Origin of the sequence: Streptomyces sp. NPDC058674 (genome assembly GCF_042716505.1) — a bacterium.
In the GTDB taxonomy this organism is placed as follows: domain Bacteria; phylum Actinomycetota; class Actinomycetes; order Streptomycetales; family Streptomycetaceae; genus Streptomyces.
On the sequence record NZ_JBHXSC010000017.1, the window covers coordinates 1 to 56193 of the forward strand.

Genomic DNA, 56193 nt, shown 5'->3' on the forward strand with positions numbered 1-56193 from the left:
CGCTGTTGAGTTCTCAAGGAACGGACGCTTCCTTCGTACTCACCCTCTCGGGCTTTCCTCCGGGCTTTCGTTCTGTTCTTGCGTTTCCGACTCTACCAGACTCTTTCGTGTCCGATTCCCGGTCGAAGCGGGCTTCGCTTTCCAGGTATTCGCTTTCGCGCTTCCCTTTTCGGCGATACCGACTCTATCAGATCCTTTCGGGCCTGACTCCCAGTCAGCGGGCTTTGCCGTGGAGGCTGTTGGGCCCTTCCGGCGAGTGAGACAGTAGCGGATTCCCTGCCCCCGAACCTAATCGGCGGCTGCGTCCTCGGACGCGGATTCCTCACTCGCAAATACGCATGAAAACGGGACGAGAAAGTGAGTCGCTCGTTCGAATGTGTAGTGCGGGATGGCTGTCCGGGGACCGACCGGGGTCGGCGCTCACTTCGGACAACTCGAAGAACCCTACGGATCCGGCACAGGTGTGTCAACCCCCGTCGGCCGGCCACGCGGAGTGCGCGAATCTCACCCCGTCCTCGCCCCCCGCGGTCTACGGTGGAGCCATGACTACGCACGTGCTTCCGCTCAGCCTTCGCTGGTGGGCCGCCTGACGGCGGCCGGACCCCCACGCGAGCACGCACGCGCTCACGGCCGCCGCTCCGGCGGCCGTTTTTCGTTTCTCCCCTCCCCGGGAGTGGAACGGTCGCCCGGCGCGGCGGCCCCGTACACACCACTCACAAGGGAGAACACGACATGACGAGGATCTTCAGCGGGGTCAAGCCGACCGGGCATCTGACGCTGGGGAACTACGTGGGCGCCGTGCGGCAGTGGGTCGCCGCGGACCAGGAGCCGGACGAGGCGCTGTTCTGCGTCGTCGACCTGCACGCACTGACCGTCGAGCACGAGCCGGCGCGGGTGCGCCGGCTCAGTCGGCAGGCGGCGACGCTGCTGCTCGCCGCCGGGCTGGACCCGCGGCGGTGCACGCTCTTCGTGCAGAGCCACGTAGACGAACACACCCGGCTCGCGTACCTGCTGGAGTGCACCGCCACCGACGGAGAGCTGCGGCGGATGATCCAGTACAAGGAGAAGGCGGCGACGGCGCAGGCCGCCGGGCACGGCGTGCGGCTCTCGCTCCTCACCTATCCCGTGCTCATGGCCGCCGACATCCTGGCGTACGGAACCCAGGAGGTTCCGGTGGGTGAGGACCAGCGGCAGCACGTCGAGCTGACCCGGGACCTGGCCGTGCGGTTCAACCAGCGGTACGGGCACACCTTCACCGTCCCCAGGGCGACGCATCCGGCGGTGGCCGCGCGGGTCATGGACCTCCAGGAGCCGACGTCGAAGATGGGGAAGTCCCATGCGAGCGGGGCGGGCATCGTCTACCTGCTCGACGAGCCGGAGGTGGTCCGGAAGAAGGTGATGCGGGCCGTCACCGACAGCGGGGACGGCGGTGTCGTCTACGACCGGGAGGAGCGGCCCGGGGTCGCGAACCTGCTGGACGTCCTCGCAGCCTGCACGGGCGGCGATCCGGCGGCGCTGGCCGACGGGTATCAGGGGTACGGGGCGCTGAAGCGGGACGTCGCCGACGCGGTGGTCGAGCTGCTGCGGCCGGTACGGGAACGGCACGCGGAGCTGGCCGCGGGTCCGGCGGAGGTCGAGAAGGTGCTGCGCGCCGGGGCCGGGCGGGCCCGCGAGCTGGCCCGCCCGGTGGTGGACCGGGCGTACCGGGCGATCGGGTTGCTGGAGCCGTGACGGGTGTGGGGGCCCGCGTGTCCCGGGGCCCCCACTCGTCCCGGGTGTCTCAGCTGTTGCCGGAGGCCAGCTCGCGGCTGCGGTCGCGGGCCGCTTCGAGGGCGGCGATCAGGGCGGCGCGTACGCCGTGCTTCTCCAGCTCCACAATGGCGTTGATGGTGGTGCCGGCCGGGGAGGTGACGGCCTCGCGGAGCTTGACCGGGTGCTCTCCGCTGTCGCGGAGCATCACGGCGGCGCCTACGGCGGCCTGCACGATGAGGTCGTGCGCCTGGGCGCGGGGCAGCCCGAGGAGGATGCCGGCGTCCGTCATGGCCTCGACGAGGAAGTAGAAGTAGGCGGGGCCCGAGCCGGAGAGGGCGGTGGCCGCGTCCTGCTGGGATTCCGGAACGCGCAGGGTCTTGCCGACGCCGCCGAAGATCTGCTCGGTGTGGAGGAGGTGTGCGGCGGTGGCGTGGCTGCCGGCCGAGATGACGGACATCGCCTCGTCCACGAGGGCGGGGGTGTTCGTCATGACGCGGACGACGGGGGTGCCGGGGCTGAGCCGCTCCTCGAAGAAGGAGGTCGGGATGCCGGCGGCGCCGCTGATGACGAGCCGGTCGGCGGGCAGGTGCGGGGCGAGCTCGGCGAGGAGCGCGCCCATGTCCTGGGGCTTGACGGTGAGGATGAGGGTGTCGGCACGCTTGGCGGCCTCGGCGTTGGAGACGGACTCCACTCCGTAGCGGGTGCGCAGCTCCTCGGCCCGTTCGGGGCGGCGGGCCGTGACCAGGATCTTCGAGGCCGGTCGGCCGCCGCGGATCATCCCGCTGAGCAGGGCCTCGCCGATCTTGCCGGTACCGAGGACTGCGACTGTCTGGGTCATGCCCGATTCACCTCGCCTGGGGGGCCCTCCCCGGGGTGGCCGCGGGAGGTTCTTGCACGTGCGCTAGGGGATACGCCGTCATCCTCGCACCCGCGGGCGGGGCGGCGGGCGGGTGTCCGGTCCGTGGGCGCGGGGATTCGGGGGCGCGTAACTCAGGGTGCGGGGACTCAGGGGGTGCGGCGGCGGAGGGTGGCCGCGCCGAGGACGAGGACGAGGAGGGCGCAGGCGGCGACGACGACGGCGTCGCGGACGAAGTCGGCCGTCATGTCGCTGTGGGTGAGGACCTGGGTCATGCCGTCGACGGCGTAGGACATGGGCATGACGTCGGAGACGGCTTCGAGGACGGGGTGCATGGTGTCGCGGGCCGCGAAGAGGCCGCAGAGGAGCAGCTGGGGGAAGATCACCGCCGGCATGAACTGGACGGCCTGGAACTCGGAGGCCGCGAAGGCGGAGACGAAGAGGCCGAGCGCGGTGCCGAGAAGGGCGTCGAGCAGGGCCACCAGCAGGAGCAGCCAGGGGGAGCCGACGACGTCGAGGCCGAGGAGCCAGACGGCGAGGCCGGTGGCGAGGAGGGACTGGACGACGGCCACGGCGCCGAAGGCGAGGGCGTAGCCGGCGATGAGGTCGCCCTTGCCGAGGGGCATGGCGAGGAGGCGCTCCAGGGTGCCGGAAGTGCGCTCGCGCAGGGTCGAGATGGACGTCACCAGGAACATGGTGATGAGGGGGAAGATCCCCAGGAGGGACGCGCCGATGCCGTCGAAGGTGCGGGTGTCGCCGTCGAAGACGAAGCGGAGCAGGGTCAGCATCAGCACCGGGACCAGCAGCATCAGGGCGATGGAGCGCGGGTCGTGGCGCAGCTGGCGCAGCACGCGGGCGGCGGTGGCGGCGGTGCGGGACGCGCTGATGGCGCGCGTGCGGTACCGGGAGGCGGTGGGCGCGGCGGGCGTGGTGGGCGTGGCGGGGGCGGTGGGTGTGGTGTTCATCGGATCTGCTCCCGGGCGGTGGCGGCGTTCGCGTCGGCTGCGTCGACGAGGCGGAGGAAGCCCTCTTCGACGGTGGTGGAGCGGGTGCGGGTGCGCAGGGCGTCGGGAGTGCCGTGGGCGAGGACCCGGCCCTCGCGCATGAGGAGCAGGTCGTGGCAGCGCTCGGCCTCGTCCATGACGTGGGAGGAGACGAGGATCGTGGCGCCGCGGGTGGCGGCGAGGTCGTGGAAGAGGTTCCACAGGTCTCGGCGCAGTACGGGGTCGAGGCCGACGGTGGGTTCGTCGAGGACCAGCAGTTCGGGGGTGCCGAGAAGGGCGACGGCGAGGGAGACGCGGCTGCGCTGTCCGCCGGAGAGGTTGCCGGCGAGGGCGCCGGCGCGGGTGGTGAGGTCGACGTCGGCGATGGCGCGGGCGACGGCCGCCGCCCGGCGGTCGGCGGCGGCGCGGCCGGGGTCGAGGACGGCGGCGAAGTAGTCGAGGTTCTGCCGGACGGTGAGGTCGTCGTAGACGGAGGGGGCCTGGGTGACGTAGCCGATGCGGGAGCGGAGGTCGGGGCTGCCGGCGGGGCGGCCGAGGACGTCGAGGGTGCCGGTGACGTGGGCCTGAGTGCCGACGACGGCGCGCAGGAGGGTGGACTTCCCGCAGCCGGAGGGGCCGAGGAGGCCGGTGATGCGGCCGCGGGGGACGTCGAAGTCGATGCCGTCGAGCACGGTGCGGGCGGTGCGGCCGGTGCCGCGGCGGACGGTGAGCGCGCGGGCGTGGACCGCGCCAGGTACGGGGTCGGGGTCGGGGTCGCGGTCGGGGTCGGGCGAGTTATTCATCATGTGATGAATAATGCTCCCGGCGATGCCGGGGCGTCAATCGGCCGGGGGGTGTGAGGGCGGGCGGGGCCCGGTTACTTCTTGCGCTTGGGGCGCCGGGCGGCCGGGTTGCCCGTACGGGCTTCACGGCGGCGGGCGAATTCGACCTTGGCGCGCTCGTACTCGGCGCGGCGCAGCTTCTCGCCCGGGGCCTCCACGAAGCAGCGGAGGAAGTACGCGATGAGGGACCCGATGAAACCGATGGCCTTGAGGCCCTTGAGGGCGGACTCGTCGGAGGAGGGGGCCGGGCGGCGGCTGAAGGACTCCCAGGTCTTGGCGAAGGCGATGGAGCTGGCGATAGCGAAGAGGACGACGACGGAGATGCTGAGGAAGGGGCCGACGTTGCCGAGCTCCAGGCCCTCGTAGGCGAAGCGGAGCAGGTAGGCGGAGGCGACCCCACCGGCGAGCGAGCCGACGGCGGCGGCGGCCCGGCGGACGGCGTAGCCGCCGTCGTGCTCGACCCAGGCGGTGCCGAAGAACCGGATCGGCTCGGGCTCGGGGCCGGCGGGCACCGTCGGGGCCGGGGCGGGCCCGGCGTGCTTCCGGTCGCGGCTCTCGTCGCGGTTCTCGTCGCGGTCCTGGTCTCGCTGCTCGTCGCTCACACCGGCGATTATCCCCCGCCGGGCGGATCGGGACGGGTGTGTCTCACGTGGCAGACGGGGCCCTGGCGGCGCGCGACCGGCGCCCCGCCGGGCGGGCGGGCCCGGCGGGGCGGCAGCGGTCGGCGGCGGCCGCGGTCAGCCGCAGCGGTTCGCCACGTAGCCGTCCACGCCCGTCCTGACGTACGCGTCGGAGACGAACAGGCCGTTCCCGATGCAGTCCCAGATGGCGGAGGTGCCGTACGGTCCCGAGACGTTCGTCCCCGGGCACTGGCAGCGGATCGTCACGACGGCGTCGTAGGGCAGCACCTTCATGATCGCGTACTGGGTGCCGGGACCGCTGCGGACGTTGACCCGGTATCCCGGGGCGACCGGGAAGGACTGGAAGCCCGAGTCCCCCGCGAGCGTTTCGACCTGGCTCGGGCTGTTCTCAACCGACATGCTCATACCCCCCGTTGAGCTCCACTCATCGCAACTCGCGCAGGGTAGCAGGACCTTACCGATCCATATGGGCCATCGACTAGGCTCCGGCGGGGGTGGTCGGCAGTGCATCCACTGCGCGCGGAACGGGCCGGATTTCCGGAGTACGCCGGGCAGTACCGGCTGGAGTCCGTGCTGGGTTCCGGTGGCATGGGAGTGGTGCATCTGGCCACCTCGGGGTCCGGGCTGCGGCTCGCGGTCAAGGTCGTACACGCGCAGCACGCGGTGGACCCGGAGTTCCGGGCCCGGTTCCGGCAGGAGGTCGCGGCCGCCCGGCGGGTGAGCGGGGCGTTCACCGCGCCCGTCGTGGACGCCGACCCCGATGCCGAACGGCCCTGGATGGCCACCCTGTTCATCGACGCCCCGACACTGGCCGAGCGGGTACGGGAGCGGCTGCTCGACGAGGCCGAGGCCACCCGGCTCGGAGCCGGGCTGGCGGAGGCGCTGCGGGACATCCACCGGGCCGGGGTGGTGCACCGGGACCTCAAGCCGAGCAACGTCCTGATGGCGCCGGACGGGGTGCGGGTCATCGACTTCGGGATCTCGCGGCCGCTCGACAGCGACCTGCGGACCGAGACCGGCAAGCTGATCGGGACGCCGCCGTTCATGGCGCCCGAGCAGTTCCAGCGGCCCAGGGAGGTCGGGCCGGCCGCGGACGTCTTCGCGATGGGCGCCGTACTCGCCCACGCGGCGACCGGCCGGGGGCCCTTCGACTCCGACAGCCACTACCTCGTCGCCTACCAGGTGGTGCACAGCGAGCCGGACCTGACCGGGGTCCCGGCCGCGCTGGTGCCCGTCATCGCGCGCTGCCTCGCCAAGGACCCCGCGGAGCGGCCCACCCCCGACGCCCTGCTCGGGGAGTTGCGCGCCGCGGCGTACCCGACCGGCGAGGAGACCCGCGTCTTCATCCCGCAGCCGCGCCGCCCGACCGCGTCCGCGTCCGCGTCCGTACGGTCCGACGAGGCGACCCACCGGCGGGTACGGATCGACGCCCGCCCGGTGGCGCGCCGCAGGCGCCCGCCGGCGACGCTCGCTGCGGCGCTGCTGCTGGCCGGCGCAGCGGTCGGCGGGTACCTGGCGTACGACCGGGCCGCCGGCCCGGGCGCGGGTCCGGCCGGCCCGGCGGGCAGCGCGGGGGCCGCGGCGCAGGCCGGACCGCTCCGGCCGTGGTCCGCCTCCCTGGCGGCGCCGGGCCGGACGTCCCCCGCCCCGGCGTGCTCGTGGGCGGCGGACGCGCTCTTCTGCTCGGCGCCCGGACGGGCGGCGGCCCGGATCGATCCGGCGGACGGCTCCGTGAGGTGGTCGGCGGCCGCGCCGGCCCCCGCGCAGGGCGTGACGAACACCGCGGCCCCGCTGTACGCGGACGGGCTCGTCGTCGCCGTGGCCCCGGACAGCCGCTCGGTGCGCGCACTCGACCCGGGGACGGGAGCACAGCGCTGGGAGCACCCGCTGCCCGAGGGGGCCCGGGTGGTCGCCGCCGGGAAGGTGCTGCTGCTGGTCACCGGCGGCGGGCGGGTGACCGCGCTCGACGCGGCGACCGGAGCCGCCCGCTGGACCCGGCAGATCGGCGGGACCGGGTCCATGTGGCGGGCCGGGCCGGGGACGGCCGCCGACGCCGCGGCGTACGTGGCCACGCCCGCCGCGGACGGCGGCGCCACCCAGGTGTCCGCTGTCGACCCGGCCACCGGCGCGACCGTCTGGCAGGTGCGCACGGGCGGGACGGCCGAGCCCGTGGGGGTCGCCTCGGGCGCCCTGCACCTGTTGGAGAGCGATACCCACGGCCGGGTGCGGCACGTGGTGCGCGTCGACCTGCGGACCCGCGCGGTCCGGCAGGTGCCGCTGTCGGCGTCGCTCGCGCAGGCCGAGGCCTCCGTCGGGGACGACGGCGTGGTGTACGTCTTCGGGGTCTCCGGCTCCCTGGCCGCCGTCGGGCGGGACGGGGAGTCGTGGCGCGTGGAGACGGGAGCCGTCGTGGCCTCGCGGCCCGTGCCCGCCGACGGCCGGGTGTACCTGAGCGTCCTGGACGGGAGGCTGCTCGCGGTGGACGCCGCCGACGGGCGGCCGGTCGGTCAGACGAAGGCCCGGATGGGGCCCGGGCAGTCCTTCACCCCGGTGCTCCCCGCTCCGCTCACCGGCGGCGGGCGGGTCTACGCGAGCGCGCCCGACGGGACCGTGTTCGCGGTGGACGCGCGGAACCCGGGGTCCTGGTGACGGGAGCGGCCCCGCCCGAACGGATCGGGCGGGGCCGGCGCGCCGGGAAAGGCCCGGGCCTGGGCCCTGTTGTCAGAATCCCGCCCGGCCCGCGGCGCTACTTCGACGACAGGACCTAGCCGAGCAGGGAGACGTCGCGGACCGCGCCCTTGTCGGCGCTGGTGGCCATCGCGGCGTAGGCGCGCAGGGCCGCGGAGACCTTGCGCTCGCGGTTCTTCGGGGCGTACACGCCGCCGAGGGCCTCGTGGCGGGCCGCGAGGGTGGCCTCGTCGACGAGGAGCTCGATGGAGCGGTTCGGGATGTCGATCCGGATGCGGTCGCCGTCCTCGACCACCGCGATGGTGCCGCCCGAGGCCGCCTCCGGGGAGGCGTGGCCGATCGACAGGCCCGAAGTGCCGCCGGAGAAGCGGCCGTCCGTCACCAGCGCGCAGACCTTGCCGAGGCCGCGGCCCTTGAGGAAGGACGTCGGGTAGAGCATCTCCTGCATGCCGGGACCGCCGCGCGGGCCCTCGTAGCGGATCACGACGACGTCGCCCGCCTTGATCTCCTTGCGGAGGATCTTGTCCACGGCCTCGTCCTGCGACTCGCAGACGACGGCGGGGCCCTCGAAGGTCCAGATCGACTCGTCGACGCCGGCCGTCTTCACGACGCAGCCGTCGACGGCGATGTTGCCGCGCAGGACGGCGAGGCCGCCGTCCTTGGAGTAGGCGTGCTGCACGGAGCGGATGCAGCCGCCCTCGGCGTCGAGGTCGAGGGTGTCCCAGCGCTCGGACTGGGAGAAGGCGGTGGCGGAGCGCTTGCAGCCGGGGGCCGCGTGCCACAGCTCCATCGCCGTGTCCGTGGCGGTGCCCGAGCGGGCGTCCCAGGCGGCGAGCCAGTCCTCCAGGCCCTTGGAGTGGACGCTGGTGACGTTCTTGTTCAGGAGCCCGCCGCGGTGCAGCTCGCCGAGGATGGCGGGGATGCCGCCGGCGCGGTGGATGTCCTCCATGTAGTACGTGCCGCCGGGGGCCACGTTCGGCGCGACCTTGGACAGGCACGGGACGCGGCGCGAGACCTCGTCGATGTCGGTGAGGTCGTACTCCAGGCCCGCCTCCTGCGCCGCGGCCAGCAGGTGCAGGATCGTGTTGGTGGAGCCGCCCATGGCGATGTCGAGGGCCATGGCGTTCTCGAAGGCCTCGCGGGTGGCGATGTTGCGCGGCAGGACGGAGTGGTCGTCCTCCTCGTAGTACCGCTTGGTGATCTCCACGACCGTGCGGCCGGCGTCCTCGTACAGGGCGCGGCGGGCGGTGTGCGTGGCGAGGACCGAGCCGTTGCCGGGGAGGGCGAGGCCGATGGCCTCGGCGAGGCAGTTCATCGAGTTGGCGGTGAACATGCCGGAACACGAGCCGCACGTGGGGCAGGCGTTCTCCTCGATCCGCAGCACGTCCTCGTCCGAGACGTTCTCGTTGGAGGCCTCGACCATGGCGTCGATCAGGTCGAGCTTGCGGACGCTGCCGTCGACGAGGACGGCCTGCCCGGCCTCCATCGGACCGCCGGACACGAAGACGACCGGGATGTTGAGGCGCATGGCGGCCATCAGCATGCCGGGGGTGATCTTGTCGCAGTTGGAGATGCAGATCAGGGCGTCGGCGCAGTGCGCCTCGACCATGTACTCCACGCTGTCCGCGATCAGGTCGCGCGAGGGCAGCGAGTAGAGCATCCCGCCGTGGCCCATGGCGATGCCGTCGTCGACCGCGATGGTGTTGAACTCGCGGGGGATCGCGCCGGCCTCGCGGATGGCGTCGGAGACGATCCGGCCGACCGGCGCCAGGTGGGTGTGGCCGGGGACGAACTCGGTGAAGGAGTTGGCGACCGCGATGATCGGCTTCCCGATGTCCGCACTCGCTACGCCCGACGCACGCATAAGGGCGCGTGCGCCCGCCATGTTGCGGCCGTGGGTGACGGTTCGGGACCTCAGCTCGGGCATCGGGTTCACTCCCCATGGGGTGCGGCCGGCCGTACGGACTCGGCCGCGACTGTAGATATGAAGCAGTTACGAGGCTACGCCCCCCGCCCGCGATACGGACAGGGCGTCCGCATGTCGGGACGGACGGCTCATTCTTCGGTCAGGTACCGCTGGAGCGTCGGCGCCACCAGCCTGATGATGTCCTCGGGGTCCGCCGAGGCCAGGGGCTCGACCTGGACCACGTAGCGCAGGATCGCGATGCCCACCATGTGGGAGGCGGCGAGCTCGGCGCGGAAGGTCGGGTCGGGGACCTCCAGGTCGGCCGCGACCCGCTCCAGGATCTGGCGCAGCACGAGCCGGCGCAGCACCGCGGCCGCCGCCTCGTGGGTGAGGGCCGAGCGGATGACCGCGAGGAGCGGGGTGCGGGTGGCCGGATTCTCCCAGACCCCGAGGAAGAAGCGGGCCAGCCGCTCCCCGATCCCGTCGGGCCCCTCGCCGAGGACCGCCGGGACCACCAGCGCCGGCTCCATGCTGACCTCGATCGCCGCGGCGAAGAGGTCGTCCTTGCTGCCGAAGTAGTGGTGGATCAGAGCCGGGTCCACTCCGGCGGCCTTGGCGATGCCGCGTACGGACGTCTTGTCGTAGCCGCGCGCCGCGAACTCGGAGCGGGCGGCGAGGCGGATGCGCTCCTGGGTGCCGGGGCCCTCCTCGGCCTCGTCCTGGCGGGGCCGGCCGGGACCGCGGCGGCGCGGGGGCCGGAGCGGCTCCGTCACCGGCGCCGGCTCCGGGAGCGGGGCGCGACGGCGGGGGCGCCGTGGGCCCCGGGGGCGGCCGGGGCGGTGGGGGCGGCCGGGGCGGCCGCGAGGTGCAGCCGGGTGAAGGCCAGCGCCTCGGCGAGATCAGCCTCGCGCTCGGCGGAGGACATGGCGCGCCGGGTGTTGACCTCGATGACGACGTGGCCGTCGAAGGACGTGCGGGCGAGCCGTTCCAGCAGCTCGGCGCAGGGCTGCGTACCGCGCCCGGGGACGAGGTGCTCGTCCTTGGCGGATCCGTTGCCGTCGGCGAGGTGGACGTGCGCGAGCCGGTCGCCCATCCGGTCGATCATCGCGGTGGCGTCCGTGCGGGCGGTCGCGGTGTGCGAGAGGTCGACGGTGAAGTGCCGGTAGTCGTCCTTGGTGACGTCCCACTCGGGTGCGTACGCGAGCATCTCGCGGTCGCGGTAGCGCCAGGGGTACATGTTCTCGACGGCGAAGCGGACGTCGGTCTCGTCGGCCATCCGCCACATCCCGGAGACGAAGTCGCGGGAGTACTGGCGCTGCCAGCGGAACGGCGGGTGGACGACGACGGTGGACGCACCGAGCCGCTCGGCCGCCGCCCGGGCCCGCTGGAGCTTGGTCCAGGGGTCGGTGGACCACACCCGCTGGGTGATGAGGAGGCAGGGGGCGTGGACCGCCAGGATCGGGACCCCGTGGTGGTCGGAGAGGCGGCGCAGGGCGTCGACGTCCTGGCTGACCGGGTCCGTCCAGACCATGACCTCGACGCCGTCGTAGCCGAGGCGCGCGGCGATCTCGAAGGCGGTCGCCGTGGACTCCGGATAGACGGAGGCGGTGGAGAGGGCGACTTTCGCGGTCGGGATCCGGACTGGTTCTGCCACGGGGACAGGGTACGGGGCCACCGCGCTCCCGGACGGCCCGGGTCGCCCCGGGGCGGAGCCGGGCCCGGGCGGGCGGCCGGGCCGGGACCGCCCAGCCGGGGCGGTCGGGCCGCCACCGGGCTGGCCGGGCCGGGGACGGGCGAAGTCGTGATCGCTGCCGCGCCGACCCGGGCGGGCCGGGACGAGCCCGGACGGCCCCGGGTCGCCCCGGAGCTCTGCCCGGGCCGAGCCCAACCCGCCGGACGGGGCGGCAAGGAACCGAGCCGGGCGGGGCGGTCCGGAACCGGGCCCGGGCGGGACGCCCCCGGGTCGCCCCGGAGCTCTGCCCGGGCCGAGCCGAACCCGCCGGGCGGGGCGGGGCGGGCGGCCGGGCCGGGGCCCGGCGGGGCGGGTGGGCTAGCGCGCCGACGCCGGGCCCATGTGGTCCAGCCTGCGCAGGATGACCCCCTCGCGCAGGGCCCACGGGCAGATCTCCAGCTCGTCCACGCCCAGGAGGTCCATCGCACCCTCCGCGACGAGCGCGCCCGCCAGTATCTGGTTCGCCCGGCCGTCCGAGACCCCCGGGAGGGCGGCCCGCTGGGCCGTGGTCATCGCGGCCAGCCGCGGGACCCACTCCTCCAGGGACTTGCGGGTCAGGTCCCGCTGCACGTACAGGCCGTCCGCCGAGCGGGCCGCACCCGCGATCCGGGCCAGCTGCTTGAAGGTCTTCGACGTCGCCACCACGTGGTCCGGGACCCCGAAGCGGCTGAACACGCCCGCCGACCGCGCGATCCGGGCGCGCACGTGGCGCCGCAGCGCCCGGACGTCGGCCGGGTCCACCGGGTCACCCGGCAGCCAGCCCGCCGTGAGGCGGCCCGCGCCCAGCGGGAGGGAGACGGCCGCGTCCGGCTCCTCGTCGATGCCGTACGCGATCTCCAGCGAGCCCCCGCCGATGTCGAGGAGCAGGAGCTTGCCGGCCGACCAGCCGAACCAGCGGCGCGCGGCCAGGAACGTCAGCCGGGCCTCGTCGTCGCCGCTGAGGATCGGCAGGTCGACGCCCGTCTCCCGCTTCACCCGCGCCAGGACCTCGTCCGCGTTGGTGGCCTCGCGCACGGCGCTGGTGGCGAAGGGGAGCACGTCCTCGCACCCCTTGTCCTCGGCGGCGTGCACCGCCTCGGCGATGACCGCGACGAGCCGCTCGACGCCTTCGGGGGTGACGGCGCCGTGCTCGTCGAGCAGCTCCGCCAGCTTCATCTCCGTCTTGTGCGAGTGCGCGGGCAGGGGACGCGCACCGGGGTGCGCGTCCACCACCAGCAGATGGACCGTGTTCGAACCCACGTCTAGGACACCGAGTCTCATGCGGGCAAACGCTACTGCGACGAAGGCGGACCGGTTGCGGAAGGGGCGCTTAGGCTTGGGTTTGTGCCACATACGAAGAAGGCCAACAAGACCCGGTCGAAGAAGGACGCGCCCAAGGGCAAGGGCACGTCCGCGGTTCCCGACGAGAAGGGGCTCGACTTCCCCCGGGCCTGGGTGGAGTTCCCCGACCCCGCCGACGACGAACAGGTTTTCCGCTGTGACCTGACCTGGCTGACCTCCCGCTGGACCTGCATCTTCGGCAGCGGCTGCCAGGGCATCCAGGCCGGCCGCGCGGACGACGGCTGCTGCACCCTCGGCGCACACTTCTCCGACGAGGACGACGAGAAGCGCGTGGCCGGGCACGTGGCCCGGCTGACGCCGGAGCTGTGGCAGTTCCACGACGTCGGCAGCGAGACCGGCTGGACCCAGCTCGACGACGACGGGGAGAAGCAGACCCGCCGCTGGGAGGGCTCGTGCATCTTCCAGAACCGGCCCGGCTTCGCGGCCGGGGCCGGGTGCGCGCTGCACATCCTGGCGCTGCGCGAGGGACGCGAGCCGCTGGAGACGAAGCCCGACGTCTGCTGGCAGCTGCCGGTCCGCCGGACGTACGAGTGGATCGACCGTCCCGACGACACCCGGGTCCTCCAGGTGTCGATCGGGGAGTACGACCGCCGCGGCTGGGGTCCGGGCGGCCACGAACTGCACTGGTGGTGCACGTCGGCGACGTCCGCGCACGGAGCCGGCGACCCGGTGTACGTCACGTACCGGCCCGAGCTCACCGAGCTGATGGGCAAGGAGGGCTACGAGGCCCTCGTACGCCTCTGTGAGGCACGGCTCGCGTCGCTGCTGCCGATGGCCCCGCATCCGGCGGATCCCGCCACGCCCTGAGGGGCGCTCTCAGGACCCGGTCGGCGCCGTGGTGTCGGCCGGGGACGGGGCAGCCGTCCCTCCCGGCCCCTGCGTCGGCTCCGGCTCCGGGGTGGGAGTGGGTGACGGCGGCGGGATCGTCGGTTCCGTCGGCGCGGGCGTCGGCGTCGGGGTGGCCGGCGGCGGCGTCGGATCGGCGGACGGGGGCGGCGGGCTCGCGGGCGCCGTCGGATCGGGATCGGCCGGTACCGGGCGGCCGCGGCCCCGGATGGAGACCACGGCGCCGCCCGGGTCCACGCCGACCCGGGCCGTCCAGGCACCGAAGGGCTGCGCGGAGGAGTCCACGGTGATCCGCAGGGTGACCGATTCTCCTGGGGCCAGCGTGCCCGCGGTCCGGCTCGCGCGCAGCCAGGGGGCATCGGACCAGAGCTGCCAGTCCACCGGCCCGCCGCCGGACGCGGTGAGGGTGAGCAAGGTGGTGGAGCCGCGGGAGTACGCGTCCACGGCGAGCCGGCCGGGAGCGCCGGGGCGGTCCGCGCCGGGGGCGGCCGGGGGCCCCGTGCTGATCACCTCGACGAGGACGTCCGGGTCGGCGCTGCCCGCGGCGAAACCGGGGCCGCCGCTGGTGGTGGCGGCGTTGCCGGCGTTCTCGTAGGCGGTGAGCGGGATGCCCTCGGGGCCCAGTGGCGGCAGCTCGGACCCGCTCGCGGAGATGCGGGTGGAATCGCCGCCGGCCGGTTCCCCGGTGCTGGGCGCGCCGCGGTACGCCGCCCACAGGGCCAGCACCGGCGCCGCCACGACGGTGGCGACCACGGTGGTGGTCACCGCGCGGGTGCGCATCCGCTCGCGCCGGGCGGCGCGGTCCTTGGGGTCCATCGGGAAGCCCGTGCGGTCGAAGCGCGGGCCGGGGCCGCCGCCCCGGCGGCGGCGGCCGGAGCGGAGCATCGCGGCGTGGACGGCGGTGCGCGGGGCGGGGACGAGCGGGAGCGCGGCGGTGGCGATGCCGCCGGAGCCGGGCCAGGGGTCGCCCGCGCCGACGCGTTCGGCGACCCGGCGGCAGCGCGGGCAGTCGTCGACGTGGCGGACGAGCTCGGCGCGCAGGGTGGTGGACAGCAGGACCTGGCCGTCCCCGGTGAGCCGGGAGACGCCGGGGCAGCCGGCGCTCTCCACGACGGCGAGGGCGGTCCGGGTGCGTTCGACCTCACAGGCGGCCCCGGACAGCAGCTCCCGGGCGGCGGCGGGGGGCGTGCCGAGGACGGCGGCGAGTTCGGGGACGCCCAGGCGGTGACGGACCGCGAGTTCGAGGGCCTCGCGCTGCTCGGGCGTGGTCCCGGCGGCCTCGGGCCAGGCGAGCCGGGCCAGTTCGGTGCGGCGGTACGCGCTCACGTCGAGGACGCGCCGGCCGTCCGGGAGCCGCTCCCCGTCCGCGAGTCGCTCCCCGTCCGGGAGTCGCTCCCCGTCCGGGACGGGGCGTCCGTCACCCGGCGCGTGGCCGCCACCGCGGTGCTCCGGCGCGCGCCGGGCGCAGTGCGCTCCCTGGCGGATGCGCCGCTGCTCGCCGAGACGGCGCAGGCAGCCCCAGCGGGCGAGGGCGTACAGCCAGGCCCGCCGGTCGCCCTCGTCCGGGCAGCGGCCCGGGTGCCGCTCGGCGACCGCGAGGACGTCGCCCAGCACGTCGGTGGCGGTGTCGTGGTCGCACAGCACCGACAGGCAGTACGTGAACAGGCCGTCGAGGTAGGGCTCGTGCCGGAAGGGGGGCGGCTGCGGCGGCTGCTCCGCGGCGGAGCCGGCAGTGCGGTCGTCGGAGTCCGTGGCACCGCCCGGGCTCCCGGACGCCCCGGCGGTGCCGAGGTCCCCGGCTCCCTCTGGAGGCGTGCGCCCGTGCGCCCGGTGTGCGCCGGTGCGCGGTGAGGGGTGTGCCTGGTTGCTGCTGTTCACGTCGCGACCGTAGGCGGCGCACGGCCGGTGCCCCGGAAGCCTTCACCGGTTTTAGCCCTTACGGGTGAACAGATCGGCGGTGCGCTGACGGAGGTCCTGACGCCTGCGCCGCGGGGTCCGGCGGGCGGGCGGTGGCGGGGGCGCCGGCCGGCCGCCGCCGAAGGGGGAGGCCGCTGCCGCGGGGGCCCCCGGGCGCGGGCGGGCGGGACCGCGGCCCGGGGCTGTCGGTGGCGGCGGCTACGGTGGGGCGCATGGCTGCCCGCACCGCTCGTTCATCCGCCAAGGACCGGCCGTCCTACCGCTGTACCGAGTGCGGCTGGACCACCGCGAAGTGGCTCGGACGGTGTCCCGAGTGCCAGGCGTGGGGCACCGTCGAGGAGATGGGCGCGCCCGCCGTACGGACCACCGCCGCCGGCCGGGTCTCCACGGCCGCGGTGCCGATCGCGCAGGTCGACGGCCGGACGGCCGCCGCGCGGAGCACCGGCGTGGACGAGCTGGACCGCGTCCTCGGCGGCGGGCTCGTGCCCGGCGCCGTGGTGCTGCTCGCCGGCGAGCCCGGCGTAGGGAAGTCGACGCTGCTGCTGGACGTGGCGGCGAAGGCCGCCAGCGGCGACCACCGCACCCTGTACGTCACCGGTGAGGAGAGCGCGAGCCAGGTGCGGCTGCGGGCCGACCGGATCCACGCGCTCAGCGACCACCTCTACCTGGCCGCCGAGACGGACCTGTCGGCGGTGCTCGGCCACCTCGACGCCGTGAAGCCCTCCCTCCTCGTCCTGGACTCCGTGCAGACCGTCGCCTCCCCCGAGATCGACGGGGCGCCCGGCGGCATGGCCCAGGTGCGCGAGGTGGCCGGAGCGCTGATCCGGGCCTCCAAGGAGCGGGGCATGTCCACCCTCCTCGTCGGCCACGTGACCAAGGACGGGGCCATCGCCGGCCCCCGCCTGCTCGAACACCTCGTGGACGTGGTGCTGAGCTTCGAGGGCGACCGGCACGCCCGGCTGCGGCTCGTGCGCGGCATCAAGAACCGGTACGGGGCCACCGACGAGGTGGGCTGCTTCGAGCTGCACGACGAGGGGATCACCGGGCTCGCCGACCCGAGCGGGCTGTTCCTGACCCGCCGCGCCGAGGCCGTGCCGGGCACCTGTCTGACCGTGACCCTGGAGGGCAAGCGCCCGCTGGTCGCCGAGGTGCAGGCGCTGACCGTCGACTCGCAGATCCCCTCCCCGCGGCGCACCACCTCGGGCCTGGAGACCTCGCGGGTGTCGATGATGCTGGCGGTGCTGGAGCAGCGCGGCCGGATCACCGCGCTCGGCAAGCGCGACATCTACTCCGCCACCGTGGGCGGGGTGAAACTGACCGAGCCCGCGGCCGACCTGGCGATCGCGCTGGCCCTCGCCTCGGCCGCCAGCGACGTGCCGCTCCCGAAGAACCTCGTCGCCATCGGGGAGGTCGGCCTGGCCGGCGAGGTGCGGCGGGTGACGGGCGTGCAGCGCCGGCTCGCCGAGGCCCACCGGCTCGGCTTCACGCACGCCCTGGTGCCGGCCGATCCGGGGAAGGTCCCGGCCGGCATGAAGGTCATCGAGGTGGCCGACATGGGGGACGCGCTGCGGGTGCTGCCGCGCGGGCGGTCCCGTACGCCGGCCAAGGAGCGGGCCGCCGAGTAGCGGCGGGGCCGCGCGTGGCGGAGGGAGCCGCCGAGCACCGGCCGTCCCCCCGGACACCGGCCGTCCCCCCAGCACCGGCCGGGCCCCGCCGCGGGTCCCCGCGCGCCGCCGAGCGGTAGCGCGCAGTCCGCTTCGGCGGGGCGGTTGCCCTGGTCAGAGGACGTGCCGGAGGGTCCGCGCAGACCTCCCGAAGGGCGTACCTGACCAAGCCACGGCGGGGCCGCAGCGCGCGCCGGTAGACTTTGTGCTGGTCCGCCCGGCTGTACGCAGGCGGCGCAACCCGCGACCGGAGGAGTGCAGTGGCAGCCAAGGACGGGGCAGCAGCATCCGGGAAGTCGGTCGCGAGCTCCAAGGCGGAGGCCATGATGCGTGCCTCGCTGAGCGCGGTCGCACCTGGTCAGCCCCTGCGTGACGGGCTGGAACGGATCGTCCGCGGCAACACCGGCGGGCTCATCGTCCTCGGCATGGACAAGAGCGTCGAGGCGATGTGCACCGGCGGCTTCGTGCTGGACGTGGAGTTCACCGCCACCCGGCTGCGCGAGCTGTGCAAGCTCGACGGCGCCCTCATCCTCGACAAGGACATCACCAAGATCCTGCGGGCCGGCGTGCAGCTGGTCCCGGACGCGTCGATCCACACGGAGGAGACGGGCACCCGCCACCGCACGGCCGACCGGGTCTCGAAGCAGTGCGGGTTCCCCGTCGTGTCGGTGTCCCAGTCGATGCGGCTGATCGCGCTGTATGTGGACGGGGAGCGGCGGGTCCTGGAGGAGTCCGGCGCGATCCTGTCGCGGGCGAACCAGGCGCTGGCCACGCTGGAGCGGTACAAGCTGCGCCTCGACGAGGTCGCCGGGACGCTGTCGGCCCTGGAGATCGAGGACCTGGTCACGGTCCGTGACGTGACGGCGGTCGCCCAGCGGCTCGAAATGGTGCGGCGGATCGCGACGGAGATCGCCGAGTACGTGGTCGAACTGGGCACGGACGGGCGGCTGCTCTCCCTCCAGCTGGACGAGCTGACGGTCGGGATCGAGCAGGAGCGGGAGCTGGTCATCCGGGACTACGTGCCGGAGCCGACGGCGAAGCGTTCCCGCACGGTGGACGAGGCGCTGCCTGCGCTGGACGCGCTGACCCACCCGGAGCTGCTGGAACTGGCGATCGTGGCGAAGGCCTTGGGGTACACCGGGTCACCGGAGACGCTGGACTCGGCGGTGTCCCCGCGCGGCTACCGGCTGCTGGCGAAGGTGCCGAGGCTGCCGGGGGCCATCATCGAGCGGCTGGTGGAGCACTTCGGCGGGCTGCAGAAGCTGCTCGCCGCCAGCGTGGACGACCTCCAGACGGTGGACGGGGTGGGCGAGGCGCGGGCGCGCAGCGTCCGCGAGGGCCTGTCCCGTCTTGCCGAATCGTCCATCCTGGAACGCTACGTCTAGGTCGCCCGGACCGCCGCCGCGCACGCCCGGCCCCCTGCCGCGCCGGCCCGGACCGCGCCCGGACCGGCGGGGCCGGGCCGGTCAGTCCTGCTTCAGGACGAACGAGGTGTTGGCCACCGGCATCCCGGGTGCCTTGAGCTCCACCACGTAGGTGTCCGCGGCGGCGCTGCCCGCCGGGGGCGTCTGGCACTGGTTCGGGGCGCTGAACCTGCGGTCCCATTCCAGGGATTGCTTCGTCTCGCCCTGCGCGGGGATGCGGAAGAAGACGTTGCCGGCGCCCGGCGGGCAGTCCGCCGAGGACCAGACCGCCTTGCTGTCGCGCCCCTGAAGGATGGTCAGGACCGCCTGCCTGGGGCCGAGATCGACCTTGCAGGTGGTTCCGGAGACGTTGCGGGCGATCAGTTCGAGACGCGGCTTCTCGTTCGCCTCGTACTCGTTCTTCACGCTCTTCACCTCCCACTGGAGCGCCCCGGCCGCGCAGGTGGGCAGCGCGGAGTCCGCCGGGACCTGCGCCGGACCGCCGCCGCTGCCGCCGCTGCCGCCGCTGCCGCCTGCTCCCGCGGCGCCCGCGCCGGAGCTGCCCGCGGCGCCGGCCGTCCCGCCCGGTTCGCCGTTCTTGCCGGTGCCGGAGGAACCGCCGCCGTCGGACCCGGTCGTGCCGCCGCCGCCCGACTCCGCCCGGCCGCCCGGGGCCTGACTGATCGCCGGCCCGGTGCCCGAGGGGCCCGGGGTGATCGTGATCGTGCCGGGGCGGCCCTGGCCCTTTCCGTTCGTACTCGACCGTTCCCCGCCGGAGCTGACGGCCCATACGGCGAGAATCGCGAGGAGCGCGGCAACGGACGCCAGCACGGCCCTCCGTCGCCAGTAGATGGAGGAGGGGAGCGGCCCGACCGGATTGCGCAGAGATCCCACGGACGGAACTTTACGAGAGTCCGCGCTCCGATCAGCGCCCCCCATGCCGTGTGACGGGCTTGTTTTGCCGATGATCAGCCTGCGGGACCCCTCGGGAGCGCCGAGAATCGGCCAAGGGTGTGACATGGAGGGCCATTTCCGTTCAGTACTGTCGGTGACCATGGACAGCTCCGGCCTCTACCGCGACATCACCGACTTCGCCCACTCCACGCCCCCGTGGGTCCAGTCGTCCTTCGAGGTCTGGACGGAGTACGGACTCCTCTTCTTCGGCCTGCTCTTCACGGCCGTCTGGTGGCGCTCGCGCGGCCGCCGCAGCCCGCGCGCAGTAGCCCTCGCCGTCCTCGCGCCGCCGGCCACCGCCGTCGCGTACGTCGTCTCCGAGTCCCTGAAGTCCGTCGTGGACGAGGAGCGGCCGTGCCGCGCCGTCGTGGGGGCCGCGCCCTCCCTCCTCCCGTGCCCGCCCGTCGGGGACTGGTCCTTCCCCAGCAACCACGCGGCGATAGCCGGCGGCGCCGCCGTCGCGCTCGCCCTGGCCGTGCGGGGGCTCGCGCTGCTGGCGGTGCCGCTCGCGCTGCTGATGGCCTTCTCCCGCGTCTACGTCGGCGTGCACTACCCGCACGACGTGGCCGTCGGCCTGCTGCTGGGCGGCGCGGTGGCCGCGCTCGTCGTCCTCGCCCTGACCGGTCCGATCAGTAGGATCACGGCGGCCATGCGGGCGAGCGGCGTCCGCGCCGCTGTCTGGTTCACCGGTCCGGGCCCGGCACGGTAGCGGGGAAACGTGTCAGGATGCCGTCTGCCATGACTGCATCCCCCCCTTCCCTCCCCGAGTCCCCCGCCGTCTCCCACGCGCTGCACGAACCCGTGATCGCGTGGTTCGACGAGCACGCCCGCGACCTGCCCTGGCGCCGCCCCGAGGCCGGCCCCTGGGGGGTCATGGTCAGCGAGTTCATGCTCCAGCAGACCCCCGTCAGCCGGGTCCTGCCGGTCTACGAGCAGTGGCTCGCCCGCTGGCCCCGGCCCGCCGACCTGGCCGCCGACGCCCCCGGAGAGGCCGTACGGGCCTGGGGGCGGCTCGGCTACCCCCGCCGCGCCCTGCGGCTGCACGGCGCGGCCCTGGCGATAACGGAACGCCACGGCGGCGACGTACCGCGGGACCACGCCCAGCTCCTCGCGCTGCCCGGGATCGGGGAGTACACGGCGGCGGCCGTCGCCTCCTTCGCGTACGGGCAGCGGCACGCCGTACTGGACACCAACGTCCGGCGGGTCTTCGCGCGCACCGCCACCGGAGTCGAGTACCCGCCGAACGCCACCACCGCGGCCGAACGTCGCCTGGCCCGGGCCCTGCTGCCGCAGGACGAGGAGACCGCGGCCCGCTGGGCTGCCGCCTCGATGGAGCTCGGCGCGCTGGTGTGCACCGCAAAGAGCCCGGAGTGCGGGCGCTGCCCGGTGGCCGGGCTGTGCGCGTGGCGGCTGGCCGGCAAGCCCGCGCACGACGGGCCGCCGCGGCGCGGGCAGACGTACGCGGGGACGGACCGGCAGGTCCGGGGCAGGCTCCTCGCGGTGCTCCGGGAGGCGGTGGGGGCCGTTCCGCAGGCGGTGCTCGACACCGTCTGGGACGAGCCGGTGCAGCGCGCCCGCGCCCTGGACGGCCTGGTCTCCGACGGCCTCGTGGAACCGCTCGCGGGTGGCTTCTACCGGCTCCCGCTCACCTGACCGGCACCGGCCCGGAGCTGACTCTCAGATTCCGCTTCGGGCCGGGAAACCCCAGCTCACGCGGGCTGTTACACAACCTATGGGTGTCCGTGCGCCCACCGAAGGCTGGCCCGCACAGCCCCGTGACAACCCCTCCGTACCTTCGAGTCCGTAAGCCGGTGTTGAGCGGTGGGACGGAACGGAGGCGGTCTGAGATGGCGCACGGCGAGGTACTCGAATTCGAAGAGTACGTACGCACCCGGCAGGACGCCCTGCTGCGCAGTGCCCGGCGCCTGGTCCCGGACCCCACGGACGCCCAGGACCTCCTCCAGACGGCCCTCGTCCGCACCTACGGCCGCTGGGACGGCATCGCCGACAAGTCCCTGGCCGACGCCTACCTCCGCCGCGTCATGATCAACACCCGTACCGAGTGGTGGCGCGCCCGCAAGCTCGAAGAGGTCCCCACCGAGCAGCTCCCCGACGCCTCGGTCGAGGACGGCTCCGACCAGCGCGCCGACCGCGCCCTGCTGATGGACATCCTCACGGTGCTCGCGCCCAAGCAGCGCAGCGTGGTCGTGCTGCGACACTGGGAGCAGATGAGCACCGAGGAGACGGCCGCGGCGCTCGGAATGTCGGCGGGAACCGTGAAGAGCACCCTGCACCGCGCACTGGCCCGCCTCCGGCAGGAGTTGGAGAGCCGGGACCTGGACATGCGCGCACTGGAACGCGGCGACCACACCATCCGGTACGAGGGGCGTGAGCGGTGCGCGGCCTGAACGGCCAAGGTCTGAGCAGTGGGAGTTCGCTGGTGCTGATGTCGGCGGGGATGGTCGTCCTCGTCGGCACCGCCGTGTTCGCGGTCGGCTGCGCCACCGGCGGAACCGGGCTGCGCGACGGCGGTCCCGCCCGGACCGACACCGCGGCCAAGACCGCCCCGGCCGCGCCCACGGCCGCCCCCTCGGCCTCCACGGCCGTCTCCGGCAGCCCGGCCGTGAAGGTGGACCCGGTGGCGCTGCTGATGGCCGACCCGAAGGTCGGCCGGGAGACCAAGCGCGACCTGAAGCCCTGCACGGGCAAGGAGTACCCCGTCGACGTGAGCTACGGGCGGGTGACCGGGAGTCCCGCCGTGGACATCGTCGTCAATGTGCTGTCCTGTGCGGACGCCCTGGGCCGCGGCTCCTTCGTGTACCGCGCGGACGGCGGGAAGTACGAGAATGTGTTCTCGGACGAGCAGCCGCCCGTCTACGCGGTGATCGACCGGGGCGACCTGGTGGTCACGAAGCAGGTCTACGAGAAGAGCGACGCGCTCGCCTACCCGTCGGGCGAGGACGTGATCACGTACCGCTGGGACGGGGAGAAGTTCGTGGAGCACGACCGGGTCCACTCGGAGTACAGCAACGTGGACGACGGGGGCCAGCCCGCTCCGGTGTCCACTCCGAGGAACTGACGCGCCGGACCCCCGGCCCGCCCCCGGCCAACCGACCACCCGACCACCGCAGAACGCGTACAGAGAAGAACCGAGGCGAGGCTCCCGCATGGCCGAGACCCATGTCCTGTTCGTCGAGGACGACGACGTGATCCGTGAGGCCACGACCCTGGCGCTGGAACGCGACGGGTTCGTGGTCACCGCCATGCCCGACGGCCTCTCCGGCCTGGAGTCCTTCCGGGCCGACCGCCCCGACATCGCCCTGCTCGACGTGATGGTCCCCGGCATGGACGGCGTGAGCCTGTGCCGCCGCATCCGCGACGAGTCCACCGTCCCCGTGATCATGCTGTCGGCGCGCGCCGACTCCATCGACGTGGTGCTGGGCCTGGAGGCGGGCGCCGACGACTACGTCACCAAGCCCTTCGACGGCTCCGTGCTGGTCGCCCGGATCCGCGCCGTGCTGCGCCGCTTCGGCCACGCCGGCGGTCCGCAGAACGGCGGGGCGGGACAGTCCGGCGAGGACCCGGCCGGGGAGCGCGGGGTGCTCTCCTTCGGAGACCTGGAGGTGGACACCGAGGGCATGGAGGTCCGCAGGGCAGGAGCCGCGGTGGCGCTGACGCCGACCGAGATGCGGCTGCTGCTGGAGTTCTCCTCCGCACCCGGCACGGTGCTGTCGCGCGACCGCCTGCTGGAGCGGGTCTGGGACTACGACTGGGGCGGCGACACCCGCGTGGTCGACGTCCACGTACAGCGGCTGCGGACCAAGATCGGCCAGGACCGGATCGAAACGGTCCGGGGCTTCGGATACAAGCTGAAGGCCTGAGGCGCCCGGGGCATGAGGCGCTTCACCCTCCGCACGGGAATCCGCTGGAAGATCACCCTCGCCATCGCCGCCGTCGGCGCCCTCACCGTGCTCGCGCTGAGCCTGGTGGTGCACAGTGCTGCCCGGGTGTCGATGCTGGAGAGCGCCCGCGAGACGCAGCTGGACCGGGTGCAGTTCATGGCCCGCGTCGCCGAGGCCGGGCGCAAGCCGCCGATGGGCGCCAAGCTCAACGACCCGGAGCTGCCCGCCGAGCTGCGCGAGAAGGCGCGCTCCGGGCGGCGCGGCACGTACGTCCAGGAGACGCACAAGGGCGCCCCCGAGGTGTGGGCGGCGGTGCCGCTGGGGAACGGGCAGGTGCTGTCGCTGCACACCCAGTTCCGGGAGAGCGCCAACATGGTGCGGGATCTGGACCGCGCCCTGGTCGTCGGCTCGCTCGGCGTCGTGAGCGCCGGGGCCGCCCTCGGCGTGCTCATCGGCGGTCAGATCTCCCGCCGGCTGCGCAAGGCCGCGGCCGCCGCGCAGCGGGTGGCGCACGGGGACCCGGGGGTGCGGGTGCGCGACGCGGTCGGGGGCGTCGTGCGCGACGAGACGGACGACCTCGCGCGGGCCGTGGACGCCATGGCGGACGCCCTCCAGCAGCGGCTGGAGGCCGAACGGCGGGTGACGGCGGACATCGCGCACGAGCTGCGGACCCCGGTGACGGGCCTGCTGACGGCGGCGGAGCTACTGCCCCCGGGACGGCCGACCGAGCTGGTGCGCGACCGGGCGCAGGCGATGCGGGCGCTGGTGGAGGACGTGCTGGAGGTGGCCCGGCTGGACAGCGCGTCCGAGCGGGCCGAGCTCCAGGACGTGGCGCTGGGCGAGTTCGTGAGCCGGCGGGTGCGGGCGCTGATGCCGGAGGCGACGGTACGGGTCGTGGCGGACGAGGTCGTCAGCACCGACCCGCGGCGGCTGGAGCGAATCCTGGGGAACCTGCTGGCCAACGCGGCCCGCTACGGCCGCCCGCCGGTCCAGGTGGACGTCGAGGGGCGGGTCGTCCGGGTCCGCGACCACGGGCCCGGCTTCCCCGAGGCGCTGCTGCGCGAGGGGCCGAGCCGCTTCCGGACCGGGTCCACGGACCGTGCGGGCGTGGGGCACGGGCTGGGGCTGACGATCGCGGAGGGGCAGGCGCGGGTGCTGGGCGCCCGGCTGACCTTCCGCAACGTGGCCGCTCCGGGAGGCTCCGACCGCGAGGGGGCGGCGGCGGGCGCGGTGGCGGTGCTCTGGCTGCCGGAGCACGCGCCGACGGCGACGGGCAGCTTCCCCGTGGTCCGGCTCCCCTGAGGGTTGTCCTGGTGGGTCGGCGCACGGCGTCGGATGCGGTGCATCGCGAGGCGCAGGGATGCCCCCGTACTGGGCGCATCCGGGCGTTCCGACAACGCCGCGGGGTGCCGTAGCCGGCGTCGTGGGCCCGACGGGAATGACGGGACGGCCCGTGGGAATGCGGCCGGGAGGGTCCGGCGACCCGACGGGCCTGCCAGGTCACCGCTCCGGAGGCGCCGGATCGGCACCGGATCGGCACCGGGCCGCACGTCCGGCGGGGGCGTGACCTAGCATCCGTGGCATGACCGACGGTACGAATCCCCCGAGCAACCCGCAGCCCGAGCAGCCCGCCCCGGGGAGCGGCGGCTACGGGTTCCCGCCGGGACCGCCCGCGGCGGGCGGCGGCTACGGCTATCCGCCCGGCCGGCCCGTGCGGCCCGAGCCCGAGGGGTTCGGCCCCCCGGCCGGAGCGCCGCCGGCCCCCGGCGGGGGCTACGGCTACCCGGCGGGGCAGGGGGAGCCGAACCCGTACCAGCAGGACCCGGGTCAGGCCCCGGTCCTGCCGAATCCGTACCAGCCGGACCCGGGCGGGGCGCCGGTCCAGCCGAACCCCTACCAGCAGGGCGGCTACCAGCAGTTCCCGGGCGGGACCCCGGGCGGCCCGGGCGAGCCGTGGCCGCCGGCCGGGGCGGCGCAGCCGGCGCCGTTCGTGCCCCGGCAGTCGGGACAGCCGGACTGGGAGGCGCTGGCCGACCGCTCGGCGGCGGAGCGGCGCAGGAAGCGGATCTGGGCGGTGGGCGGCGCGGTGACCGCGCTGCTGCTGCTCGCCGGCGGCGGAACGTTTCTGCTGCTCGGTGGCGACGACGGGGGCGAGGAGGTCGCGCAGGAGGGCCCGGTGGTGACCGCGTCCGTCTCCCCCGAGCCGAGCGGCTCCAAGAGCAAGGCCCCGGTCGACAAGTCCCCGACGGTGGCCAGCGACCCGTCCCTGATCCGGGACCACGGCGGCAAGGCGCACCTGAAGATGAGCGCCGAAGCCGGCGTCTTCGCGATCGACAAGCACTACGAGCTGCGGACCAAGGGCAACGAGAAGTCGTACGCCGAGTCCGAGAAGCGCATCGTGGACACGTCCAAGAGCTTCACCGTCTCGGCCCGCATCTGGAACCGCTCCCCGAAGGGCCGCCAGATAGCCGTCAGCCAGGGCAACGACAGGACCTTCGCCTTCGAGCTGGGCTCGGACGAGGTCAACGGGAAGCCCGCCTGGATCTTCCGGGTGCAGACGGGCGAGCAGGGCGCGGACTCCACCGCCCAGACCGTCGTCGCCGAGGGTCTCAAGATGGAGAAGACCATGACGACGCTGACGGGGACCTACGACGACGCCAAGAAGACGATCACCCTGTACGTGAACGGCAAGAAGAGGTCCGAGGCGCAGGTCACGGGCGTCTTCAGCGCCCCGGGCCCGCTCCAGCTGGGCCGGTCCCGCCACGAGGGCAACTGGACCGGCGCCTGGAACGGCGCCATGGACAGCCTGCGCACCTTCGGAGCGGAGCTGTCGCCGACCCAGGTCGACGCCGTCCGTCAGAACAAGCTGTCCTCGGTCAAGCCGACCGGCTCCTGGCTGCTGTTCTGATCCCCGCGGCCGGGGCCGCGGGTGGGACCCCGGACGGGACCCCGGACGCGCACGTCCGTCAGAGGCTGACGCCGGCCTTGCGCAGGAAGGCGATCGGGTTGACGGCCGAGCCGTAGTTCGGGGTGGTGCGGATCTCGAAGTGCAGGTGCGGGCCGCTGGAGTTCCCGGTGTTGCCGGACAGGGCGATCTGCTTGTCCTTGGAGACCTTCTGGCCGATCTTGACCTGGATGCGCGAGAGGTGCGCGTACTGGGAGTACGTGTTGTTCGCGTGCCTGATCACGATGGCGTTGCCGTAGGCCGGGCCGTCGCCGCCGCCGTTGGGGCCGGCCTTCACGACGGTGCCGGCGCCGACCGACTGGACCGGGGTGCCGACGGGGACGGCGAAGTCCTGGCCGGAGTGCTTGTGGGACCACATGCTGCCGCCCCGGCCGAAGGTGGCGGACAGCGTGTACTTCTCGACCGGCTTGTCCCACACGCCCTTCTTCGCAGCGGAGACGGCCTTGGCCTGGGCGGCAGCCTGCTGGGAGACCAGCTCGGCGGTACCGGCGAGGGCCGTCTGCGTGGTGTCGGCGAACGCGGCGGTCGTACCGGCCCCGAGGGCCAGCACCGCACCGAGGGTGGTTACGCCGACGGCAATACGGGTATGACGGGTAAAGACGCGCTTCGCGGACATGAAGAAGACCTCCGGGGCCGGGAACAGGACGGGTCACGCCCTCTTCGGGCATGAGATGACCCGGCACGATCAAGCACGTGCCGGGCTCGCTCCACCTTGGTAACCCGAGCCCCCGGAGTTCCCCAAACACCCCCGTTACTACCGGGGGTCGTAGCCGCGCCCGGGCAGTCCGGCCTGTTGACCGCCCCCATCCTGGGGGTTTTGTCGGCTTCGAGGGTCCATTTGATCTACGAATGTGCCTAGTACGTCCGATTTGTTCTGTGCGGCTTGTCACCGGCCCGGTGCCGTCGCCGGACCGCTCCGGGACCCTCGCCGTGCCACCTCGCGCCGTGCCGGACGCGGCGCTCCGGACAACCCCCGTGACACCCCCGGGGCGCTCCGCCGCCCTCCCCTGTCCTCCCGGCGCCCTCCCGGCGCCCTCCCGGCATTCGAGCGGAGACGGAAAAGGGGCGGCCCCGGGACTCTGGAGAGTCCCGGGGCCGCCCCTTCTGTACGGCTGCCGCTACGCGGCGGCGGTCACGCGCCCTTCGACAGGTCCGGGCCGGAGCCCGTGGCCTCGATCGGGGGGAGGTCCGGCAGAGCTGTCTTCTCCTCGCCGCGGAAGGTGAACTTGGCGTCCTCGCCCTCACCCTCCTTGCCGACGACCACGATCTGACCGGGGCGCAGCTCGCCGAAGAGGATCTTCTCCGAGAGCAGGTCCTCGATCTCGCGCTGGATGGTCCGGCGCAGCGGGCGGGCGCCCATGATCGGGTCGTAGCCGCGCTTGGCGAGCAGGAGCTTCGCGTCGCCGCTCAGCTCGATGCCCATGTCGCGGTCCTTGAGGCGCTCGTCGACCTTGGCGATCATGAGGTCGACGATCTGGATGATGTCTTCCTCGGTGAGCTGGTGGAAGACGACCGTGTCGTCGACACGGTTGAGGAACTCGGGCCGGAAGTGCTGCTTGAGCTCTTCGTTGACCTTCGCCTTCATCCGGTCGTAGCCGGTCTTCGTGTCGCCCTGGGCCGCGAAGCCCAGGTTGAAGCCCTTCGAGATGTCCCGCGTACCCAGGTTGGTCGTCATGATGATGACCGTGTTCTTGAAGTCCACGACCCGGCCCTGGGAGTCGGTCAGACGACCGTCCTCCAGGATCTGGAGAAGGGAATTGAAGATATCCGGGTGGGCCTTCTCGACCTCGTCGAAGAGGACGACGGAGAACGGCTTGCGGCGCACCTTCTCGGTGAGCTGGCCGCCCTCTTCGTACCCCACGTAGCCGGGGGGCGAACCGAAGAGGCGGGAAACCGTGTGCTTCTCGCTGAACTCCGACATGTCGAGGGAGATCAGCGCGTCCTCGTCGCCGAAGAGGAATTCGGCGAGCGTCTTGGAGAGCTCGGTCTTACCGACACCGGACGGGCCGGCGAAGATGAAGGAGCCACCCGGGCGCTTCGGGTCCTTCAGACCCGCACGGGTACGCCGGATCGCCTGGGAGAGCGCCTTGATGGCGTCCTTCTGGCCGATGACCCGACGGTGCAGCTCGTCCTCCATGCGGAGCAGTCGCGAGGACTCCTCCTCGGTGAGCTTGAAGACGGGAATGCCGGTCGCGGTCGCGAGGACTTCGGCGATGAGCTCGCCGTCGACCTCGGCGACGACGTCCATGTCGCCGGCCTTCCATTCCTTCTCGCGCTTGGTCTTCGCCGCCAGCAGCTGCTTCTCCTTGTCGCGGAGGGACGCTGCCTTCTCGAAGTCCTGGGAGTCGATGGCCGACTCCTTGTCGCGGCGCACGCCCGCGATCTTCTCGTCGAACTCGCGGAGGTCCGGCGGCGCGGTCATCCGGCGGATGCGCATCCGGGAGCCGGCCTCGTCGATCAGGTCGATCGCCTTGTCCGGGAGGAAGCGGTCCGAGATGTACCGGTCCGCCAGCGTCGCCGCCTGGACGAGGGCCTCGTCCGTGATGGAGACGCGGTGGTGGGCCTCGTAGCGGTCCCGCAGGCCCTTGAGGATCTCGATCGTGTGGGGGAGGGAAGGCTCCGCCACCTGGATCGGCTGGAAGCGGCGCTCGAGGGCCGCGTCCTTCTCGAGGTGCTTGCGGTACTCGTCGAGAGTCGTGGCACCGATGGTCTGGAGCTCACCACGGGCCAGCATGGGCTTGAGAATGCTCGCGGCGTCGATCGCGCCCTCGGCGGCGCCCGCACCCACGAGGGTGTGGAGCTCGTCGATGAACAGGATGATGTCGCCGCGGGTGCGGATCTCCTTGAGCACCTTCTTCAGGCGCTCCTCGAAGTCACCGCGGTAGCGGGAACCGGCGACCAGGGCTCCGAGGTCAAGCGTGTAGAGGTGCTTGTCCTTGAGGGTCTCGGGGACCTCGCCCTTGACGATCGCCTGTGCCAGGCCCTCGACGACGGCGGTCTTGCCGACGCCGGGCTCGCCGATGAGGACCGGGTTGTTCTTGGTCCGGCGGGACAGCACCTGCATGACCCGCTCGATCTCCTTCTCGCGCCCGATGACCGGGTCGAGCTTGGATTCGCGAGCGGCCTGCGTGAGGTTGCGGCCGAACTGGTCCAGGACGAGCGAGGTCGAGGGCGTGCCCTCGGCCGGGCCGCCGGCCGTGGCCGACTCCTTGCCGCCCCCGGTGTAGCCGGAGAGCAGCTGGATGACCTGCTGCCTGACTCGGTTGAGATCGGCGCCCAGCTTCACGAGGACCTGGGCGGCGACGCCCTCGCCCTCGCGGATCAGGCCGAGCAGGATGTGCTCGGTGCCGATGTAGTTGTGGCCGAGCTGGAGGGCCTCTCGGAGCGAAAGCTCCAGGACCTTCTTCGCCCGCGGGGTGAAGGGGATGTGGCCGGAAGGGGCCTGCTGCCCCTGTCCGATGATCTCCTCAACCTGCTGGCGAACAGCCTCGAGCGAAATCCCGAGGCTCTCCAGGGCCTTAGCGGCGACACCCTCACCCTCGTGGATCAAGCCCAGGAGGATGTGCTCGGTGCCGATGTAGTTGTGGTTGAGCATCCGGGCTTCTTCCTGAGCCAGGACGACAACCCGCCGCGCGCGGTCGGTGAACCTCTCGAACATCGTTTATCGCTCCTCAGAGCGGTCGGGCAGTTCGGGGTCGGTCCCCGCCCTGTCCTTCCGCATGCTAGTCCCGCAGGGCGGGACAGCTCATTCCAACTGCCGACATCCGTCCGCGGCTCACCCCCACGTCGGTGAGGAAAACCGGCTTGAACAGCCGACAACTGCTCCAACCCGATAGTGGGAGACGATGTTCCCGCAGGCCAGACAGATACCCGTCACGCGTGTACGCCGATGGCGAACGGGAGCCGTACAAATCAGCGTGTCGCCCCGATCCACTAGGAATGTCTTACCCGTGGGGACCGGCACTCCATGCCGGAACCACCGGCTCCCTCAGCTAAGGGCGAACAGGGTTGCGTCCCGAATGTGGGACGGCACCCCGCCGATCTCTACGTTCCGCATCGACCCGCGTGCGGTGCGTCACACCTGCCCGTAACCCCCCGGGCGGTTCCGGAGTTGCTCCCGGCATGGCCGTCAGCACCCCGAGCGTCCCCCCGCCCCGCGTCCCGCCCGAAGGGGACGCGTACGCCTCCTGGTACGAGCGGGTGCTCGGCTGGACCGTCGTCGCCGGGCCGCCCGCCCGGCTCGTCACCGGAGTCCGGTTCGACGTGCTGGAGCTGCCGACCGGTGCGGGGACGGCGCTGCTGCGCAGGCCGGTCGCGACCGGTCCGGTGGCGGTCGTGGGACGCCGGATGTGCTTCCTGGTGGCGGCGGGCAGCGCGGACGAGCTGGAGGGGCTGCTCGACTGGCTGGACTGGGGCGGGGTCGCCCTGGATCTCGCCGCCCTGGGTGCGGGTGGCGGGATCACCGCCCCGGCGCCACCGGGACTGCCCCCGGGTGAAGGCCCCCGGGAGGCCGCCGTGTGGCTGCGACCCCCCGAGAAGGGGTGTGAGGCGCTGCTGCCGTCCCTGCCCGCTCCCGGGCAGGGCGCGGGGTCCGGACCCGATCTCGTACGCCTGGTCGCGGCGGCGGCGACGGAATGCCACCGGGCGCGCCTGCGGCGTACGACTCGGTCCCGTCAGCCCTTGGCCTTCTCGTAGGCCTCGCGGATATCGGCCGGAACGCGGCCGCGGTCGTTCACGTTGAAGCCGTTCTCCTTGGCCCACGCGCGGATCTCGGCGGTGTCCGGGTTGCCGGTCGTCGCGGAAGCGCGGCCCTTGGCGCGGGCGGCGGTGGCACGGCCACCGGTGCGGCGGCCGCCCTTGGTGTACGGGTCGAGCAGACCGCGGAGCTTTTCAGCGTTGGCGGTGGTGAGGTCGATCTCGTAGGTCTTGCCATCCAGAGCGAACGTCACCGTCTCGTCCGCCTCGCCACCGTCGAGGTCGTCGACAAGAAGGACCTGAACCTTCTGTGCCACCGGGATTTCCTTTCATCGAAAAGCAGTACGCGGAAAGGAAACCGCTTTTGCCAGGAAAACACAAACCCCCGGCGAGAGGTTCGAGACCGCAACAGGGCGGGAAACGTACGCGATTCGGACATAGGCCACGGGCGCGCGGAGCTCCGGAAAAGCCGCCGTGATCGTTCAGAGGTGCAGAAGCATCCGACTGTTGCCCAAGGTGTTCGGCTTCACCCGTTCGAGACCGAGGAACTCGGCGACGCCCTCGTCATAGGAACGCAGGAGCTCGATGTACACATCGGTGTCGACGGGGGTCTCGCCGATCTCGACGAAGCCGTGCTTGGCGAAGAAGTCCACTTCGAAGGTCAGGCAGAAAACCCGGCTGACCCCGAGCGCTCGGGCGGTCTCCAACAACTGCGCCAGCACCCGATGGCCCACGCCGGAGCCCTTCAACTCGCGGTCGACGGCGAGAGTGCGCACTTCCGCGAGGTCTTCCCACATCACGTGGAGAGCGCCGCAGCCGACCACCCGGTGGTCCGAACCGCGTTCCGCGACCCAGAACTCCTGGATGTCCTCGTAAAGGACGACCGGGGCTTTGTCGAGCAGGATCCGCTGCTGCACGTACTGGTCCAGCAGGCGGCGCAGCGCGGGAACATCACCGGTGCGGGCACGGCGGATCGTGACTGTTTCTGCGGGTGCGGCGGAAAACTCTCCCATGCGACCGGACGTTATCGCCCCGGCTCCGCCGGGCGCTCGGCGGCGCCCCCTTCGCCTTCGCCCGCTTCTTCCCCGCCCGCGGCCGGCGGGACGGCCCCGGCTTCGGCCGCGTCGTCACCGGGCTGGACGATCCGCACGGCGTCCCGGAGTGCCTCGCGCTGTTCCGCCGACATCATGCCGAAGAAGGCGACGAGGGCGGCCGCGGGGTTGTCGCTCGTCGCCCAGGCTTCGTTCATCAGCGCGGCCGAGTAGGCGGGGCGGGTGGAGACCGCGGTATAGCGATAGGCGCGGCCTTCGGCTTCCCTGCGGACCCAGCCCTTCTGATGGAGATTGTCCATAACGGTCATGACCGTGGTGTACGCGATGGACCGTTCCTGCTGGAGGTCCTCCAGTACTTCCCGAACGGTGACCGGGCGGTTCCACTGCCACACCCGCGTCATGACGGCGTCTTCGAGTTCTCCCAGGGGGCGAGGCACAACAGCACGATAGTGCGGTTTGTGCGGAATTGCCCGACTATTCGCCCGGTCGCGCGCAACAAAAACGGGCGCACGGCCTCCGCGGCCGTACGCCCGTCGCGCCGCCGAACGGCCGCGGTGCTGCTCCTGGGGCTGCCCGGGGCTACTTCTGGGGCTGCCGGGCGGCCTCGGCCCGGGCGATCACGGCGTCGACCGCCGCGTCCTCCTTGGCCTTGTTGGCGCCGCCCTGGGTCTTCACGATCGTCACGACGAGAGCGATGAAGAACGCGGCCATCACGACGGGGGGCACGAGCGCGGAGACGTAGTCCATGCCCCCAGCCTAGCTACCCGGCGGCGCGTCCGGCCGCCGGGGGCGGGCCGGGCTTGCGGCGTGGCGGGAAGACCTCGCCCGGGGTCGGGACGGGCCGCTCCGGCTTCGGCTGGTCCTTGGGCTGCGGCGGCGGACCCGGCGGCCGGCCTGCCTGCCCGCCGGCCAGGGACAGCAGCCGGGTACGGGGTGCGGGAGGGGCCGACAGCCGTCGCCGTACGGAGCGCTCCGCCACCGCCTGGGCACGGTCCAGCAGCGCGGCGGCGACGGGGTGGGCGCGCAGCGCGCGCAGCGCCGCGAGGTCGTCGGGCACCGGCTCGTAACCGGCGGCCAGGGCGTCCTGGAGCAGCTCCAGGTACCCGGACAGGCTGCCGGGCAGGGCGCCCCGGTAGCGGGCGAGATCCTCCACGAGGAAGGCTCTGAGCCGGTCCGCCTCCCGGACCGCCTCGTCCACCGACCGGGCGAGGCGCAGGCAGTCCTGGACCTCCGAGGCCGGCATCGGGGCCGATGAGGACTGGAGGGCGTGGGCGAGCGAGCGCCTGAGCACGTGCAGCTCGGCAGGGCTGAACGCCATGCCGCCGCGGGATCCGTAGGGCGTGGGCATGGCCCGAAGGTACGCGCTAATCGGACAAAAACCCCTGATGAGGAGCGGGACCGGCGCGGCGGGCCTCGGGGCGGTCCGCTCAGCCGCTCTCCTTGACCGCGCGGAGGAACTCCGTCCAGGCGGCCTGGGTCGTGGCGAGCACGAGGTGGGCGGGGTCGGCGCGGTCCGCGACGCGCACGAGCGAGCCGGGGGCGGCGGCGACGTAGACGCAGGCGTCCCCCTCGTCGCAGAACGAGGACTTCTGCCACACGGGCTGAGCGGTCATGGTGTCTCCTCCGGGCACGGTGGCCGAAATTACCGTGAGGGGACGGTAGCGCCATGACGGCCGCAGACCGATGACTTCGGCGTAATTCGGTGTTTCGCACCGCCGTACGGCCCCCGGCTCCCGGGGGCCGCGGGCCCGGGGCCGGGCCGCCCCGGCGGGGGCTACAGCCGGGCCGTGAAGGCGGCCACCGCCTCCCTGACCTCCGCGTGCGTCCACGACAGACCCGGCTCCGTCACCTCCAGCTCCGTCATCGACAGGCCCGGCGGGACGTCCTCCGCCCAGCGGCGGAAGAGGACCCGGCCCGTCTCCTGCGCCGTCCGCAGCCCCGCCTCCGTCAGCCGCTCCGCCCCGTACGGCAGCCACACCTGGAACTGGTGGGTGTGCGGGACCTCCGGGTGGACGCGGAACCACGGGGTCCCGGCCTCCTCGAAGCCCTCCCGCAGGGCGCCCGCCACCATCCGCGCCTGCGCGACGTACGACGGCAGGAGCGGGAGCTCCCGGTCCAGGCCGGCCAGGGCGGACAGCGCCTGCGGGAACTGCCGGAACACCTGGCCGCCGTACCGGTGGCGCCAGACCCTCGTCTCCTCCACGAAGGAGCGCGGCCCCGCCAGGGCCGCCCCGCTGAGCCCGCCGAGCGACTTGTAGAAGGAGACGTAGACCGAGTCCGCCAGAGCCGCGACCTCCGCGAGCGGACGGCCGAAGTGCACGGTCGACTCCCACAGCCGGGCCCCGTCGAAGTGGACGACCGCCTCCCGCTCCCGGGCCGCCGCCACCAGTGCCTCCAGCTCCTCCCACGACGGCAGCAGGAATCCCGCGTCCCGCAGCGGCAGCTCCAGCATCAGCGTGCCGAAGGGCTCCGCGAGGTCCCGGACCTCCTGCGGGGTCGGTTGGCGGGACTCCGCCGTCGTGTGGACCGTGCGCAGGCCGGCGACGGCCGACAGGGCCCCGCCCTCCCAGCGCTCCGGGTGCGCCATCGGGTGCAGGGCCACCACCCGGTTGCCGGTCCGTCCCGCCCAGCAGCGCAGCGCGACCTGCTGGGCCATGGTCCCGGTCGGGAAGAAGGCCGCGTCCTCCATGCCCAGCAGCTCCGCGACCCGCCGCTCCAGCTCGCCGACCACGCCGTTGCCGTACACGTCGGCCGGCTGGTCCCGCTCGTACGGGGCGTCGGCGAGCCGGGCCAGCAGCTCCCCCGCCGTCGGCTCCAGCAGGCTCCGCGAAAGGGTCCGCTCCGCCCCCCGCCAGGCCGCGACCAGCCGCCCGCCGCGCCCGGATTCCTCGATGTGCTCGTCGCCTTCGTCGCTCATAGCCCCCGATCATCGCCGACCGGCCCGAGGGGGCAGGGGCTAGCATGGCGACGTATCGTCCGGTACCCCCCGCGGACTGGAACGGAAGGCCCTCCCCGCGTGAACCCATCACAGCAGCCGCGCCCTGCCCGGCTGGCCGTCGGCGTCGTAGGAGCCGGGCGGGTCGGCCCCGCGCTGGCCCGTGCGCTCCAGCAGGCGGGTCACCCGCCCGTCGCCGTGTCCGGTGTCTCCGACGCGTCCGTGCGCCGCGCCGCCCGCATGCTGCCCGACGTGCCGCTGGTCCCGCCCGCGCAGGTGCTGGAGCGGGCCGACCTGGTGCTCCTCACCGTCCCGGACGACGCACTGCCGTCCCTGGTCGAGGGGCTCGCCGAGACCGGTGCGGTCCGGCCCGGCCAGCTCCTGGTCCACACCTCCGGCCGGTACGGGACCGCCGTGCTCGACCCGGCGCGGCGCGCGGGCGCGCTGCCGCTGGCCCTGCACCCCGCGATGACCTTCACGGGCACCGAGGTGGACGTGCAGCGGCTGGCCGGCTGCTCCTTCGGCATCACCGCCCCGGACGAGCTGCGGCTCGCCGCCGAGGCCCTGGTCATCGAGATGGGCGGCGAGCCCGAGTGGATCGCGGAAGCGGACCGCCCGCTCTACCACGCGGCCCTCGCCCTCGGCGCGAACCACCTGGTCACCCTGGTCGCCCAGTCGATGGAACTGCTGCGCAAGGCCGGGGTCGAGCACCCCGCCCGGATGCTCGGACCGCTGCTCGGCGCGGCCCTCGACAACGCCCTGCGCTCCGGCGACGCCGCCCTGACCGGCCCGGTGGCCCGCGGTGACGCCGGTACGGTCGCCGCGCACGTCTCGGAGCTGCGCAAGCACGCGCCCGGGACGGTCGCCGGGTACCTGGCGATGGCCCGCACCACCGCGGACCGGGCCATGGCGCACGGGCTGCTGAAGCCCGAACTCGCCGAGGACCTGCTCGGCGTGCTCGCGGACGAGGACGGCGACCGGTGAGCGAGCTGCTGCTGCACACCGCCGAGGAGCTGCACGGGCTGCCGCGGACCGGCCGCCGGGCCGTGGTCATGACCATGGGCGCCCTCCACGAGGGCCACGCGACCCTCGTCCGGACGGCCCGCGAGCTGGCCGGCCCCGAGGGGCAGGTCGTCGTCACCGTCTTCGTCAACCCGCTGCAGTTCGGTGCGGGCGAGGACCTCGACCGCTACCCGCGCACCCTCGACTCCGACCTCGCCGTCGCGGGCGCGGCGGGCGCCGACGCCGTCTTCGCCCCGGCCGTCGGCGAGGTGTACCCGGGCGGTGACCCGCAGGTGCGGATCAGCGCCGGGCCCATGGGCGAGCGCCTCGAAGGGGCCACCCGCCCCGGCCACTTCGACGGGATGCTCACCGTCGTCGCGAAGCTGCTCCACCTGACCCGCCCCGACCTGGCCCTCTTCGGCCAGAAGGACGCCCAGCAGCTGGCGCTGATCCGGCGGATGGTGACCGACCTGAACTTCCCGGTCGAGGTGGTCGGCGTACCGACCGTCCGCGAGGACGACGGGCTCGCGCTGTCCTCGCGCAACCGCTACCTCTCCCCCGTCGAGCGGCGCACCGCGCTGGCCCTGTCGCGCGCCCTGTTCGCCGGGCGGGACCGGCTCGCCGCGCAGGCCGCGCTGCGGGCCCGGGCCGAGGCCGCCCCGGCCAGCGACGGGCGGGCCACCGCCCTCGCCCGGCTCGGCGAGATCCGGGCCTCCGCCGACGCGCACGCCGTCTCGGCGGCGGGTGCCGGGCTGCCGGACGCCGTACGGGCCGCCGCGCGCCACGTGCTGGAGGAGGCGGGACGCCACGATCCGCCGCTGGTGCTGGACTACCTGGCGCTGGTGGACCCGCAGGACTTCACCGAGGCGGCTCCCGGCTTCACCGGGCGGGCCGTGCTGGCCGTCGCCGCGAAGGTCGGGACGACCCGGCTGATCGACAACATCCCATTGGAGTTCGGAGCACACTCGTGAGCACCCCAGGCAGAGGCCCCGCGGACACCGGCGCCGGTACCGGCATACGCCTGCACGCCCCGGCGCCCGGCTGGTCCCTCGACGCGGACGTCGTGGTCGTCGGCTCCGGCGTCGCCGGCCTGACCGCGGCGCTGCGCTGCGCCGCCGCGGGCCGCCGTACCGTCGTGGTCACCAAGGCCCGGCTCGACGACGGCTCCACGCGCTGGGCCCAGGGCGGCATCGCCGCGGCCCTCGGCGACGGCGACACCCCCGAGCAGCACCTGGACGACACCCTGGTCGCGGGCGCGGGACTGTGCGACGAGGAGGCCGTCCGGCTCCTGGTCACCGAAGGCCCCGGCGCCGTGCGGCGGCTGATGGCCGCGGGCGCCGTCTTCGACACCTCGGCCGAGACCGGCGAGATAGAGCTGACCCGCGAGGGCGGCCACCACCGGCGGCGGATCGCGCACGCGGGCGGCGACGCCACCGGCGCCGAGATCTCCCGGGCGCTGGTCGGGGCGGTGCAGGCCGCGGGCATCGAGACGGTCGAGAACGCGCTCGTGCTGGACCTGCTGCAGGACGCGCGGGGCCGTACGGCCGGAGTGACCCTGCACGTCATGGGCGAGGGCCAGCACGACGGGGTGGGCGCCGTCCACGCGCCCGCCGTGATCCTGGCGACCGGCGGCATGGGGCAGGTCTTCTCCGCCACCACCAACCCCTCGGTGTCCACCGGCGACGGCGTGGCGCTGGCGCTGCGGGCCGGCGCCGAGGTCTCCGACCTGGAGTTCGTGCAGTTCCACCCGACGGTGCTCTTCCTCGGCCCGGACGCCGAGGGGCAGCAGCCGCTGGTGTCCGAGGCGGTCCGCGGCGAGGGCGCCCACCTCGTCGACGCGGACGGCGTGCGCTTCATGACCGGTCAGCACGAACTGGCCGAGCTGGCCCCGCGGGACATCGTCGCCAAGGGCATCATGCGCCGCATGCAGGAGCAGGGCGCGCAGCACATGTACCTGGACGCGCGGCACTTCGGCGCCGAGATGTGGGAGCACCGCTTCCCGACGATCCTCGCCGCCTGCCGCGCGCACGGCATCGACCCGGTGACGGAGCCGATCCCGGTCGCACCCGCCGCGCACTACGCCTCCGGCGGCGTCCGCACCGACCTGCACGGGCGGACCACCGTCCCCGGGCTGTACGCCTGCGGCGAGGTCGCCTGCACCGGCGTGCACGGCGCGAACCGGCTGGCCTCCAACTCCCTGCTGGAGGGCCTGGTCTTCGCCGAGCGGATCGCCGACGACATCGTCGCCGCCCCGCCGGCGGGCAGCGGCCCCGGCGTCCCCGTCCCCGCGACCGGCCCCCTGCAGCCCGCCGAGGCGCGGTACGAGGTCCAGCGGATCATGACGGACGGCGCGGGCGTGCTCCGCTCCGCCGAGTCCCTGCGGACGGCCGCCGAGGCACTCGAAGCGCTGTACGCCACCGCCCTGAACGGGCTGGAGGCGCACGGCAAGACCGCCGAGCCGGGCGTGGACACCTGGGAGGCCACGAACCTGCTGTGCGTGGCCCGCGTGCTGGTGGCCGCCGCCCTGCGCCGCGAGGAGACCCGCGGCTGCCACTGGCGCGAGGACCGTCCCGACCGCGACGACGCCGTCTGGCGCCGCCACCTCGTCGTCCGGCTGTCGGCGACCGAGCGGCGGGCGCTGGTCGTCCTGCCCACCGAATCCGCGGACTTCCCGTCCGTACGACACCCCCTCAGTACCCAGAGCCTGGAGCAGTGACCGTGAGCACCCCCGACGAACTCCCCCTGATCGACCGGAACGAAGGCGGCTGCGGCGACGACTGCGGCTGCGGCGACGGCGAGGAGAGCGGCCTCGACCCGGCGCTGGCCCAGCTGCTCGCGGACGCGGGCCTGGACCCGATCGAGGTCGAGGACATCGCGCACATGGCGCTCTCCGAGGACCTGGACGGCGGGGTGGACGTCACCACCGTGGCCACGGTGCCCGAGGAGGCCGAGGCCGTCGCCGACTTCGTCGCGCGCGAGGACGGCGTCGTGGCAGGGCTGCGCGTCGCGGAGGCCGTCTTCTCCGTGGTGTGCACGGAGGCCTTCGAGGTCGAGCGGCACGCGGAGGACGGCGACGCCGTCAAGGCCGGGCAGGTACTGCTCTCGGTCCGCGCCCGCACCCGCGACCTCCTCACGGCGGAGCGCAGCGCGCTGAACATCCTGTGCCGGCTGTCGGGCATCGCGACGGCCACCCGCAGCTGGGCCGACCTGCTGGACGGCACCGGGGCGAAGGTCCGCGACACCCGCAAGACCACCCCGGGCCTGCGGGCGCTGGAGAAGTACGCGGTCCGCTGCGGCGGCGGCGTCAACCACCGCATGTCGCTGTCGGACGCGGCGCTGGTCAAGGACAACCACGTGGTCGCGGCCGGTGGCGTCGCGCAGGCCTTCACCGCCGTCCGCGAGGCCTTCCCGGACGTCCCCATCGAGGTCGAGGTCGACAACCTGGAGCAGGTCGGCGAGGTCCTGGCGGCCGGCGCGGACCTGATTCTGCTGGACAACTTCACGGTCACGCAGACCGCCGAGGCCGTGGCCCTGGTGGCCGGCCGCGCCACGCTGGAGTCCTCCGGCCGGCTCAGCCTGGACTCGGCCCGCGACTACGCCCTGACCGGGGTGGACTACCTCGCGGTCGGCGCGCTGACCCACTCCGCCCCGATCCTGGACATCGGCCTCGATCTGCGCGAGGCGGTGTAACCCGTGCTCCTCACCATCGACGTAGGCAACACCCAGACGGTCCTGGGCCTGTTCGACGGTGACGAGATCGTCGAGCACTGGCGCATCTCGACCGACCCGCGGCGCACGGCCGACGAGATGGCCGTGCTCATGCAGGGTCTGATGGGCATGCACCCGATGCTCGGCAACGAGCTGGGCGACGGGATCCACGGCATCGCGATCTGCTCGACGGTGCCGTCGGTCCTGCACGAGCTGCGCGAGGTGACGCGCCGGTACTACGGGGACGTGCCCGCGGTGCTGGTGGAGCCCGGGATCAAGACGGGCGTGCCGATCCTCATGGACAACCCGAAGGAGGTCGGCGCGGACCGCATCATCAACGCGGTCGCGGCGGTCGAGCTCTACGGGGGCCCGGCGATCGTGGTCGACTTCGGTACGGCGACCACCTTCGACGCGGTGTCCGCGAAGGGCGAGTACGTGGGCGGCGTGATCTCGCCGGGCATCGAGATCTCGATGGAGGCGCTCGGCGTGCGCGGCGCCCAGCTGCGGAAGATCGAGCTGGCCCGCCCGCGCAACGTGATCGGCAAGTCCACGGTCGAGGCGATGCAGTCGGGCGTGGTCTACGGCTTCGCGGGCCAGGTCGACGGGGTCGTGGCGCGGATGGCCAAGGAGCTGGCGGGTCCGAACGGCGACCCGGACGACGTCCGCGTCATCGCCACCGGCGGCCTGGCCCCGATGGTGCTGGGCGAGTCCTCCGCCATCGACGACCACGAGCCCTGGCTGACCCTGATCGGCCTGCGCCTGGTGTACGAGCGCAACGCACCCAACTTCGAGTAGCCGGGCCCGGTCCGCGACGCCCCCGGTTCCGCCGCCGACGCGGCGGGCCGGGGGCGTCCGCGCGTCCGCGGGCGGCGGGGAGCCGCCGGGCCGCACCGGCCGGCCGCCGTGCCGCCCCGGTACGCGGCCGCCCCCGGGTCGGGGCGGCCCCCGGGGCGGTCAGCAGGCGCGCGGGCGGACCAGCAGCCGGTGCAGGGCCGCGCGCCAGGGGTGACGCGCCGAGCGGCCCTCCAGTACGGCCAGGACCTGCTCGTGGGACCGGACCGCGCGCACCGCGGCGAGGTCGTCCCGTCCGGGCGGCGGGGGCATCGGAGCGCCCTGCTGGGACGCCCGGTACGTGTCGATGAGGTACTGCTCGATCGCGGTCATGCGTCCAGCCTGACCCCGCCGGCGCCCTCTCGCGCGACGATTGACGCGGGGCGTCAATCGTCCCCCGCCGGTCCCGCGGCGACGCCCCCCTGCGGTCCCGCCGCGTCCGGCCGCGGCTGTCGCGGGCCCGGCCGGACGGCGGGGCCGCGGCCGGGTCGGACGGCGGGCCGGGGCCGGGTCGGACCTGGGCGGACGGCCGGTCGAGCCGGGCGGACGGCCGGTCGGGGCCGGGTCGGACGGCGGGCCGGGGCCGGGTCGGACGGCGGGGCCGCGCCCCGGACGGGCGACCGGGCGGGCGCCCGGTAGGCCGTCCGGCCCCGCACCCGGCGGCCCGCGCGGCAGGCGCACCGGCATGATGGGCCGATGAGCGTCACCATCGACATCGCCGGGCTCCCCGCCGACCGGATCACCTTCGCGCCCTCGCCGCTCGCGGAGCTCTGCATGGCCCTGCACGCGCTCTCGCAGCCCGCCCACCACCCCCGGCTGACCTCGTGGACCACGGCCACCGCCGCCGCCCTCGACCCGGGCCTCGCGGACCGGCTGCACGAGGCCGACTTCATGTGGCGCAGCTCGTTCTCCGACATCTTCATGGCCTTCGCCGGGACCCCCGGCGGCACCGGCCGGCCCGCCGCGACCCTCGCCGAGGAGCTCGACGTGCTCGACCGGATGGAGGACGAGCAGTTCGTCATGGCCGCCCTGGAGCACTGCTGGCTGTCCCTCTACAACGAGGGCGGCGGCCCCTCCCCGCTCACGGACCCGGCGGCCCGCGCCAAGGCGCTGGAGACGGCCGCCGCCCGCGGCCCCCGCCAGCTCGACTTCTCGGTCCGGCTGCTCGACGACACCGCCTCCGTACGGCGCTGGATGCGCCGGCTCCTGGAGGACTGCGACGAGGCCTTCTTCGCGGAGACCTGGAAGAGGATCGAGCCCGGGCAGAGCGCCGACTCCCGGCACAAGACCGAGGTGCTGCGCCGCAGGGGTCTGGCGGCCGCCCTCAAGGAGGTCTCGTCCGCGCTGAGCGTCGACGAGGGGCTCACCACCGTCACCGCCGACAAGATGGTCCACGGCTCGACCACCGCCACCGACCCCCGAATAGGCAGCGGCCTGGTCTTCGTGCCGACCGACTTCGGCTGGCCGCACCTGCTCGTCGTGCACGCCCCGGGCTGGCTGCCGGTGGTCCACTACCCGCTGCGCTCGCCCGGACCGGCCTCCGACCCGGGCTCGGTGGAGCTGCTCCAGCTGCGGATGGAGGCACTGGCCCACCCCCTGCGGATGCGGCTGTGCCGGAGTCTGGCCCGGGCCCCGTACACGACCGGCGAGCTGGCGGTCGTCTACGGCATCACGGCGCCGGAGGTGTCCCGGCACCTGGCGGTGCTCAAGAAGGCCGGCCTGATCCGCACGCGGCGCCAGGGGCGCTACGTCCAGCACCAGTTGGACCTGCCCGCGGTCGCCCGCATCGGCTCGGACTTCATCGAGGGGATCCTGCGCTGAGGCCGCGCCGGGAACGGCTCCGCGGAGGCGCCGGCCCGGGTCCCCGGGAGGGCCCGCAGGGGCGCCGGCATGGCCGGTTCCCTACGGCGCGGACTCACCGATATACGGAATTCATAAACCGGAATCGGCGAAAACTCTGGCCAGAGTGGCCAGTTGCTGTTTAACGTGCGTCCACCGCTCCCCCCAGGTACGCGCACCTCAACCGCTCGACCGCTCCGCCCTGCCCGTTCTGCCCGCCGTTTGTCGTGGAAGGACCTTCATGCCCTCACGCCGTATAGCCGCAGCAACCGCCGCCCTGGCGGCCGCGGCCCTCGTCTCCCCCCTGCTGCTCGCCGGGCCGGCCGGTGCGGCCGGCAGCCCGCAGAGCGACGCCGCCCGGGGCGACGCGCTCGCCAGGAAGCTGGTCAAGGAGGCGACCGGCAAGGGGGCCAACAACCACCTGAAGGTCTTCCAGTCGATCGCCGACTACAACAACGGCACCCGCGTGGCCGGCTCCAAGGGCCACCGGCAGTCGGCCCTGTACGTCGAGGCCGTGATGCGGGCGGCCGGATACCAGGTCACCAGGAACGAGTTCGACTTCGTGTACGTCGAGACGGTCGCCGAGAAGCTCACGGTGAACGGCCCGAACGGGCGCGACGTCCCGATCCACCTGATGACGTACACGGCGAGCGGCCCGGCGGACGGCGTGACGGCCCCTCTGGCGGTCGCACCGGTCGACGCGGACGGTACGAACGGCTGCGAGCCCGGCGACTTCGCCGCCGGCGCCTTCACCGGGAAGATAGCCCTGGTCAAGCGGGGCGGCTGCACCTTCGCGGTCAAGCAGGAGAACGCGGCGGCGGCCGGCGCGGTCGGCGCGGTCATCTACAACAACACCGACGGCGCCCTGAACGGCACCCTCGGCGACCCCGCGGCCGGCAAGGTCCCGACCGGCGGCGTCACCCAGGCGGAGGGCGAGCGGCTCGCCGCCGAGGCGGCGGCCGGCCCGGTCAGCCTCACCCTCGACATCCGCGAGCTGCGCGAGAACCGCACGACGTACAACGTCGTGGCGGAGACCCGCGGCGGCGACGCGGACAACACCGTCTTCCTGGGCGCGCACCTGGACTCCGTCGCGGTCGGCCCGGGCATCAACGACAACGGCTCCGGCTCGGCCGGCATCCTCCAGGTCGCACAGCGCCTCGCGAGCAGCCAGACGAAGATCAAGAACAAGGTCAAGTTCGCCTGGTGGTCGGCCGAGGAGTTCGGCCTGCTGGGCTCCGAGGCGTACGTCGCCGGGCTGACGGACGCGCAGAAGAAGCAGATCAAGCTCTACCTGAACTTCGACATGATCGGCTCGCCGAACGCCGCGTACTTCGTCTACGACGGCGACGACTCGGACGGCACCGGCGCGGGCCCCGGCCCGGCCGGCTCCGCCCAGCTGGAGAAGGGGATCACCGACTTCCTCGACTCCAAGAGCATCCCGCACGCGGGCACGGACTTCTCCGGCCGCTCGGACTACGGCCCCTTCATCGAGGTCGGCATCCCGTCCGGCGGCACGTTCACCGGCGCCGAGGGCATCAAGACGCCCGAGGAGGCCGCGAAGTTCGGCGGTCAGGCCGGTGTCGCCTACGACGTGAACTACCACGGCAAGGGTGACGACATCACCAACATCGACCAGAAGGCGCTCGACATCAACGTCGACGTCATCGCGGACGCCGTCGGGCACTACGCCCACGACCTGGCCCCGCTGTCGAAGCCGGTCGCCACGCAGCCCACGCCCGGCGGCGGCAGCGGCGGCGGCCTGCACGAGGGCCACGACGAGGCCAAGCAGTAGCCGGCAGCCCCCGGCGGTGACCTGAGGGGACCGGGAGGGGCCGCAGTCCCACGGGACCGCGGCCCCTCCCGGCGTCAGCCTCCGTCGGCGGGGGGCCACGGGCCGATGCCGACGGGCTGGACCAGCCAGCCGAAGGCCCCCAGGCCCGCGCGGGCCGTCAGCTCCGCCGCCTCGCCCGCCGAGGCCAGCGCCCGCACGTACGCCGCCGGGTCCGCGGACGCCAGCGCCAGCGGGGGCCGGGCGCCCGAGACCCCCAGCGCGGTCAGGGCCTCCCGCTGGGTCAGCAGCACCGCGCCCGGCCCCGCGCAGGCGTCCAGGGCCACGTGGGCGGTGACGTCGCAGCTGCCGTCCGGGACCGGCGGGACCTCCCGGCCCGCGCGGAAGCCCGTCAGCGTGCCGTACGGGGGCCGCGCCTCCCGCGTGTGGGCGTAGTCCACCGCCACCGCCAGGCCCCGCTCCACCCCCGCCACGGCCGCCGCCCAGGCCTCGTCCCGGGACCGGCCCACCTCCGCACGGCCGCCGCCCGGCCACCACCGCTCCAGCCAGGCCCGGTCCGCGCCGTCCAGCGGGCCGCCCGGGGACTCCGTGCCGTCCGGCGCGACCAGGACGTAGCGCCCGTCCTGCGCCACCTCCAGCGGTACGTTGTCCAGCCACTCGTTGGCGAAGAGGAGCCCCGTCGTCCGCTCGGGCGGAGCGGACGCCCAGCGAATCCGCGGATCGAGCCCCGGCGGCCGCTCCGCCCGCTCCACGGCGTACGGGCGCACCCGCGCGGCCGCCTCCGCCGGCAGCGCGGCGAGCACGCCCGACAGCAGCTCGCCCCGCCCGGCCCCCACGTCGACCAGGTCCAGCCGCCGCGGGTGCCCGAGCTCGGCGTCCACCAGGAGCAGGAGGCGCGCCACCGCGCCCGCGTACAGCCCGGAGGCGTGCACCGACGTACGGAAGTGGCCCGCGGGGCCCGGACCGCCCGGGCGGACGTAGAAGCCGCCGGGCCCGTACAGCGCGGCCTCCATCGCCGCGCGCCAACGAACCGGAACCGCGCTTCCACCCTGAGTGCTCATCACCGGAAGGCTAAGCTCACCCTCCACCTTCGGGAGTACGCCCCCCGGCGCAAGCTCGCACCTGTGGTTGACTCCAGCACCTAATTCCTTTCCCTACTCTGGGTTACGTGCAGCGCCTCTACGACTTCCTCCGCAGACACCCGACGGGCGTCGACACCTTCTGGGCCGTCGTCTTCGCCGGGTTCTCCATGCTGAACGTGGCGTCGCTGGGCACGAGCACCGCACTGCGCCTCGCGGCGATCCCGGTGGCCCTGGCCATGGCGGCCGTGGTGGCCCTGCGCCGCAAGTGGACCCAGACGATGTTCTGGGTCACCCTCGCCGCCGGCGTCTACCAGCTGGCCCTGGGCATCCCCGCGCAGTTCGCCGACTTCGCCATGCTGGTCATCCTGTTCACCGTGGCCGCCGGAGACGTCCCGCGGTGGGTCTCGCGCACCGCGCTGGGCGCGGGTCTGCTGGCCTCCCCGCTCTACTTCCTGCGCTTCGGTGTCGACAAGGGCACCAGCGACGTCGACAACGTCCTCTTCACGCTCTTCGTCATCGTCCCCTTCGCCCTCGCCTGGGTGATGGGCGACTCCCTGCGCACCCGCCGGGCCTACTACGCCCAGCTCATCGAGCGGAACCAGCGCCTGGAGAACCAGCGCGAGGCCCGGGCCAAGGTGGCCGTCGCCGCCGAGCGCGCCCGGATCGCCCGCGAGCTGCACGACGTCGTCGCGCACAACGTCTCGGTGATGGTGGTCCAGGCCGACGGCGCCGCGTACGTCATGGACGCCGCCCCCGAGCAGGCCAAGGAGGCCCTCCAGACCATCTCCGGCACCGGCCGCCAGGCCCTCGCCGAGATGCGCCGGCTGCTGGGCGTCCTGCGCACCGGGGAGCCCCAGGAGTCCGAGGACTACGTGCCGCAGCCCGACGTCGAGCAGATCGAGGTCCTCGTCGAGCAGGTTCGGACGGCGGGCCTCGCGGTGGACTTCGAGGTCGAGGGCGCCCCCCGCAAGCTGCCCAGCGGCGTCGAGCTGACGGCGTACCGGATCGTGCAGGAGGCGCTCACCAACACCCGCAAGCACGGGGGCCCGGAGGCGAAGGCCAGCGTCCGGCTGGTCTACTTCGACGACGGGCTGGGCCTGCTCATCGAGGACGACGGGCGCGGCGCGGCCCACGAGCTGTACGAGGACGGCGGCGCCGACGGCGCCGGGCACGGGCTGATCGGCATGCGCGAGCGGATCGGTATGGTCGGCGGAACCCTGGACACCGGGCCGCGGCCGGGCGGCGGCTTCCGGATCAGCGCACTGCTTCCCCTGAAGAAGAGTTGAAGAGGACGAGGTAACTGATGTCCATCCGAGTGATGCTCGTCGACGACCAGGTGCTGCTGCGCACCGGCTTCCGGATGGTGCTCGCCGCCCAGCCGGACATGGAGGTCGTCGCCGAGGCGGGCAACGGCCTGGAGGCGCTGGAGGTGCTGCGGGCCACCAAGGTGGACGTGGTGCTGATGGACGTCCGCATGCCGAAGCTGGACGGGGTCGAGGCGACGCGGCGGATCTGCGAGCCCGACGAGCACCCGAAGGTGATCATCCTGACCACCTTCGACCTGGACGAGTACGCCTTCTCGGGCCTGAAGGCGGGGGCCAGCGGCTTCATGCTGAAGGACGTCCCGCCGGGCGAGCTGCTCGGGGCGATCCGCTCGGTGCACAGCGGCGACGCGGTCGTGGCCCCGTCCACGACGCGGCGGCTGCTCGACCGGTTCGCGCCGATGCTGCCGACGACCACGCAGGAGCCGCAGCACAAGGAGGTCGAGCGGCTCACCGGGCGCGAGCGCGAGGTGATGCTGCTGGTGGCCCAGGGCCTGTCCAACGGCGAGATCGCGGCCCGGCTGGTCCTCTCGGAGGCGACCGTCAAGACGCACGTGGGCCGCATCCTGACCAAGCTCGGCCTGCGCGACCGCGTCCAGGTCGTCGTCCTCGCCTACGAGACGGGCCTGGTCCGCGCCGGCGGCAACCCGCCGTCGTAACCCGGCCGGCCCCGCCGCCCGGCCGGGCGGCCCGAGCCGGCGCCTGCCCGCCGGACCCCGCCGCCGGCCTCAGGTCATCCAGCGGTCCGGGCGGGCCGAGGCCCGGGAGGTGCGGGAGCGGGCGGCCTGCGCGTGCAGGAGCGCGGCGGCCTCGGCCGTCGCCCGCAGCCGGGCGGTGACCGTGCCGTTGGCACCGGTGTCGACGTGGACGTCGGCCAGGCCGCGGGCCCGCGTCCAGGGGCCCTGCGTGAGGCGGACGCTCTGCACCTTGGCGTGCGGAACGATCTCGGTGCGCCGGCACAGCCGGCCGTGCCGGGCGGCGAACACCCCGTCGGACACCGCCAGCGCGTAGCCCTTCCACCACACCGGGGTCACCCAGCGCGCGCCGGCCGCCGGGGAGCCGGTGAAGTCCAGGGCCGCCAGGTCCACCCCGGGCAGCACCCGGGCGATCACCCCGTACGCGGCGGCCCGCGAGGCCACCGGGACCAGGACGTCGTTCTTGGAGCCCGCCACGGCCAGCTCCACCCGTACCCAGTCCCGCCGCCGCCACAGCAGCGGCTCCACGATCCGTACGGTCTGCACCCGGCCCGGCGGAACGGTCTCGTGGGCCCGGTCCAGCAGCCCGTGGTCCAGGCGCAGCCCGTCCGGGGACTCGGCGACCGTCCAGTCGTACTCGGTGAGGAAGCGGCCGGCGGTACCCGCCCACACCGCGCCGAGCACCGGGAGCAGGGTGACGACGGCCGCCCACGGACTGGCGCTGATCCACCACATGAACACCGGCGCGACGATCCCGCCGGCCAGCGCCGCGAGCACGCTCAGGCTCAGCACCAGGGACACGGCGATGTCCCGGGGGGCCACGCGCAGCACCTCCCGCTCGGGTGCCTGGCCCAGCCGCACGGCCTCCTCCGGGGCGAAGCCCGCCGCCCGGGCGAGGAGTTCGGCGCGCAGGGCGACGGCCTCCCTCTCGCCGAGGAAGGCCAGCTCGTCCTTGTCCTCCGTGCCGATGACGTCGAGCCGCAGGGAGGCGACCCCGGTCAGCCGGGCCAGCAGCGGGCGCGTGACGTCCACCGCCTGGAGCCGGTCGAGGCGGATGTGGGCGGTGCGCCGGAAGAGCAGCCCGCTGCGGATGCGCAGCTCGGTGTCGGTGACCGAGAAGTGCGTGAACCACCAGCTCAGGAAGCCGTACACGCCGAAGAGGAGGACCAGGGCGAGCAGCGCGAGGACGCGCAGCAGGGCGGACAGGTCCGCGATCCACTCACCGGCCCGGTCGCCCTGCTGCACGACCACGCCGACGGTCGCGGCGATCGGCACCCAGGCCCGGCGCAGCGGGGTGAACGGATGCAGCCGCCGCTCGCCCGCGGCAGGCCCGGGAGGGGCCGGGGGGCCGACGCCCTCCGGCGGGCCGGAGGCCACCGGTCCGTCTCCCGCCCGATCGGACGTCACAGGCCCGCCGACCTTGCCTCGCCGAGCTCGGTGAGCCGGTCGCGCAGGCGCTCCGCCTCGGCCGGCACCAGTCCCGGGATCTTGGCGTCCGTCGCCGCGGCGGCCGTGTGCAGCTGCACGGAGGCCAGCCCGAAGCGCCGCTCCAGCGGGCCCGAGGTCACCTCGACCAGCTGCATCCGCCCGTACGGGACCGCGGTCTCCTCCCGCCAGAGCACGCCCCGGCTGATCAGCAGGTCGTCCGCGCGCTCCGCGTACCGCCAGGACCGCCAGTTCCGGCCCAGCAGCACCCAGCCCCAGACCAGCACCGCCGGCCAGACGCCGGCGGCCGCCGCCCACGCCGGGCCCACCGCCAGACCGAGGACGACCGCCGTCACCGCCGTGAGCACCGTCGTCCAGATCACCAGCAGCAACCGCCGCAGCGTGAGCAGCCCCCCGGGCAGGCCCACCCACTCGGCCCGGCCCACCCCGCCCGTCGTCCCCGTTTCCATGCGCCCACCCTAGGCGGGCGGCGTCCGGAGCGGGCCGGGCCCGCGGTGCCCCGGCCCGGTCCGCGCGCCGCCGCCGCGGCTGAGACAATGCGCGCATGACGGAGACCACGGTCGGCATCGGCGGAGCGGCGGAGAGCACCGACATGGTGCTCAACATCGGGCCCCAGCACCCTTCCACGCACGGCGTGCTGCGCCTGCGCCTCGTCCTGGACGGGGAGCGGATCGTCAGCGCCGAGCCGGTGGTCGGGTACATGCACCGGGGCGCCGAGAAGCTCTTCGAGGCCCGCGACTACCGGCAGATCGTCATGCTCGCGAACCGCCACGACTGGCTGTCCGCGTTCTCCAACGAGCTCGGTGTGGTCATGGCGGTCGAGCGGATGCTCGGCATGGAGGTCCCCGAGCGGGCCGTGTGGATGCGGACCCTGCTGGCCGAGCTGAACCGGGTGCTCAACCACCTGATGTTCCTCGGCTCGTACCCGCTCGAACTGGGCGGGATCACCCCGATCTTCCACGCGTTCCGCGAGCGCGAGGAGCTCCAGGCCGTCATGGAGGAGATCTCCGGCGGCCGCATGCACTACATGTTCAACCGGGTCGGCGGCCTCAAGGAGGACCTCCCGGCCGGCTGGCTCGGCCGGGCCCGCGCCGCGATCGCCGACGTCCGCACCCGGATGGACGTCTACGACCGGCTCGTCCGCGGCAACGAGATCTTCCGCGGCCGCACCCGCGGGGTGGGCGTGCTGTCCGCCGAGGCCGTGCACGCGTACGGGGTCTCCGGCCCCATCGCCCGCGCCTCCGGCGTCGACTTCGACCTGCGCCGCGACGAGCCGTACCTGGCCTACGGCGACCTCCAGGACGTCCTGGAGGTGGTCACCCGCACCGAGGGCGACTGCCTCGCCCGCTTCGAGGTCCTGCTGGACCAGACCCACAACGCCCTCGACCTGGCCGTCGCCTGCCTGGACCGGATGGCGGAGCTGCCGCCGGGGCCCGTCAACCAGCGCCTGCCCAAGGTGCTCAAGGCGCCCGAGGGCCACACGTACGCCTGGACGGAGAACCCGCTCGGCGTCAACGGCTACTACCTGGTCTCCAAGGGCGAGAAGACGCCGTACCGGCTGAAGCTGCGCAGCGCCTCCTTCAACAACATCCAGGCCCTCGCCGTGCTGCTGCCCGGCCAGCTCGTCGCCGACATGGTGGCGATCCTCGGCTCGCTCTTCTTCGTCGTCGGCGACATCGACAAGTAGCGCCCGCACCGATGTCGGTGCGGCAGGGCAGACTGGGGGGCATGTCCCACTCCCCTCGCCGGGCCTGCCCCGCCTGCGGCCGAGACTGCGCCGTCACCGCGGGGCGGATCGCCCGCCACGACCCTCCTGCCGGGAGGGGCCGCGGCGACCTGGTGTCCTGCCCCGGCTCCCGGGCCCGGGTGGTGCTCGGGGCCTCGGCGCCGACGCTGGACGGCTTCGTGCTGTCGGAGCACCCGGGGCAGCTGCCGCTGTTCTGATCCCGCCCCTGTGCCGACCCGGCCCCGGCCCGCCCTCAGGAGATCGCGGTGCGCAGCGAGACCACGTCGATCGGCTCGGTCTCGTCGTGGGCGGTGAGGTCGATGACCTGGCCCACCGCGCGCGTCTCGGCGGTCGCGGGCTCGACCGGGGCTCCGGCGGGGTCCTGAGCGGACTCGGCCTCGTGCACGGCCAGGGCCTCGGCGCCGACCACGTCGGCCAGGTCCTCGTTCTGGACCGCGTCGATCGCCGCGCGGGACTGCGCCGCGCTCTTGGTGCCGAAGAAGTCGAAGCCGCCCTCGACACGGGACGCCTTCCGGCGCTGGGCCGCGTACGGGGCGACGGCCGCGGCCGGCCTGCGCGCCGCGACCGCGGCGGCCGGGCGCCGGTGCCCCTCGGCGCCCTCGGGGGCGGGGGCGGCGGGCGCGGGGGCCGGCGCGGGCAGCGCCCGGGGGCCGGCCTTGCGGGCCAGGGCCCCCAGCGCAGCGTGGGCCCGGGCGTAGCCGACCGGGGTGGGCGCGCCGGCGCCGTCGCGCTCCTCGGAGACCGCGGGCAGCTCCCTGGGCGCCGCGGCCGGAGCCGCCGCCGCCTCGATGGCCAGCAGCCGGCGGCGCTCCAGGGCGCTCGCCCGCTCGGTCTCGGCGGTCGCGTACCGGCGCAGCAGCGCCGCGTGCTCGCCGCGCAGCCCCGCCAACTCCACCCGCTTGGCCCGCAGCTTGGTGTCGAGCCGGGCCCGCAGCACGCGGGCCTCTTCGAGGTCGGACTCGAGCTCGGCGATCCGCTCGTCCGTCTTCCACTCGTCCTTGACCCGCTCGCGCGCGAGCTCCGCGACCCGGCGTCCCGCCGACCGGTCCCAGGCGCGCATGACGACGGCGCCGGACACGCCGGCGGCCGCCGTGAGGGCCACGAGCAGGCGTAGCGCAAACGGTTCCGCAAGCAGCCAGGCGGCGCCCGCGCCGACGGCGCAGACGCCGGCCACGGTCGTCGGCGTGAGCAGCCGGTGCAGGGGTTCGGGATTGCGGTGGCGTCCACGGGGCATGGCCTGAAATTTACAGTGCGTTGAGGTCGCGTGGGGTACCCGCCCGGCAAACTGTTCCCGAGCGGTTACCCCACATTTCCGTACCAACCGCGTAACTGCTACTTCTTCACGAGGCCCTTGGACTCCAGGTAGGCCTTCGCCACGTCGGACGGCTTGGCGCGCTCGGCGTCCACCTTGCGGTTCAGGTCGACCAGGTCGGCCGTCGTGAGCGCCTTGGTGAGCTTGTCGAGCGCGGCGGCGACCTCCGGGGCGCCGGCGTCCTTGGCGTTGACCACCGGCAGGACGTTGTCCGCGTTCTGGAGCTTCTTGTCGTCGTCCAGCAGGACCAGGCCGTAGGTGTCCAGGGTGGCGTCCGTGGTCGTCGTCAGGACCAGCTGGTCCGCGCCGTCCTTGACCGCCTGCTTGGCCTGCGGGGTGCCGACGCCCTTCGGGTCGATCCCGGCGACCTGGATGCCGTACGTCTTCGTCAACCCGGGGGCGCAGAAGGGGCGGACGGCGCATTCGTCACCGGCCGCGATCTTCACCTTCAGGCCGGACTTCCCGAGGTCGGAGAGCGTCTTCAGGTTGTTCTTCCGGGCGAACTCCTCAGTGACGGCGAAGGCGTTCTGGTCGACCGCCCCGCCCGCCGGGAGGACCTTCAGGCCGAGCGGGCCGGCGAGCTTCTCCAGCGCCGCCACCGTCGCCGCGACGTCGCTGGAGGCGACCGGCTTCTCCTCCGCCGCCTTCGCGCCGTTGACCTTGGCGTTGAGGAACTCCGCGAGCGTGGCGGCGTACTCCGGGACGACGTCGATCTCGCCCTTCTCGAGCGACGGCTCGTACAGCTCGCGGTTGTTGACCGTCTTGACCGAGGTGCCGTAGCCGGCGTCCTTGAGGACCTGCGCGTACAGCTCGGCCAGCACGTTGGCCTCGGTGAAGCCCGCCGAGCCCACCACCAGGCTGCCCTTGCCGCCCCCGGCGGAAGAGGGGTCGGAGGCGGACGCGCCGCCGTCCTTGCTCTTCTCCAGGCTGTCGCCGCCGCACGCGGCCAGCGACACCGTCAGGGCGAGGGCGCCCAGGGACGCGCCGAGGACGCGCGTGGTCTTGCTCATGGGGGTACTCCGTTTCGAGGCGAGGGACAGGGTTCAGCGGGGGGTGGTCCGCGGCAGCAGCCGGTCGGCCGCCACCAGCGCCCCCTCCACGAGCAGGGCCAGCGCCGCCACCAGCAGGGCGCCCGCGACGACCTGCGCGGTGTCGTACGTGTTGAAGCCGGCGGTGATGATCCGGCCGAGACCGCCCTGGCCGACCATCGCCGCGATGGTCGCGGTGGCGATGACCTGCACGGCGCCGGAGCGCAGCCCGGTCATCACCAGCCCGCGCGCGAGCGGGAGTTCCACCCGCAGGAAGAGCTGGCCGCCGGACATGCCCATCCCGCGGGCGGCCTCGACGACCGAGCGGTCCACCTCGCGCACGCCGACGTACGCGTTGGTCAGCAGCGGCGGGACGGCGAAGAGCACCAGCGCGGCGATGGTGGGCAGGTACCCGGCGTTGCGCAGCGGCGAGACCATGAACAGGGCCAGCACCGCGAAGACGGGCACCGCCCGGCCGACGTTGGAGACGTTGACGGCGAGGGCTCCGCCCCTGCCGAGGTGGCCGAGGTAGAGCCCGACCGGCAGCGCCACCGCGCAGGCGATGGCGAGGGCGATCCCGCTGACGTAGACGTGCTCGGCGAGCCGGTGCCAGACGCCGCTCTCCCCCGACCAGTTGGCGCCGTCCGCCAGCCAGTCCCAGGCCCCTTCCAGTACGCCCACGGCCTCAGGCCCCCCCGGCCCGTGCTGCCGGGCGCGCGGTGGCCCGGGTCCAGGGGGTGAGCAGCCGCTCCACCCCGAGCAGCAGCAGGTCCGCCACGAGTGCGAGCAGCACGCACAGGACGGAGGCGGTGAGCACCTGCGCCTTGAAGGAGGTGTTGACGGCCGGCGCGATGAGGTTGCCCAGTCCGCCCTTGCCGACGATGGAGCCGACCGTCGTCAACGCGACCGTCGAGACCGTCGCGATCCGGACACCGGCCAGCAGGGCGGGCAGCGCCAGCGGCAGTTCGACCTGCCACAGCAGGCGGGTCGGCCCGTACCCCATGCCGCGCGCGGCCTCCCGCACCTCCGCGGGGACGGCTTCCAGGCCGGCCAGCACGTTGCGGACCAGGATCGTCAGCGAGTACAGGACCAGGCCGGTCACCACCAGTGCCGCCGAGAGCCCGAAGACGGGCAGCAGCAGGGAGAACATGGCCAGGGACGGGACCGTGTAGAGGAGGGTGGTCAGGCCGAGCACGGGCGCCGCCCAGCGGCGGCCCCGGCGGGCCAGCAGGGCGAGGGGGACGGAGACGGCGATGCCGATGACGATCGAGACGCCGGTGATCCAGATGTGTTCGAGGGTCGCGTCGGTGAGCTCCTGGGAACGCGAGGTCACGTAGTCCCAGCAGATCCAGTCGTTCGCCACCAGGCAGTTCCGCTCCGCCACGCCCCTCACCTCCCCGTTCACCGGACGCACGTCTCTTCCCACATGCACGGCCAGGAGCGACCTTAACCCCCGGCGCCCGCAATGGCCGGAATTATTCGCACGCACGCAACACTCCCCTGACAAACCCTTCGCCCATACCACCGCGGAGTTGGGGAAGGATGGGGGCGTGATCCGATTCGAGCATGTGACCAAGCGCTACCCCGACGGGACGACGGCGGTGGAGGACCTGTCCTTCGAGGTGGCGGAGGGTGAGCTGGTCACGCTCGTGGGACCGTCCGGCTGCGGCAAGACGACCACGATGAAGATGGTCAACCGGCTGATCGAGCCGACCTCCGGCCGCATCCTGCTGAACGGCGAGGACATCGCGGCCGCCGATCCGGTCGAGCTGCGCCGCCGGATCGGGTACGTCATCCAGCAGGTCGGGCTGTTTCCGCACAAGACGGTGCTGGAGAACACGGCGACCGTGCCGCAGCTGATCGGCACCCCCAAGGCCAAGGCCCGCGCGCGGGCGGCCGAGCTCCTCGAACTGGTGGGCCTGGACCCGGCCGTGTACGGGGGCCGCTACCCGGAGCAGCTGTCGGGCGGACAGCGCCAGCGCGTCGGCGTGGCCCGCGCCCTGGCGGCCGATCCGCCCGTACTGCTGATGGACGAGCCCTTCGGCGCGGTGGACCCGGTGGTGCGCGAGCGGCTGCAGAACGAGTTCCTGACGCTGCAGAAGACGGTGCGCAAGACGATCCTGCTGGTCACGCACGACCTGGAGGAGGCCATCCGGCTCGGTGACCGGATCGCCGTCTACGGCACGGGCACCATCGAGCAGTTCGCGCGCCCGGCGGCGGTGCTGGGAGCGCCGGCCACGGAGTGCGTGGCCTCCTTCGTCGGCGCCGACCGGGGCCTCAAGCGGCTGGCGGTCACCCCGGTCGAGGAGGCCGACCTGACGGCGGCGGACGGCGGGGCTCCGGCCCCGGCGGCCGCGGTCGCGCTGGGGGCGACGCTGCGCGAGGCGCTGTCGGCCCTGCTCCAGGAGGACTCGGGCCGGATCGGGGTCACCGACCCGGCCTCCGGCGCGCTGGTCGGCGTACTGACCCCGGAGGGAGTCCACCGGGCGCTGCGCCGGGCCCAGCTCCAGGACGCCTGAGCCCCGGTCCGGACACGGCGGAAGGGCCCGACCAAAGCGGTCGGGCCCTTCCGTCCGTCACGTCCGCGCCCGGCCCGGTGCCGGCTCGGCTCAGGCCTGGATGCGGCCGCTCATCCACGTCAGCATCGGCGGGATCTCGCGGCGCCAGGTGTTGAAGTTGTGGCCGCCGCTGTCGAGGATGATCGAGGAGACCCGGTCCGGGCTCTTCACCTTCTTGATGAACTTCCTTGTGTCGCCGAGGTTCGGCTCGCCCTTCTCGCTGCTGGTGACGAGGAAGGACGTACCGCTCGGCTTCTTCGCCTCGATGCTGTGCAGGACGTCCGCGCGCTTCTTCAGCCGGGCGTCGCCGTGGAAGAGGTCACCGGTCGTCGGGTCGTCCGGGGCGTCGTAGTACGCGGACAGGGCCGCCGCCGCGCCGAAGGTCTGCGGGTAGTGCGCGGCGATCTTCAGGGCGCAGTAGCCGCCCGTGGAGTTGCCGATGAAGCCCATGTTCTCGGGCTTCTTGCCGACCCGGAAGGTGTCGGTGATGGCCTGCGGGAGGTCCACGCCGAAGAAGGTCTCGGTCTGCGGCCCGTCGGGTATGTCGACGCACTCGGTGTCGCGCGGCGGCGCGACGGTCGGGCGCAGCATGACCAGGATCATCGGCTCCATCTTGCCCGCCTTGGACAGGCTGAAGGCCTTCATCGGGTAGTCGAGGCCCTTGATGAGGTTCTCGGCGGTGCCCGGGTACCCCGTCAGGACGATGGACGCCGGGAAGTTGCGGTCCTTGTGCTGCGGCTGGAAGTACTCCGGCGGGAGC

At 73.7% G+C, this 56193-nt stretch carries 54 protein-coding genes (1 of these 54 only partly in view); 25 read left to right on the forward strand and 29 right to left on the reverse strand.

The annotated features are described in order from the left end of the window. Positions 1–732: 732 nt before the first annotated feature. Entirely contained in the window at positions 733–1731 is a 999-nt protein-coding gene (gene trpS, locus ACFWU6_RS11630; protein ID WP_383980589.1) for a tryptophan--tRNA ligase, read from the forward strand. 49 nt (positions 1732–1780) lie between these two features. Here the strand turns inward: trpS and proC are convergent, their stop codons facing one another. The 5 genes from proC to ACFWU6_RS11655 all read right to left on the reverse strand — a co-directional run bounded on the left by proC (position 1781) and on the right by ACFWU6_RS11655 (position 5473). Further along, positions 1781–2590 (reverse strand): pyrroline-5-carboxylate reductase, encoded by an 810-nt coding sequence (gene proC, locus ACFWU6_RS11635; RefSeq protein ID WP_383980591.1) that lies wholly within the window; start codon positions 2588–2590, stop codon positions 1781–1783. 167 nt (positions 2591–2757) lie between these two features. After that, positions 2758–3573: an ABC transporter permease gene (locus tag ACFWU6_RS11640; RefSeq protein ID WP_383980593.1), complete on the reverse strand. Its 816-nt coding sequence runs from the start codon at positions 3571–3573 to the stop codon at positions 2758–2760. Continuing rightward, positions 3570–4397 carry an ABC transporter ATP-binding protein gene (locus ACFWU6_RS11645; protein WP_383980595.1) on the reverse strand — a complete coding sequence of 276 codons (828 nt, stop codon included), beginning with the start codon at positions 4395–4397 and terminating at the stop codon, positions 3570–3572. The genes ACFWU6_RS11640 and ACFWU6_RS11645 overlap by 4 nt, the downstream gene beginning before the upstream one ends. 71 nt (positions 4398–4468) lie before the next feature. Continuing rightward, positions 4469–5035, reverse strand: coding sequence for a hypothetical protein (locus ACFWU6_RS11650; protein WP_383980596.1), 567 nt, complete (start codon positions 5033–5035; stop codon positions 4469–4471). Positions 5036–5170: 135 nt separating this feature from the next. Then, positions 5171–5473, reverse strand: coding sequence for a peptidase (locus tag ACFWU6_RS11655; protein ID WP_383809805.1), 303 nt, complete (start codon positions 5471–5473; stop codon positions 5171–5173). Between the two features lie 105 nt (positions 5474–5578). Here ACFWU6_RS11655 and ACFWU6_RS11660 point away from each other — a divergent pair, with 105 nt between their 5' ends. Continuing rightward, the gene (locus ACFWU6_RS11660) at positions 5579–7723 is read left to right on the forward strand and encodes a serine/threonine-protein kinase (protein WP_383980598.1); all 2145 of its coding nucleotides are present in this window, start codon (positions 5579–5581) and stop codon (positions 7721–7723) included. A 115-nt stretch (positions 7724–7838) separates the two neighbouring features. Here ACFWU6_RS11660 and ilvD read toward each other — a convergent pair whose 3' ends face one another. The 4 genes from ilvD to ACFWU6_RS11680 all read right to left on the reverse strand — a co-directional run bounded on the left by ilvD (position 7839) and on the right by ACFWU6_RS11680 (position 12660). Next, positions 7839–9689, reverse strand: a complete 1851-nt coding sequence (gene ilvD, locus ACFWU6_RS11665) for a dihydroxy-acid dehydratase (protein WP_383809785.1) — start codon at positions 9687–9689, stop codon at positions 7839–7841. Positions 9690–9817: 128 nt separating this feature from the next. Further along, the gene (locus ACFWU6_RS11670; RefSeq protein WP_383980600.1) at positions 9818–10441 is read right to left on the reverse strand and encodes a TetR family transcriptional regulator; all 624 of its coding nucleotides are present in this window, start codon (positions 10439–10441) and stop codon (positions 9818–9820) included. Then, positions 10438–11322 (reverse strand): sugar phosphate isomerase/epimerase family protein, encoded by an 885-nt coding sequence (locus ACFWU6_RS11675; protein ID WP_383809779.1) that lies wholly within the window; start codon positions 11320–11322, stop codon positions 10438–10440. The genes ACFWU6_RS11670 and ACFWU6_RS11675 overlap by 4 nt, the downstream gene beginning before the upstream one ends. A gap of 396 nt (positions 11323–11718) precedes the next feature. Continuing rightward, positions 11719–12660 carry a Ppx/GppA family phosphatase gene (locus ACFWU6_RS11680; RefSeq protein WP_383809776.1) on the reverse strand — a complete coding sequence of 314 codons (942 nt, stop codon included), beginning with the start codon at positions 12658–12660 and terminating at the stop codon, positions 11719–11721. Positions 12661–12723: 63 nt separating this feature from the next. On the opposite strand from ACFWU6_RS11680, the gene ACFWU6_RS11685 reads away from it, so the two are divergent. Further along, positions 12724–13548, forward strand: a complete 825-nt coding sequence (locus ACFWU6_RS11685; protein ID WP_383980602.1) for a hypothetical protein — start codon at positions 12724–12726, stop codon at positions 13546–13548. Positions 13549–13557: 9 nt separating this feature from the next. On the opposite strand, the gene ACFWU6_RS11690 is transcribed toward ACFWU6_RS11685, so the two are convergent. After that, positions 13558–15465, reverse strand: a complete 1908-nt coding sequence (locus tag ACFWU6_RS11690; protein WP_383980603.1) for a hypothetical protein — start codon at positions 15463–15465, stop codon at positions 13558–13560. 251 nt (positions 15466–15716) lie between these two features. Here ACFWU6_RS11690 and radA point away from each other — a divergent pair, with 251 nt between their 5' ends. Together radA and disA are read left to right on the forward strand one after the other, a co-directional pair. Further along, positions 15717–17129 carry a DNA repair protein RadA gene (gene radA, locus ACFWU6_RS11695; protein ID WP_383980605.1) on the forward strand — a complete coding sequence of 471 codons (1413 nt, stop codon included), beginning with the start codon at positions 15717–15719 and terminating at the stop codon, positions 17127–17129. A gap of 299 nt (positions 17130–17428) precedes the next feature. Continuing rightward, positions 17429–18553, forward strand: a complete 1125-nt coding sequence (gene disA, locus ACFWU6_RS11700; RefSeq protein WP_383809764.1) for a DNA integrity scanning diadenylate cyclase DisA — start codon at positions 17429–17431, stop codon at positions 18551–18553. Positions 18554–18634: 81 nt separating this feature from the next. Here the strand turns inward: disA and ACFWU6_RS11705 are convergent, their stop codons facing one another. Continuing rightward, positions 18635–19465 (reverse strand): hypothetical protein, encoded by an 831-nt coding sequence (locus ACFWU6_RS11705; protein ID WP_383980607.1) that lies wholly within the window; start codon positions 19463–19465, stop codon positions 18635–18637. 160 nt (positions 19466–19625) lie between these two features. Between ACFWU6_RS11705 and ACFWU6_RS11710 the strand changes: the two genes are divergently transcribed. The 7 genes from ACFWU6_RS11710 to ACFWU6_RS11740 all read left to right on the forward strand — a co-directional run bounded on the left by ACFWU6_RS11710 (position 19626) and on the right by ACFWU6_RS11740 (position 26335). Further along, positions 19626–20234: a phosphatase PAP2 family protein gene (locus ACFWU6_RS11710; protein ID WP_383809758.1), complete on the forward strand. Its 609-nt coding sequence runs from the start codon at positions 19626–19628 to the stop codon at positions 20232–20234. A 29-nt stretch (positions 20235–20263) separates the two neighbouring features. Next, a complete protein-coding gene (locus tag ACFWU6_RS11715) occupies positions 20264–21178 on the forward strand; it encodes an A/G-specific adenine glycosylase (protein ID WP_383809756.1) in 915 nt (304 codons plus the stop codon). A 194-nt stretch (positions 21179–21372) separates the two neighbouring features. Beyond that, the gene (locus ACFWU6_RS11720; protein WP_383809753.1) at positions 21373–21933 is read left to right on the forward strand and encodes a SigE family RNA polymerase sigma factor; all 561 of its coding nucleotides are present in this window, start codon (positions 21373–21375) and stop codon (positions 21931–21933) included. Beyond that, entirely contained in the window at positions 21921–22604 is a 684-nt protein-coding gene (locus ACFWU6_RS11725) for a hypothetical protein (protein ID WP_383809750.1), read from the forward strand. Before ACFWU6_RS11720 ends, ACFWU6_RS11725 begins: the two co-directional genes overlap by 13 nt. A gap of 88 nt (positions 22605–22692) precedes the next feature. Then, positions 22693–23406, forward strand: a complete 714-nt coding sequence (gene cseB / locus ACFWU6_RS11730) for a two-component system response regulator CseB (RefSeq protein WP_383809748.1) — start codon at positions 22693–22695, stop codon at positions 23404–23406. A 12-nt stretch (positions 23407–23418) separates the two neighbouring features. Beyond that, the gene (cseC, locus tag ACFWU6_RS11735; protein ID WP_383809746.1) at positions 23419–24729 is read left to right on the forward strand and encodes a two-component system sensor histidine kinase CseC; all 1311 of its coding nucleotides are present in this window, start codon (positions 23419–23421) and stop codon (positions 24727–24729) included. Between the two features lie 280 nt (positions 24730–25009). Continuing rightward, a complete protein-coding gene (locus ACFWU6_RS11740) occupies positions 25010–26335 on the forward strand; it encodes a LamG domain-containing protein (RefSeq protein ID WP_383980609.1) in 1326 nt (441 codons plus the stop codon). A 58-nt stretch (positions 26336–26393) separates the two neighbouring features. Here ACFWU6_RS11740 and ACFWU6_RS11745 read toward each other — a convergent pair whose 3' ends face one another. Further along, positions 26394–27008 carry a M23 family metallopeptidase gene (locus ACFWU6_RS11745; protein WP_383980611.1) on the reverse strand — a complete coding sequence of 205 codons (615 nt, stop codon included), beginning with the start codon at positions 27006–27008 and terminating at the stop codon, positions 26394–26396. A gap of 516 nt (positions 27009–27524) precedes the next feature. Further along, on the reverse strand, positions 27525–30050 hold the full coding sequence (locus ACFWU6_RS11750) for an ATP-dependent Clp protease ATP-binding subunit (RefSeq protein WP_383798558.1): 2526 nt from the start codon (positions 30048–30050) through the stop codon (positions 27525–27527). Between the two features lie 464 nt (positions 30051–30514). On the opposite strand from ACFWU6_RS11750, the gene ACFWU6_RS11755 reads away from it, so the two are divergent. Beyond that, positions 30515–31087 carry an SCO3374 family protein gene (locus ACFWU6_RS11755; protein ID WP_383798555.1) on the forward strand — a complete coding sequence of 191 codons (573 nt, stop codon included), beginning with the start codon at positions 30515–30517 and terminating at the stop codon, positions 31085–31087. On the opposite strand, the gene ACFWU6_RS11760 is transcribed toward ACFWU6_RS11755, so the two are convergent. The 7 genes from ACFWU6_RS11760 to ACFWU6_RS11790 form a co-directional block, all read right to left on the reverse strand. Further along, positions 31066–31404 (reverse strand): Lsr2 family protein, encoded by a 339-nt coding sequence (locus tag ACFWU6_RS11760; protein ID WP_383798552.1) that lies wholly within the window; start codon positions 31402–31404, stop codon positions 31066–31068. The genes ACFWU6_RS11755 and ACFWU6_RS11760 overlap by 22 nt on opposite strands. Before the next feature lie 165 nt (positions 31405–31569). Beyond that, complete coding sequence (locus ACFWU6_RS11765) at positions 31570–32100, reverse strand: amino-acid N-acetyltransferase (protein WP_383798549.1); 531 nt, start codon at positions 32098–32100, stop codon at positions 31570–31572. An 11-nt stretch (positions 32101–32111) separates the two neighbouring features. Continuing rightward, entirely contained in the window at positions 32112–32576 is a 465-nt protein-coding gene (locus ACFWU6_RS11770; RefSeq protein ID WP_383798546.1) for a BlaI/MecI/CopY family transcriptional regulator, read from the reverse strand. Between the two features lie 142 nt (positions 32577–32718). Beyond that, positions 32719–32886 carry a hypothetical protein gene (locus tag ACFWU6_RS11775; protein WP_383798543.1) on the reverse strand — a complete coding sequence of 56 codons (168 nt, stop codon included), beginning with the start codon at positions 32884–32886 and terminating at the stop codon, positions 32719–32721. A 13-nt stretch (positions 32887–32899) separates the two neighbouring features. Next, positions 32900–33487, reverse strand: a complete 588-nt coding sequence (locus tag ACFWU6_RS11780; RefSeq protein ID WP_383980613.1) for a hypothetical protein — start codon at positions 33485–33487, stop codon at positions 32900–32902. Positions 33488–33566: 79 nt separating this feature from the next. After that, positions 33567–33752 carry a DUF397 domain-containing protein gene (locus ACFWU6_RS11785; RefSeq protein ID WP_383798537.1) on the reverse strand — a complete coding sequence of 62 codons (186 nt, stop codon included), beginning with the start codon at positions 33750–33752 and terminating at the stop codon, positions 33567–33569. Between the two features lie 161 nt (positions 33753–33913). Beyond that, on the reverse strand, positions 33914–35056 hold the full coding sequence (locus ACFWU6_RS11790; RefSeq protein ID WP_383798534.1) for a threonine aldolase family protein: 1143 nt from the start codon (positions 35054–35056) through the stop codon (positions 33914–33916). 99 nt (positions 35057–35155) lie between these two features. Between ACFWU6_RS11790 and ACFWU6_RS11795 the strand changes: the two genes are divergently transcribed. Genes ACFWU6_RS11795 through ACFWU6_RS11815 form a run of 5 tightly spaced genes read left to right on the forward strand, consistent with a single transcriptional unit; the run spans position 35156 to position 40579 of the window. Beyond that, positions 35156–36058, forward strand: coding sequence for a Rossmann-like and DUF2520 domain-containing protein (locus ACFWU6_RS11795; protein ID WP_383798531.1), 903 nt, complete (start codon positions 35156–35158; stop codon positions 36056–36058). Further along, positions 36055–37047 (forward strand): pantoate--beta-alanine ligase, encoded by a 993-nt coding sequence (panC, locus tag ACFWU6_RS11800; protein ID WP_383798528.1) that lies wholly within the window; start codon positions 36055–36057, stop codon positions 37045–37047. The genes ACFWU6_RS11795 and panC overlap by 4 nt, the downstream gene beginning before the upstream one ends. Next, complete coding sequence (locus tag ACFWU6_RS11805; RefSeq protein ID WP_383798525.1) at positions 37044–38792, forward strand: L-aspartate oxidase; 1749 nt, start codon at positions 37044–37046, stop codon at positions 38790–38792. Before panC ends, ACFWU6_RS11805 begins: the two co-directional genes overlap by 4 nt. 2 nt (positions 38793–38794) lie before the next feature. Further along, positions 38795–39766, forward strand: a complete 972-nt coding sequence (gene nadC / locus ACFWU6_RS11810; protein ID WP_383798522.1) for a carboxylating nicotinate-nucleotide diphosphorylase — start codon at positions 38795–38797, stop codon at positions 39764–39766. 3 nt (positions 39767–39769) lie between these two features. Further along, positions 39770–40579: a type III pantothenate kinase gene (locus ACFWU6_RS11815; protein ID WP_383798519.1), complete on the forward strand. Its 810-nt coding sequence runs from the start codon at positions 39770–39772 to the stop codon at positions 40577–40579. Positions 40580–40738: 159 nt separating this feature from the next. Here the strand turns inward: ACFWU6_RS11815 and ACFWU6_RS11820 are convergent, their stop codons facing one another. Continuing rightward, the gene (locus tag ACFWU6_RS11820; protein WP_383798516.1) at positions 40739–40948 is read right to left on the reverse strand and encodes a hypothetical protein; all 210 of its coding nucleotides are present in this window, start codon (positions 40946–40948) and stop codon (positions 40739–40741) included. Positions 40949–41311: 363 nt separating this feature from the next. On the opposite strand from ACFWU6_RS11820, the gene ACFWU6_RS11825 reads away from it, so the two are divergent. Both ACFWU6_RS11825 and ACFWU6_RS11830 read left to right on the forward strand, forming a co-directional pair. Beyond that, entirely contained in the window at positions 41312–42436 is a 1125-nt protein-coding gene (locus tag ACFWU6_RS11825) for a DUF5937 family protein (RefSeq protein ID WP_383798513.1), read from the forward strand. Between the two features lie 259 nt (positions 42437–42695). Beyond that, on the forward strand, positions 42696–44246 hold the full coding sequence (locus ACFWU6_RS11830; RefSeq protein WP_383980615.1) for a M20/M25/M40 family metallo-hydrolase: 1551 nt from the start codon (positions 42696–42698) through the stop codon (positions 44244–44246). 74 nt (positions 44247–44320) lie between these two features. Here the strand turns inward: ACFWU6_RS11830 and ACFWU6_RS11835 are convergent, their stop codons facing one another. After that, positions 44321–45304 (reverse strand): SAM-dependent methyltransferase, encoded by a 984-nt coding sequence (locus ACFWU6_RS11835; protein WP_383980617.1) that lies wholly within the window; start codon positions 45302–45304, stop codon positions 44321–44323. Positions 45305–45411: 107 nt separating this feature from the next. Between ACFWU6_RS11835 and ACFWU6_RS11840 the strand changes: the two genes are divergently transcribed. Together ACFWU6_RS11840 and ACFWU6_RS11845 are read left to right on the forward strand one after the other, a co-directional pair. Continuing rightward, positions 45412–46611 (forward strand): sensor histidine kinase, encoded by a 1200-nt coding sequence (locus ACFWU6_RS11840; protein ID WP_383798504.1) that lies wholly within the window; start codon positions 45412–45414, stop codon positions 46609–46611. A 17-nt stretch (positions 46612–46628) separates the two neighbouring features. Next, positions 46629–47306: a response regulator gene (locus tag ACFWU6_RS11845; RefSeq protein ID WP_383798501.1), complete on the forward strand. Its 678-nt coding sequence runs from the start codon at positions 46629–46631 to the stop codon at positions 47304–47306. 69 nt (positions 47307–47375) lie between these two features. On the opposite strand, the gene ACFWU6_RS11850 is transcribed toward ACFWU6_RS11845, so the two are convergent. Continuing rightward, positions 47376–48749 (reverse strand): PH domain-containing protein, encoded by a 1374-nt coding sequence (locus ACFWU6_RS11850; protein WP_383798498.1) that lies wholly within the window; start codon positions 48747–48749, stop codon positions 47376–47378. Further along, positions 48746–49237, reverse strand: coding sequence for a PH domain-containing protein (locus tag ACFWU6_RS11855; protein ID WP_383980619.1), 492 nt, complete (start codon positions 49235–49237; stop codon positions 48746–48748). Before ACFWU6_RS11855 ends, ACFWU6_RS11850 begins: the two co-directional genes overlap by 4 nt. 95 nt (positions 49238–49332) lie before the next feature. Here ACFWU6_RS11855 and ACFWU6_RS11860 point away from each other — a divergent pair, with 95 nt between their 5' ends. Both ACFWU6_RS11860 and ACFWU6_RS11865 read left to right on the forward strand, forming a co-directional pair. Beyond that, complete coding sequence (locus tag ACFWU6_RS11860; protein ID WP_383798492.1) at positions 49333–50475, forward strand: NADH-quinone oxidoreductase subunit D; 1143 nt, start codon at positions 49333–49335, stop codon at positions 50473–50475. Between the two features lie 41 nt (positions 50476–50516). Continuing rightward, on the forward strand, positions 50517–50732 hold the full coding sequence (locus ACFWU6_RS11865; protein ID WP_383798489.1) for a hypothetical protein: 216 nt from the start codon (positions 50517–50519) through the stop codon (positions 50730–50732). A gap of 35 nt (positions 50733–50767) precedes the next feature. Here ACFWU6_RS11865 and ACFWU6_RS11870 read toward each other — a convergent pair whose 3' ends face one another. The 4 genes from ACFWU6_RS11870 to ACFWU6_RS11885 form a co-directional block, all read right to left on the reverse strand. Next, entirely contained in the window at positions 50768–51769 is a 1002-nt protein-coding gene (locus ACFWU6_RS11870) for a hypothetical protein (protein ID WP_383798486.1), read from the reverse strand. A 98-nt stretch (positions 51770–51867) separates the two neighbouring features. Further along, the gene (locus ACFWU6_RS11875) at positions 51868–52857 is read right to left on the reverse strand and encodes a glycine betaine ABC transporter substrate-binding protein (RefSeq protein WP_383798483.1); all 990 of its coding nucleotides are present in this window, start codon (positions 52855–52857) and stop codon (positions 51868–51870) included. A gap of 33 nt (positions 52858–52890) precedes the next feature. After that, positions 52891–53556 carry an ABC transporter permease gene (locus ACFWU6_RS11880; protein WP_383980621.1) on the reverse strand — a complete coding sequence of 222 codons (666 nt, stop codon included), beginning with the start codon at positions 53554–53556 and terminating at the stop codon, positions 52891–52893. 4 nt (positions 53557–53560) lie between these two features. Further along, on the reverse strand, positions 53561–54259 hold the full coding sequence (locus ACFWU6_RS11885) for an ABC transporter permease (RefSeq protein WP_383798476.1): 699 nt from the start codon (positions 54257–54259) through the stop codon (positions 53561–53563). Positions 54260–54425: 166 nt separating this feature from the next. Between ACFWU6_RS11885 and ACFWU6_RS11890 the strand changes: the two genes are divergently transcribed. Next, complete coding sequence (locus tag ACFWU6_RS11890) at positions 54426–55394, forward strand: ABC transporter ATP-binding protein (RefSeq protein WP_383980623.1); 969 nt, start codon at positions 54426–54428, stop codon at positions 55392–55394. A 90-nt stretch (positions 55395–55484) separates the two neighbouring features. Here the strand turns inward: ACFWU6_RS11890 and ACFWU6_RS11895 are convergent, their stop codons facing one another. Next, positions 55485–56193, reverse strand: the 3' portion of a protein-coding gene (locus ACFWU6_RS11895) for an alpha/beta hydrolase (protein WP_383798470.1). Its footprint extends 401 nt past the window's final position; only the last 709 of its 1110 coding nucleotides appear in the window; the start codon falls outside the window, past its right edge; it ends in the stop codon at positions 55485–55487.

Coding starts and splice junctions, on each gene's coding strand:
- ACFWU6_RS11740 (WP_383980609.1), top strand. CDS start 25,010: ATGACCGACGGTACGAATCCCCCGAGCAACCCGCAGCCCGAGCAGCCC.
- ACFWU6_RS11780 (WP_383980613.1), bottom strand. CDS start 33,487: ATGCCCACGCCCTACGGATCCCGCGGCGGCATGGCGTTCAGCCCTGCC.
- ACFWU6_RS11745 (WP_383980611.1), bottom strand. CDS start 27,008: ATGTCCGCGAAGCGCGTCTTTACCCGTCATACCCGTATTGCCGTCGGC.
- ACFWU6_RS11710 (WP_383809758.1), top strand. CDS start 19,626: ATGGACAGCTCCGGCCTCTACCGCGACATCACCGACTTCGCCCACTCC.
- ACFWU6_RS11750 (WP_383798558.1), bottom strand. CDS start 30,050: ATGTTCGAGAGGTTCACCGACCGCGCGCGGCGGGTTGTCGTCCTGGCT.
- ACFWU6_RS11865 (WP_383798489.1), top strand. CDS start 50,517: ATGTCCCACTCCCCTCGCCGGGCCTGCCCCGCCTGCGGCCGAGACTGC.
- ACFWU6_RS11860 (WP_383798492.1), top strand. CDS start 49,333: ATGACGGAGACCACGGTCGGCATCGGCGGAGCGGCGGAGAGCACCGAC.
- ACFWU6_RS11855 (WP_383980619.1), bottom strand. CDS start 49,237: ATGGAAACGGGGACGACGGGCGGGGTGGGCCGGGCCGAGTGGGTGGGC.
- ACFWU6_RS11845 (WP_383798501.1), top strand. CDS start 46,629: ATGTCCATCCGAGTGATGCTCGTCGACGACCAGGTGCTGCTGCGCACC.
- ilvD (WP_383809785.1), bottom strand. CDS start 9,689: ATGCCCGAGCTGAGGTCCCGAACCGTCACCCACGGCCGCAACATGGCG.
- ACFWU6_RS11790 (WP_383798534.1), bottom strand. CDS start 35,056: ATGAGCGACGAAGGCGACGAGCACATCGAGGAATCCGGGCGCGGCGGG.
- ACFWU6_RS11870 (WP_383798486.1), bottom strand. CDS start 51,769: ATGCCCCGTGGACGCCACCGCAATCCCGAACCCCTGCACCGGCTGCTC.
- ACFWU6_RS11785 (WP_383798537.1), bottom strand. CDS start 33,752: ATGACCGCTCAGCCCGTGTGGCAGAAGTCCTCGTTCTGCGACGAGGGG.
- ACFWU6_RS11720 (WP_383809753.1), top strand. CDS start 21,373: ATGGCGCACGGCGAGGTACTCGAATTCGAAGAGTACGTACGCACCCGG.
- ACFWU6_RS11755 (WP_383798555.1), top strand. CDS start 30,515: ATGGCCGTCAGCACCCCGAGCGTCCCCCCGCCCCGCGTCCCGCCCGAA.
- ACFWU6_RS11655 (WP_383809805.1), bottom strand. CDS start 5,473: ATGTCGGTTGAGAACAGCCCGAGCCAGGTCGAAACGCTCGCGGGGGAC.
- ACFWU6_RS11680 (WP_383809776.1), bottom strand. CDS start 12,660: ATGAGACTCGGTGTCCTAGACGTGGGTTCGAACACGGTCCATCTGCTG.
- cseB (WP_383809748.1), top strand. CDS start 22,693: ATGGCCGAGACCCATGTCCTGTTCGTCGAGGACGACGACGTGATCCGT.
- ACFWU6_RS11775 (WP_383798543.1), bottom strand. CDS start 32,886: ATGGACTACGTCTCCGCGCTCGTGCCCCCCGTCGTGATGGCCGCGTTC.
- ACFWU6_RS11820 (WP_383798516.1), bottom strand. CDS start 40,948: ATGACCGCGATCGAGCAGTACCTCATCGACACGTACCGGGCGTCCCAG.
- cseC (WP_383809746.1), top strand. CDS start 23,419: ATGAGGCGCTTCACCCTCCGCACGGGAATCCGCTGGAAGATCACCCTC.
- ACFWU6_RS11640 (WP_383980593.1), bottom strand. CDS start 3,573: ATGAACACCACACCCACCGCCCCCGCCACGCCCACCACGCCCGCCGCG.
- ACFWU6_RS11715 (WP_383809756.1), top strand. CDS start 20,264: ATGACTGCATCCCCCCCTTCCCTCCCCGAGTCCCCCGCCGTCTCCCAC.
- trpS (WP_383980589.1), top strand. CDS start 733: ATGACGAGGATCTTCAGCGGGGTCAAGCCGACCGGGCATCTGACGCTG.
- ACFWU6_RS11765 (WP_383798549.1), bottom strand. CDS start 32,100: ATGGGAGAGTTTTCCGCCGCACCCGCAGAAACAGTCACGATCCGCCGT.
- ACFWU6_RS11835 (WP_383980617.1), bottom strand. CDS start 45,304: ATGAGCACTCAGGGTGGAAGCGCGGTTCCGGTTCGTTGGCGCGCGGCG.
- ACFWU6_RS11875 (WP_383798483.1), bottom strand. CDS start 52,857: ATGAGCAAGACCACGCGCGTCCTCGGCGCGTCCCTGGGCGCCCTCGCC.
- ACFWU6_RS11830 (WP_383980615.1), top strand. CDS start 42,696: ATGCCCTCACGCCGTATAGCCGCAGCAACCGCCGCCCTGGCGGCCGCG.
- ACFWU6_RS11645 (WP_383980595.1), bottom strand. CDS start 4,397: ATGATGAATAACTCGCCCGACCCCGACCGCGACCCCGACCCCGACCCC.
- radA (WP_383980605.1), top strand. CDS start 15,717: ATGGCTGCCCGCACCGCTCGTTCATCCGCCAAGGACCGGCCGTCCTAC.
- proC (WP_383980591.1), bottom strand. CDS start 2,590: ATGACCCAGACAGTCGCAGTCCTCGGTACCGGCAAGATCGGCGAGGCC.
- ACFWU6_RS11825 (WP_383798513.1), top strand. CDS start 41,312: ATGAGCGTCACCATCGACATCGCCGGGCTCCCCGCCGACCGGATCACC.